Raw genomic sequence first — 57,671 nt, 5'->3', positions numbered from 1 at the left:
GGTACTGGCGGTACTGGCCGGTGTCGTCGGTGCCATCTCCTTCACCCACTCCGCGGGCTACTTCGTGGTGTTCATGACCGGCAACGCCCAGCGCGCCGCACTTGGGTATTTCACCGGCCAACCATGGCTGGCGGCGAGCGCCGGGCTGCTCATGGTGGCGTTCGTGGTCGGCGTGGTGGTCGCCTCGCTGTGCAGGCGACACTTCTGGGTCGACCATCCACACGGCCCGACCGTGCTGACCACACTCAGCCTGGCCGCGGCCACCCTGGTGGACGTCCTGGACAAAGGGTGGCAGCAGAACCTCATAGAGTTCGCGCCAACCATGTTGCTGGCCTTCGGTACCGGGACGCTCAACACGTCGTTCGTCAAGAACGGTGAGGTGTCGGTCCCGCTGAGCTATGTCACCGGCACCATGGTCAAAATGGGCCAGGGCATCGAACGACACCTCGCCGGCGGCGGCAGGGCGTCCGACTGGCTGGGTTACTTCATGCTGCTGGCCAGCTTCGTCGCGGGCGCCGCAGTCGGCGGCCTGATCAGCATCGTGGTGAATGGAACCTGGATGCTGGTGATGGCAACTGCCCTGTGCGCCTTGACAACCGCCTACACCTACTTTCACCAGGACCGCCGTGCACTGCTGAAAAGCAGGGCCGCAAAATAGGCATCGGCAGCAGCGCTGACCGGTGCGCTGCTGCCGATGCCGGGCGACGATCGCGTACACCGTGATGTAAGACGGCACCGGCCAATCACGTTGTGGTGCAATTTCGTCACCTGGCGGTGAATGTTGGCTGCGCTGAGCGGAGGTCGTCGTAATGCCAGCCCCTCGATCAGCGTCACCAGTTGATCGGGCAACGGGTGTCGGCCACGATCGGAGCGTGCCCGGGCGGGCCAGGCCGGCCAACCCCGACTCGCGGTAGCTCACCAGCCACCCCGGCCTGTCGGGCGGCGTCGGCCCACGCGGTTCCGTTCTCCAGATGTGGGCGCAGCACCGCGTAGCGGGCGATCGCCTGTTCTCGCTGCACCCTGGTTAACTCAATGGCCCCTTGGGCTCGCGCGCTGAGCAGCTCTTCGGCGTCGGTCACGATGCGGCCGAATTGGTGTTGAGGGTTTTCCCCAGGTGCCGGTGTCGGCTCCGGTCGAAAAGTGAGCAGGTAGTTCCGGTCGAAAAGTGAGCACCCTTCTGATTGGAGAGTGATCACTGTGGAGGATTGGGCGGAGATTCGCCGGCTGTATCGGTCGGAGAAGCTGTCGCAGGCTGCGATCGCGCGGCGGCTGGGTCTGTCGCGGAACACCGTGGCCAAGGCGCTGCGCTCGGAGGCGCCACCGCGCTATGAACGCAAGCCGGCGGTGATGTCGGGGTGGGCCCAGGTCGAGATGGCGGTGCGGGTGCTGTTGGGGCAGTTTCCGACGATGCCGACGACGGTGATCGCGCAGCGGGTGGGTTGGACTGGCGGGCACTCGTGGTTCGCCGAGAACGTTGCGCGGATCCGCCCGGAGTACACCCCGGTCGATCCGTGCGATCGGCTGGTGCATCTGCCCGGTGAGCAGGTGCAGTGCGATCTGTGGTTTCCTGGCCAGCTGGTTCCCGATCACGCTGGGGTATTGCGGTCGTTTCCGGTGCTGGTGATGGTCGCTGCGTACTCGCGGTTCATCGCCGCGATGATGATCCCGTCACGGGTGACCGGGGATCTGTTGGCCGGGATGTGGCAGTTGATCGCCGGGAACATCGGTGGTGTGCCACGGACTCTGTTGTGGGACAACGAGGCCGGTATCGGTCGGCGCGGCCGTTTGGCTGAGGGGGTGGCCGGGTTCTGTGGTGTGCTGGGCACCCGCTTGATTCAGGCCCGGCCCTATGATCCGGAGACCAAGGGTCTGGTCGAGCGGGTCAACGGTTACCTTGAGACGTCGTTTCTGCCGGGCAGGATGTTCACCTGCGCAGCCGATTTCAACGCCCAATTGTGGGACTGGTTGATCTCGATCGCCAACCGCCGCGTGCACGCCAGCACCCGGCTGGTCCCTGCCGAGGCCTTGGCGGCGGACCGGGCGGCGATGGCCATACTTCCGCCGGTGGCTCCGGCGGTCGGGACGACGATCACGACGCGGTTGGGTCGCGACTACTACGTCGGCGTCGGCGGCAACGCCTACTCGGTGAACCCGGAGGTGATCGGGCGGATGATCACGGTGGCCGCCGGCCTGGATCGGATCACCGTCCGCTGTGGTGACCGGCTGGTCGCTGATCATGAACGGCTCTGGGGCACAGCCGGATTGGTCACCGATCCGCAGCATCTGGCGGCTGCGGCGGTGCTGCGCGAGCAGTTCCGGACCCGGCCAGCCAAGGGAGCTCACCTGCAGGTAGATGTCGAGATCGCCGACCTGAGTGCTTATGACGCACACTTCGGGACCGGGGAGGTCGCCTGATGGCCACCACGAAACGCAGCCCCTCGGCGCCGGGTGAGGCCGACAAGCTGATCGCCCACCAAGCTCGTCTGCTCAAGGCGCCGCGGATCGCCGCGCACTACCACCGGCTAGCTGAACAAGGCCGTGAAGCGAACTGGTCGCTGGAGGACTACCTCGGCGCCGTCTTGGCAGTGGAGTCCAATGCCCGTGCTGAATCCGGTGCCCGTCAACGCATCCGGTATGCCGGATTCCCAGCGATCAAGACGATCACCGACTTCGACTTCACCGCCCAACCCGGCATCGACCGCGCCCAGATCGCCCGCCTGGAAGCCGGCGGCTGGCTGGCCGAAGCCCGCAACATCGTGCTGCTCGGCCCGCCGGGCACCGGTAAAACGCATCTGGCCACGGCCCTGGCAATCGCGGCCGCCCACACCGGGCACCGGGTTGCGTTCGCCCCGGCCACCGGCTGGATCACCCGCCTGGCCGAAGCGCACCGCACCAACCGCCTCGACGCCGAGTTGCGCAAAATCTCCCGCTACGGGCTCATCGTCATCGACGAGGTCGGCTACATCCCCTTCGACACCGAAGCGGCCAACCTGTTCTTCCAACTGGTCTCCACCCGATACGAGAAATCGTCGATCATCCTGACCTCCAACCTGCCGTTCTCCCGATGGGGACAGGTCTTCGGCGAAGCCACCATCGCCTCAGCCATGATCGATCGGATCGTGCACCACGCCGACGTCATCGCCCTCAAAGGCGCCAGCTACCGCATCAAACACACCGCGATCGAATCCCTACCCTCCGTGGAAGCCGATCGTCAGGCAGACTCAACCCCGTAAACCTGCTCACTTTTCAACCGGAGCAGGCTGCTCAGAATTCAACCGGAGCCGACAGCCGGTAGATATTGGGCCGGGAGACGCCGAACTCGGCCGTGAACTACCCCAAGTTTTGTTCCTAGTCGGTTGCGAGGGCCGGGGTTGGCTGGCTCGCGGGGTGTGAGGTGCCGGTCAGGGCGGCCTCGTACTCGGCTGGGGCCTGGTAGCCGAGGGCTTCGTGCAGGCGTTCCTGGTTGTACCAGGCCACCCATCCAGCGGTCGATAGTTCGACGTCGTCGACGCATCGCCAGGGTTTGCCGCGGTTGACCAACTCGGTCTTGTAGGCGGCGTTGACGGCCTCGGCAAGGGCGTTGTCATAACTGTCGCCACGCGAGCCGACCGAGGGCGCGATCCTGAGTTCGGCGAGGCGGTCGGTATAGGCCAGGGAGAGGCATTGCGATTAGCGGTCGGAATGATGGACCAACTCGGATAGGTCGGAATTCGAGTGCCACACTGCCTGATTGAACGCCTGCAAGGGGAGGTCCTGGGTGCGCATGGTGGCCGCCACGGTGTCAATGGCCAAATTGATGTATGACCTGTTCCCGGTTCCCCGGACGGTTGGTGTTGGGTGTTCACGCGGCCGTGTTCGTGGTCGTGTGGTGTCTTTCGTAGTCGATGGGGCTGCGGTAGTCCAGGGCACTGTGGCGGCGCACCGGGTTGTAGAAGGCTTCGATGTATTCAAAGATTGCTGTGGCGAGCTCGGCGCGGGTGTTCCAGGTGCGGCGGTCGAGGAGCTCGATCTGCATAGAGCCGAAGAACGATTCGATCATCGCGTTATCGAACGCAGAAGCGACTCGCCCCATGGAGCCCAGCAGGCCGGCCTCGCGTAGCCGGTGGCCGAAAAGCCACGAGGTGTATTGAGTCCCACGGTCCGAATGGACCACTGTGCCAACGGGTTTGCGGCGTAGGCGGGCCATGTCCAGGGCGTCGGCGACCAGTTCGGTGCGGAGGTGATCGGCGATCGACCAGCCCACTACCCGGCGGGAGTACACGTCGAGCACGACCGCGGCGTAGATTCAGCCTTCGCAGGTGCGGTGCTGAGTGTAGGGGTCGGACCGGGGCGCGGTGTCGGCATTTCTACCGATCCGTTTCCCCGGCCCGCCCTCCGAACCCGCCGAGCGAATTTCTCCGCAACGGGCTCTCCACGGATTCAGGCCACTGGTGCAGTGATGTCCGTCGGCCTCGCTGTCCAAGGGGTGATGATTTTCGTGCCCCGGTAGCGGTATCGGGTGACCTCTACCTTCTGCGGCCGAAACATCGCCGTCTTGCCTTCGCGGATTTGCCAATTGGGCAGGAACCGTCGATGGAAGACGCCCCACGCCAGCCCGTGGTGCCGTTTGCGCATCCAAGTCACCACCCGCCACCATGTGAAGTGGTCGAGGTAGTCGAAGGTGCGTTTGGACACCCCGTGCTGGAAGTAATTGCACCATCCCCGCAGGACGGGGTTGAGTTGGCGCAGCAGATCAGCGAGCGTTCGATGTTTGTGTCGCCGCGTCAGATTCCTGACTTTGTCGGTGATGGACATAAGTGCCTTCTTCGACGGCCAGGTGTAGACGTAGTGCTTGGTCGTGCCCCTTTTGATCTGCCGTTGGATGCGGAAGCCGAGGAACTCGAACCCCTCGTCGACGTGGCAGATCCTGCTCTTCTCGACCGACAGGCGCAGGCCCATCGGCGCGAGCACTGCTGCGATCTCGTCCCAAAGCGCTTCGGCATCAGCGCGAGTGCCGTGGACCATGACACAGAAATCGTCTGCGTAGCGGACGATTTTCATGGTCGGAACTCCGGCGCGTCGATGCTTGGCACGTGTCCATTCCGGGCCGAGCGCCTTCCACTTCGCGGCGAAGTGCTCGTCGAGAACGGACAGGGCGACATTGCTGAGCAGTGGTGAGAGGATTCCGCCTTGCGGAGTGCCGGTGATGGTGTCCCGGTAGCCGAGATCTTTCGAGAGAATCCCGGCTTTGAGGAACGACTTCACCAGGGCCAGAACGCGTTTGTCCCCGACACGTCGCCGCACCCGGCCCATAAGGGCCGAATGCGAGATTTCATCGAAGCACGCCGTGATGTCTCCCTCGAAAACCCAGTGATAGGCCCGTGAGCCGCTGGCGAGGTGATGGATCTCAGCGATGGCGTCCTGGGCTCGCCTGCCCGGCCGGAACCCATATGCGCACGGATGAAAGTCCGCCTCGAAAATGGGCTCCAGCACCAGCTTCAGCGAAGCTTGCACGACCCGGTCGGCGACGGTCGCGATACCCAGGCGGCGGAGCTTGCCGTTCGCCTTCGGGATCATCACCTCCCGCACCGGATCCGGCCGGAATATCCGCTCCTTGAGTTCCTCGCGGAGCCGCTGAAGCAGTCCGACCGCCTCTGCCGCACCGACAGACCGCGGTGCGGTCCCATCGGCACCGGCTGAGCGCGCACCCTTGTTCGTCCGCACCCGCTCCCACGCGAGGGTGAGGAATGCGGGGTCATAAACGAGGTTGTACAAATCATCGAAACAGCGGTCGCTTTCATCAACCGCCCAATGGTGCAGTTTGCGTTGCATCCTGCGTACCCGCAGCTCGGCCGTGTCCGGGTCGGGCCACAAAGCACTCGTATTCACAAGTGACCTCCACAGTCTGCGTACTCGCCGCGAACCCGCTGGAGCCCTTTGCCATGCGACCGGCTTTCCCGGCCTCGGACTACTACGGCTCCTCCGCCCCACCACACCGGCATCAGCCGACGACTGCCTACCCCTCCAGCCCGGCTGGCTGCCGGATCTGACCGGGGACCGGCGCGGTGGTTCCCGTGTTCACTGTCAACCGTTTGACGGGTGAGGTGTCCAGCTATGCCCCTGCGACCTCGTCACGGCTACGCCGCAGTCCTTCACCGTGACCTCCCGAACCGGCGACATCAACCGGCCCACGAGTTCCCCGCCCTCAGGGCGGGTGCGCGTCGCTGCCCAGCCCGCATCCGCCAGGTTGGAGCTGGTGGTCTTCTCTTAAGAGGCGTTCAGCCGCTGGTTCCTCGCGTACACCTTCCCGTCTCGCTAGCCGGACCCGACCCGTCTGGCAGTACCAGGCCGTCCCGGCGTTGTCGGGGCTGCTTCCCACCCTCACCAAAGTCTCTTTAGATCAGGCTGCCCCCAGCTTCTACCGGGCCACTGCGATGGCTCGGCGACGGTGGTCTCTCACCTCCGTTCGGTTGAACAGCGCCTCACGGCGCTCGATGTCGGTGACCCACAACCGGTCGGGACCTTCGGCGCGGAACTGCCGCTGAACCAGATCCGGCCACGATGCGGCCGCCGGCGGTTCCCGCCTCCAGCGGCGGCGATGAACGCCTTGCACGCTAACGAGTTTCATGCACCGCCACACCCGCTTATGGCCGACCTGGATCCCGTGGCCGTGACGCAGCTCAGCCTAGATACGGCGTACCCCGTAGGTGTGGCGCGACGCGGTGTGAATTGCGGTGATGGTGTTGGCCAGCTCGGCGTCGTGGCGGTCGCGATCGCAGGCCGCCCGGGTGCGCCATTCATGGAAGCCTGACGTCGACACCTGCAGGATCCGGCCGGTCAGCGCGACAGGGAAGCCCTGCGCAGCCAGCTCGTGGACCAGCCGGAACCCTATTTTGGGAGGATGTTCTCCCGGGCGAAGTAGGCGCTGGCCCGTTTGAGGATCTCGACTTCCATCTCCAGCACCCGCTTTTCTCGGCGCAGCCGGACCAGCTCAGCCCGCTCGTCGCGGGTCAGGCCCTCTTTGTGGCCCTCCTCAACGTCGGCCAGATCCATCCATCGACGCAAACAGGACTCGCTGATCGCCAGGTCCTTGGCGATCTTGGCGATCGGTTTCTCTCGCAGCCGGGCCAACTCCACCGCACGACGGCGAAACTCCTCCGGATGAGCAGCAGGCATCTTCTCTCGGACTCCTTCCCTTGAGACGATCATCGCCTCAACCTCGGTGTCCGGGAAATCGGGAACAGGTCATTGGCGCCTTTGCGGACTTTGGAGATCAGTTTCTGCTGTGGGTAGAAGTAGTTGGTCAGCCTGGAGTGCAACTGCCAGATCTCGTTGAGTAGCAACAGTTCTGCTGCGGTGTCGTAGCGGTGGTAGCCGACCACGGTGCGCACCACCGCCCAGTTCTTTTGCTCGACGTGACAGCCGTCGTTTTTGTTGCCCGGCCGCGCCCGGGTGAAGGTGATCTGGCGGCCTTGGCACCATCCCAGCAGGTGGTCGTTGATGAATTCTGATCCGTTGTCGGAGTCCACCCCCAGGATCGGGAACGGCATTTTGTGGGTGATGTCATTGAGCGCTGCCAGTACGCATTTGGCGGTCTTGTCGGGCACTGAGCGGTTCTCGGTCCAGCCTGTGGCGATGTCGGTGACGGTCAAGGTGAATGCATGGCCTCCGCCGCGGTTGCCGCCGTCGTGCCAGACCAGGTCGATTTCGACGAACCCGGGTCGAGCGTCGTCCCAGTCGGCCCAGGTGCGCACTGGGATCTGGCTTTTGAGCAGCGATCCCGGCTTGGTACCACAGCGTCCCCGCTGGTATTTGGCTCGCTGATCGGCCAGACGGCGATCGATGGTGGCCGCCGACATCGACACCAGCAGTTCGGCGGTGCCCTCGTCGAGGGTCAGCTCGCCGAAATGGCGCAGCACTGCCACCAGTTCACCGAGCATCGGCGCGAGCCGTTTGCCCGCCGGCATCCCCAGCACCCTCCAGCAGACCGTCAAAGCCGCGATGACCTCAGGCCCGTACTTCACCGGACGTGGACTGCGCGGGGCAACGATTTTGGGCCGCAGCGCGGCTTTAAGCGCCTTGCGCGCGTGGTTTCGGTGCCACCCCGTATTGGCCGTCAACTCGTCAAGAATCCGACTCTTAGCGCCCTTGCTCGCCAGCTGGTAGCGGGTCGCGGCCGCTTCGGTGATTGCTCTGCGCTGCGCCAACGTCAACCCCATCCACTGGGCCTACGCGCGCATTTTCCATGAGGCAACGAACCACCCATTCGCGCGCATTTCTGACGAGTCAACGCGCTGAGAACGACGAATCCAATCGAAAGCACGTTCGCCACAGTACGTTTGAGGACGAAGGTCACCAAAGGCCCCGGCTCACGAGCGGCCGGAATTGCTATGGCCTACAAGCTGATCGACGCCGCACAGGCGCGCTGGCGCGCCGTCAACGCACCCCACCTAGTCGCCCTCGTCCGGACCGGCGCCGTCTTCCACAAAGGCAAACTGCTTGAACGCCCCATCGACATCACACCCGCCGAGCCCGGGGAATCAACAGAACCGGAGGTCGCCTGAAACAACCTCATCCACAGGTCTTGAAAATATCTCCAGCCACATCGCGTACCCGCACAATCGTTATGACCGCCCGTTATGACCGCCGCTGCTTCCCCAAAGACCGACCCTCGTCATCAACGAAGTGTCTCACCGCGAGATCTGACGCCAATTAGCGCTGAAGCGCCGATTACCGCTGAAGATCACAGAATAGAGCGCGCAACCGCCTACCGCTATTTCGCGGCGTCACCAGCCAACTGGACTGAGCCCACGACAGCAGCAGTTGCACTGTTTTGCCAGGTTGCGGGAGGCGGCTACACAGCCGACCGCCGCTGGCCCGGTGACGTCAGCGGTCGGCGCGACACCGGCGCCAGAGCCGTAACACCGTGGGCGGGGCTGCCCGGTCATGCCGTTCTCGTGACCTCGTCGGCTTTCGGTCGTCGGACTGCGGCCAGTAGCGGTAAGACATCGCGCCGCTGCGCGATCAGATACACCACGGCGACCACAACGTACACGCCGGAGATGACGTAGCGGGCCGACTCGTCGGGCAGGGCGAACTGCGCGGCGAACAGCCCCAGCAGCAGCAGCGCCTTGGCGCCGGTGAGGCGCAGGTTCGCCAAAATGGCGACGCCGAGCACCGTCTGGGCGGTGGTCAGGACGAACTCCTCGGTTTGGCGCGAGTCCAGCGCCAACCCGGCCGCTTCACCACCGCCCAGGTAGAACGCGATGGGCAAGCACGCGATCAGCAGAGTCCACTGGTTGAGCTTGGCGGCTAGCAGGGCACCCATTCCGTCGTCGGCGCGTGCCCGCAACGCGAATGTGATAGCGACCAGGACCTCCGGGGACTCCGAGGCAATCGGGGCCAGCCACTGCACGAGCAGGAACCGGTCGATCCCCAGCTCACCGCCGGCATCGACCAGCGAGTCGCCGAACGGTTCGGCAGCCGAGAGGATGATCACCGCTGCAGCGGCGAACAGCGCCCCGACCAGAATCCGCCGACGCAAGCGCGGCTGGGCGGCCACGGTAGCCGCGACACCGGTCAATTCTTCCTCGGACTCCGCGCTGCCCCGGATCCGCCACAGGTAGGCGCCGAACAGAGCACCGAGAACCACCGAGTCGTACCACGCCAGCCGCCCGGTCAGCGGAATAAGCAACGCATAGATGGTGGCCGCAGCCAAAAACCACAACTCAATTCGGCGGTGGGCGGCCAGCACAACGCCGCCCCTCAGCCAGCCCGCCGGTTCCCCTGAATCGCCGCCGCGACCGCGCCGACGCAGCGCCCAGATCGCGACAAACACCAGCAGGGGCCACGCCACCCCGATCAGCAGCCGATTCGCGCCAGTCATGTTCGCGGTGGCATAGGCGGCGTACTCCGGTCGGCCGCCCGCGGAGTAGGCGAAGAAGATGTCAACCGCGTACTCGGGCAGGATCGCCACCAGTGACAACAGCGCCAAAGCGAGACTGCCCGAAATGTCGGCGCGGGCCGCCTCGGCCGCCCACATCAGCAGCGCTACCGACGCCAGCACCCCGACACCGAACACCAGCATGGCGACCGCCGGCGACAGGATGGTGCCGGTGACACGGAAACTCACCGCCGGTGCGGCCACCACAACCGCCGCCGCCACGCGTAAGGCGGCGGCACGCCCGGCGATCGGCGCGTCGGCCGTCGGTTCCGCTGCCTCGGTCATCACCGCTCCTCCCCATGGCGCCCTGTTCGGTGGGTCCGGTGAGCCGACCGCGCGCGATAGCCACGCCATTGGTGATCTCACATCTGACCCCTAGTTACCGTGCAGACGGTCTAAACGCACCCAAATATGCGCGAAGCCCGGGCGCCGCGGTCGTCCGGCCGGGTCTCGGGCTCACATTCTGCAGCTATTGCCGCAGACACCATGATAATAGCCCACACCGCCCTACCGGGCCAGCGTGTTGCATAATGGCGCCATACCACCCGTCCCTGCTAAGGACGGGTTTTTATTGCCACGATCTCGGCACGGGCGGTAATCCGTACCGGGGCCTCAGCTCGTCACCGCTGATCGTGTTTCCGGCCGCGTAGTCTGCATCGGCCGCGGCGAGGTCAGCCCGGAAGTCGTCCTCTCCATACGTGCGGCCTGCCGCAATCTCTTACTCAGCGCGTTGACTCGTCAGAAATGCGCGCGAATGGGTGGTTCGTTGCCTCATGGAAAATGCGCGCGTAGGCCCAGTGGATGGGGTTGACGTTGGCGCAGCGCAGAGCAATCACCGAAGCGGCCGCGACCCGCTACCAGCTGGCGAGCAAGGGCGCTAAGAGTCGGATTCTTGACGAGTTGACGGCCAATACGGGGTGGCACCGAAACCACGCGCGCAAGGCGCTTAAAGCCGCGCTGCGGCCCAAAATCGTTGCCCCGCGCAGTCCACGTCCGGTGAAGTACGGGCCTGAGGTCATCGCGGCTTTGACGGTCTGCTGGAGGGTGCTGGGGATGCCGGCGGGCAAACGGCTCGCGCCGATGCTCGGTGAACTGGTGGCAGTGCTGCGCCATTTCGGCGAGCTGACCCTCGACGAGGGCACCGCCGAACTGCTGGTGTCGATGTCGGCGGCCACCATCGATCGCCGTCTGGCCGATCAGCGAGCCAAATACCAGCGGGGACGCTGTGGTACCAAGCCGGGATCGCTGCTCAAAAGCCAGATCCCAGTGCGCACCTGGGCCGACTGGGACGACGCTCGACCCGGGTTCGTCGAAATCGACCTGGTCTGGCACGACGGCGGCAACCGCGGCGGAGGCCATGCATTCACCTTGACCGTCACCGACATCGCCACAGGCTGGACCGAGAACCGCTCAGTGCCCGACAAGACCGCCAAATGCGTACTGGCAGCGCTCAATGACATCACCCACAAAATGCCGTTCCCGATCCTGGGGGTGGACTCCGACAACGGATCAGAATTCATCAACGACCACCTGCTGGGATGGTGCCAAGGCCGCCAGATCACCTTCACCCGGGCGCGGCCGGGCAACAAAAACGACGGCTGTCACGTCGAGCAAAAGAACTGGGCGGTGGTGCGCACCGTGGTCGGCTACCACCGCTACGACACCGCAGCAGAACTGTTGCTACTCAACGAGATCTGGCAGTTGCACTCCAGGCTGACCAACTACTTCTACCCACAGCAGAAACTGATCTCCAAAGTCCGCAAAGGCGCCAAGGTATCCAAAAAACACGACAAAGCCACCACCCCTTTTCACCGAACAATCGATCACCTGACCTGTTCCCGGTTCCCCGGACGGTTGGTGTTGGGTGTTCACGCGGCCGTGTTCGTGGTCGTGTGGTGTCTTTCGTAGTCGATGGGGCTGCGGTAGTCCAGGGCACTGTGGCGGCGCACCGGGTTGTAGAAGGCTTCGATGTATTCAAAGATTGCTGTGGCGAGCTCGGCGCGGGTGTTCCAGGTGCGGCGGTCGAGGAGCTCGATCTGCATAGAGCCGAAGAACGATTCGATCATCGCGTTATCGAACGCAGAAGCGACTCGCCCCATGGAGCCCAGCAGGCCGGCCTCGCGTAGCCGGTGGCCGAAAAGCCACGAGGTGTATTGAGTCCCACGGTCCGAATGGACCACTGTGCCAACGGGTTTGCGGCGTAGGCGGGCCATGTCCAGGGCGTCGGCGACTAGTTCGGTGCGGAGGTGATCGGCGGAGATATTTTCAAGACCTGTGGATGAGGTTGTTTCAGGCGACCTCCGTTTCTGTTGATTCCCTGGGCTCGGCGGGTGTGATGTCGATGGGGCGTTCAAGCAGTTTGCCTTTGTGGAAGACGGCGCCGGTCCGGACGAGGGCGACTAGGTGGGATGCGTTGACGGCGCGCCAGCGCGCCTGTGCGGCGTCGATCAGCTTGTAGGCCATAGCAATTCCGGCCGCTCGTGAGCCGGGGCCTTTGGTGACCTTCGTCCTCAAACGTACTGTGGCGAACGTGCTTTCGATTGGATTCGTCGTTCTCAGATGCACCCAATGCTCGGCCGGATATTTGTAGAACTCCAGCAGCAGGTCGGCGTCGTCGGTGATCTTGGCGACCGCCTTGGGGTACTTGGCGCCGTAGTCGAGCTCGAACGCCTTGATCGCCAGCTGCGCCTTGTCGATGTCTTCGGCGTCGTAGATGTCACGCAGCGCACCCAGCGCACCGGGGTGCGCCGACTTGGGTAGCGCGGCAAGCACATTAGCCCGCCTGTGGAACCAGCAGCGCTGTTCACGGGCGCTCGGGAACACCTCGCGCAGCGCCTTCCAGAAACCCAGGGCGCCGTCGCCGACGGCCAGCACCGGCGCGGTCATCCCGCGGCGCCTGCAGCCCCGCAGCAGATCGGCCCACGACTCGGTCGACTCCCGATACCCATCGGTGAGAGCGACCAGCTCTTTGCGGCCATCCGCCCGGACCCCGATCATCACCAGCAAGCACAGCTTCTCCTGCTCGAGGCGGACCTTGAGGTGGATGCCGTCGACCCATAGGTACACGAAGTCGGTGCCGGAGAGATCTCGCGCCTGGAAGGTCTTGGCCTCGTCTTGCCACTGCGCCGTCAGCCGGGTGATCGAGGCCGCCGACAATCCCGCCCCCGACCCGAGGAACTGCTCTAACGCCGCACCGAAGTCGCCGGTCGAGAGCCCGTGCAGACACAGCAACGGCAGTACCTCGGTCATCTGCGGCGACTTGCGCGCCCACGCCGGCAGGATCGCCGAGGAGAATCGTTGCCGTTCACCGGTATCGGCGTCGAAACGCTTGTCGTTGACCCGCGGCGCCCGAACAGCGACCGCGCCGGCTGCGGTGAGCACATCGCGCTCGTCGTGGTAGCCGTTGCGCACCACCAGACGGTGACCCGCCTCGTCGACCTCACCGACGTGAGCGTCGATGTAGGCGGCCACCTCGGCGGCCAACGCGGCCGCGAGCATCTGCCGGGCACCGTCACGAACAATGTCATCGAGCAACGACCCACCAACACTGCCGCTGTTGTCGTTGGATGATTCCTCACCGTGAACTACCGTGAGCACGGGCGTACCTTCCCGAACCAGCGCGCCAACGCCGGCTCTTGATCAGACCTAATAGGACTTTCAGATCATTCCCGGGAAGGTGCGCCCGCTTACGTCACCTCGCCGAGGACCATCCACAGACCTCCGATCTTGTTAACAGTCAAGCGGCGGCTCGTGTGGGGTGCGTCGGGGGTGGTCGGTATGCCTTGATTGGGTCGTAGGTTTGGCTGGTTTGCAGGCAGTGGTAGAGCTGGCCGAGCATGCGGTTGTAGAGGTGGCGCAGGGCTGCGGGGTGGCGGTCGCCGTGGTCGCGGCGTGTCAGGTAGTGAGCGCGGGTGGGTCCTTCGCAGCCGGCCGCGATGAACGCCCAGACGAATCCGACGGCGGCAAGTCGGTTGTTCTTCACGTGCCGGTGAGTGATGCGGATGCTGCGCCCAGAGGCTTTGGTGACGGGCGCCGACCCGGCGAACGCCTTCAATGCTCGGGCGTCGGCGAATCGTGTTCGGTCGTCGCCGATTTCGGCGAGCAGGCGGGCACCGGTAAGGTCGCCGACCCCCACAAATGAGGTGATGATCCTGTGGTCGGCGTGCTGGGCAAAGGTGGCGGCGGTGGCCTCGCCCAGCCGGTCGACGTTGGCGCACTCAGCGTCGAGGGTGGCCAGCAATGCGACTGCTTGGATACCGAAGGCGTCTTCGACCGGGGCGGGGTGTCGCAGCTGCGGCAGCCGCAGCTGCTGGTGGATTGTCGCCGCGAGCGTGGTCAGGCCGCGTTGGCGTCCGGCGCGGCGCAGGGCGGCGGTGATCTGCGGCTTTGACAGCCGCGCCGCCTTGGCCGGGGTGGCAGCGATGGCGAGCACCGCACGAGCTTCGGGTGCGGTGATTCCGCCGGGACGGTCGGCGAAGGCGTGCAGGAAACCCGGGAAATATTCCCGCAGCAGCGACCGCAGTTCGTTGCCGGCCCGGTTACGCCGCCAGGTGGCGTCCTGGTGGGCACGGGCCAGCACGGTGATCGATTGCGCCAGTTCGGTGTCGGCGGGTAACCGACGATGCTGGTCGATGTCGGTACGCAGGATGTTGGCCAGCGTGACCGCATCGCCGTGGTCAGACTTCTTGCCCGACATCGACGTCCGTTCCCGATAGCGGGCCACCGACATCGGGTTGATCGGGTAGATCGGTCGACCGCTGGCCCGCAACACGGCGACCAGCAACCCGCGCGGGGTCTCGATCGCGACCGGGATCGGATCCTCAGGGTCGTCGTCGGCATCGGCCAGCATGGCGGTCAGTTCGGCGAATCCGGCGACCGACTCGGGGATGCGCCGTCTGGCGACCAGCCGACCGTCGGCATCCACCAGCGCGACGTCATGATGATCCTGGGCCCAGTCGATCCCACACGTGACCATGGACAAATTTACCTCCTTGGTTGTCGAAATGTGTTGGGTGCGTGACCCTTTGTGAGAACGCGCGGCGCCCTAATAGCAAGGCTCTGATGGCCTGACCTCCGATTGAGCCGTTCGCGACCCCAGCAACCCGCACGACCCCCAGTCTTTGTCAGAGCTCAACGGCTCCCCGTCGATGAGGTGTCGATCGTGCAGGCGGGCTCGAACCACGTTCCCCACCCCAACCCCTTCCGAGGAGCAGCCGGTCACGACACGCCGACCTCGCCGTTCTCCCGGCAGGTCTAGCCGACCCCGGTATCGGTCAGGCGTTCCGTCGACACTCGCTGGCCGACCGCTCACTCGGAAGGTCGCAGAGCAGCCGGCGTTCCCGCCTGTGGAAGGGGGTCTAGCCCCGAGTTCTGATCAGGAATCGTCCAGTGCCCTACAAAGCTATTAGGTTCTGATCATTGCTCCGGCTTCGGTCTTGTAGAGGCCTATGGTCGTCTCGGCCAGAGCGTTGTCGAAGGCATCCCCGACTGTGCCGATCGAGGCAATGAGCCCAGACAGGGCCAGCGTTTCCCCGAACCGCACGGAGGTGTATTGTGACCCGGCATCACTGTGGTGAATAGTGCCGCCCCACAACGGATTCCCTTCATAGAGACGGAGTTGCGCGGCATGACGGATCGCTTGTCGGACGAACCGGTCTTCCTTGCTGGTTGAGCAGGTCCAGCCCACGATCCGCCTGGCGTAGGCGTCAATAGCGAACGCGGTGTAAACGAACACCCCACTAGTCAGGCGGACTTAGGTGAAGTCGGCGACCAGCAGCGCGGTGGGGGCGGGCACCCGGAACTGGCGCTTGACCAGATCAGCTGCCCGCGCCGCAGCCGGATCAACCACGGTAGTGCGGACCTTCTTGCGGCGGGTGACACCCCGCCAACGCTGGGCCCGCATCAACCGCTCCACGGTGCAACGTGCCACGGCGATGCCCTGATGCTGCAGGTGAGCCCACATCTTTGTAGCGCCGTAGAGCGATTCGGGCTTGCGGCGTCCGTGCTCGTCGGGCTCGTAGTAGCCGGCCAGCACCTCGGTGATGACGGGGTCCCACAGGGCCGGCGCCGAACGGGGGGGGCGGGCCAGCCAGGCATAGAAGGTTCTCGGGGCGATCGTGACGCCGTGCTCAGACAGCACGCGGCAGATCGGAGCGACCCCGAACCGAGCCCGATGCTCGGCGACGAACGCACAGGTCAGTGGTGTCGCGGGTCGCTCTCCCGCACGAAGAGACTTGTTGCCGCCTTGAGGATATCGATGGTTTCCTCGAGCTCACGGTTCTTGCGCTTGAGTTCACGCAATTCACGTGCGGCATCGGAGGACAACCCGTCGCGCACTCCGGTGTCGACCTCGGCCTGGTTGAACCACCGGCGCAGCGACTCGTAGGACACCCCTAACCCCTTGGCCGCCGCGGTAATGCAGGCCGTACGGGTGTCGTACTCCTCGGCATGGTCGGTAACCAACCGCACCGCCCGGGCCTTGAACTCGTCGTCGTACTTCTTCGGCATGATGCGAACAACCTTCCCTCGAAACAAGGTGTGCATCAAACCCGGCGAGTAGGTAATGCGCCGGCGAGTTTGCAGGTTAGCTTGCGCTGAATGGGTGGTGAAGAGTTGAATAGCTACATCGTCTGCGCCTGAGAATTGTGCCTCATGGTGCTAGCGTCGGAGTGTCATGAAAAGTCCTGTCGTCGGCGAGAGTTCACAGGTTCGCTGCCTGGTAACCTTCCTGACTGCTGCGTGGATGGCGCTTGGGCTAGTTGTCATCGGCGCACACGACGGCATGCACAGTAATTTGCTTATTTCGGAACTGGGTGCTTCCAATTCACCGCACGCGCTGATGATTCCGCCGAGGGTTGAGTCTGTTCTCGACTTAGATCACCCGGATTTTGATGACGGGTCCTCAGCAGATCATCACGAGCCCATGATGGCCATAGTGTTGCCGCGGTCGACCGCGGTGCTGGTGGCTGGCGGTATGACAACGACTTTGGTTGCGCTGGCAGGTTCGTTGGCCAGTGGTGCGATGCTGGGAGGGCGGGGTCCTCACGGGTCGGCTGCTGTGTGTGCCGGTCAAGATGTTTTGATGCGGTTTTGCTTGTCGCGTCGCTGAGTGGTCAGCGTCAGGTTGTCGGGTGTTGTGCCGGCGGCCGGTGATCACCGACCAATCTTCTAATTGCCGCGGTTGCGGCGCTGCATTGAATCGCGGATCAATTGATCGCATTTTGTCTATTGGTCACCGACTCCCCATCTAACACACCGGCGACAAATCTGCGCTGGCGACAGGAAGCTTCACCGTCGGCGGCGGCCCATATTACTTTTAGAGAGGTTAATGATGCTTACCAGTAATAAACCCCCTGACTCGGGGGTCAATGTCACCGTTGTATCGACTGCAGCGGGCCGAATGCGTTTGCGCTTCGACGGTTGTCGATTCGACTCGGTATGGGCCCTCAGAATCGAGGATACGGTCGGCAAGTTGACCGGTGTGCGGGCCGTACAGGGCTATACGCGCACGGCATCAATCGTCATCTGGTATTCGCCGGCGCGCTGCAACGCCGCGGCTATCCTGTCATCAATCACTGACAGCGAGCAGATCGCTGCGTCGGTGACCGCGCGTGCCCTGGACTCGGGGGATACCAGCAAGCCGGGCGTAGCGCAGCACATCATCGACTGGGCAGCGCGAACGCTGTCGGGTTCCCGCGATGATGCGCAGCGGGCTCTTCCGGTGTCGGGCAGCGACGTCAGTTACTACGACGACGACGACGAGCAGGAGCGTGAGCCGGAGGGTTTTTGGCAGGTCGCAAAAGTGCGACGCGCCACATGGTCTGGGTCGCTGCTGACCGCTTCGGTGGTTGCCGCGTGGATCCCTCCGTTGAGGCCAGTCGCACTGGCAATGAAGGTTCTTGCGCTGGCGGTGGGAGCTTCGACGTTCGTGCCCTCCTCAGTCAAGCGAATGAGCCAGGGTCGAATGGGCGTCGGCGATCTGATGACCACCGCCGCACTCGGCGCCGTCGGACTCGGTCAGATCGGCGATGCCGCGAAAATGGCATTTTTGTTCTCGATGACCGAGGGCTTGGGAGAATACTCCGCTACGCGCACCCACCGCAGTCTGCGCGCACTGCTCTCGTTGGCGCCCCGTCACGCCACAATATTGCGGGAGGGCATCGAGACCGTAGTCGCCGCGACCGACCTGCGCGTCGGTGATCAGATGATCGTCAAAGCCGGGCAACGCCTAGCCACCGATGGCATCATTCGGGCTGGGCGCACCGTCCTAGATCGTTCAGCAATCACTGGCGAATCAGCGCCGGTAGTAGCCGGACCCGGGGACCAAGTGTTTGCGGGTTCGACCAACGGCCACGGAGTGCTGCAGGTAGAGGTCACCGCGACGGCAGCGAACAACTCGCTGGCGCGCATTGCGCACATCATGGAAGCCCAACAGACGCTCGAAGATGCCAACCAAGAGCTCGCCGACCGCACCGCGCGACCGCTGGTGCCGGGCCTTTTGATCGCTGCGGTACTGGTCGCCGTCACCGGCGGCCTCTTCGGTTCCCCGGCGGTCTGGATCCAACGCGCACTAATCGTGTTGGCCACAGGCTCGCCGTACGCGCTAGAAGTCATAGGCATCATTAACGGGTTCGCTTCGGACAACATCAAAACGTTGGCGGCGCACCGGCCCATGGTCGTCGACGCCGCCAGCACCAACGGCGCCAGGCGTGAGGAGGTACCGGTGGCGCTGGGCGCGCCGGGTAGTAACAGCGAACACGCCCTGCCCGTGGCCGTCGCGTAACCCCATGCATCGGCGGTCACGGCCAGGAGAAAGCCGTCTCGGGAGCGATCTGAGCGCTCACCTCGACGGAATTGCCGTCCCGACAGAAGCGATATGCACGCGGTCTGCATGAGTTGTGAAGACGCGTACGGCGATGGCTGTAGCCGCCCGTTGATCTAATGCTGCGGTTGGTTGCGATCCTGCGCCCAGTCGACGGGTTGTGGCGACGTTTTGGCACAGCCATGGCGGATGGCGTCGACCGGTTCAAGACCACAACACCAGTTGACCCGGATTCTTAACTGGGTCGACTGAGACTCCACTGCACGTACGTTCTACCCGGCTGACAGTCAGGAATAATGGTTATAACGCGGCGTGCGTGCATATTGGTGTTGCGGAATTGGATGATGTCGCTGATGGTCCGAGTGATTAAGGCTGCGTCGTTGCGCTGGGAGGGGAAGCATGGCGGGGGAGCACTGTCGGTGAGTTCTGCTAAGGGCCTTTGTGTAGGCGTTTCACCGGGGTAATACGTTGCCGCATAAGGACGCCATTGGTCGTTGGGCAGAAGAAAGTGGAGGTTGCTTTGTAGTGCACTCGTATCTGCGTTGATATCAGTAGCTGATTCGGGAATCTTGATTTTCAAATCGCTCACCAAGGCCGAGTTCTGATCGGTCCCGCCCGGTCCGCATGCGGCGCTGCTTAAGGCGGACAGCACGGTCGCAGCAGTGATCAGCGCGAGGGGCCGCTGGTCGTTGGTCATGACCAGCTGCTTGTGGAGATGCTGAACGTGCACTGTCGAAGACGCATTGTTTAACTGATCTGATTCGATGTCAACATTGAAAGTACCCGGCACCAATCATGCAAAGGTCGCGGGCGGGGTCCGACCGCCTGAGCAGATCAAACCTTCCCTCAGCCCTGCCGATGGACAAGCCATACAAGCTACCCGCTAGGAAGCGCCGATTCAAAAAAGGGAATCGCACCGTACATCGCCGAACGGTGCGGCACCGCCACGGGTGCTCATCAGCTTTCGAGAAGGTGCTTCTTGTGCTCGTTGTACTCCGCCTCGGTGAGCAATCCTTCCGCGCGTTGCCGAGCGATCTCACGGATCGCGGCCGCGACGCCGGTCATGACCGTTCGGGGCGCGGGCGACGCTTCAACGCAGTCGTTGGTCGGTGCGCCTTCCATGTGTCCGGATAGGCGTGCGTGGTTCAGGGGTATGGCGCTCTCACGGGCGCCAGGGGATGGCAGTCCGGACATTGCCTGCCCGACCATGGCCGCCTCCAACTCCAACGGCGCCGCCGCCTCAGTGGGAGCGGCGGCAAGCGGCGTGGTAAACGAGACCCCACGCATCTCGGGTGCGGCGACGGTCCAGCTCCACGGCACCGACAATCTACCCACAGTGTTTGCCTCACCCAAGACCGCTGTCATCGTCGGCGTAGGAGACGCGCCGACGGGGATGTGTGGAAGCGTCGCCCGAAACGGCTCTACAGCTGCTGGTCCGGTACCTGGCCAGGCTTCTTCACCATCGAGGCCGCTTATGGTGTCATCGTCGACGACACCCGAAAGAGTGTTGAAAAGTGAGGGTGGAAACTCTGCAAATCCCGACAGCGCATCTGCCGGTGTGAGAACGAGCAAAGTAGCTAGGTCGGCTGGCGCATTGATAAGAACCGCGATCAAGCTGGCCAGCGGGCTGAGTTGTTCGCCTTGGGTCGGTGCCGCCAGCGCAGACAGTGCCTGCGGCACAACCGATATGGAACTCTGCACATTGCCGGGGACGCCGCTGGCGATCCGGCTGATTGCGGCAGCTTGGCTGGCCGTCCCGCGCGGGTCGGTGTTTGGCTGCGGGAAGCTAAACGGCGTCAGCACGACCGCGGCTGCCGACGAACCAGCGTAGTTGTACATCGCTAGAGCGTCTTGCTCCCACATCTCGGCGTAGAGTGCCTCGGTGGCTGCGATCGCCGGTGTGTTTTGACCCAGAAAGTTAGTTGCCACGAGCACCGCGAGTAGGGTGCGGTTGGCGGCGACCTCTGGCGGGGGCACCGTCGATGCGAATGCCACCTCGTAAGCGGCGGCGGCCGTACGGGCTTGAGCGGCGGTTTGCTCGGCTTGTGCGGCGGTGGTGCTCAGCCATCGGACATAGCGGTCGGCGGCGGCACTCATGGCGGCGGATGACTGACCTGTCCAAGCCGCTTCGGCAAGTTCGGACACCACCGACTGATATCCGCTGACCGCCGTATACAGCACGTCGGCCAAAGTGTCCCAGGCCTGCGCAGCGGCCAGCATCGACCCCGGTCCTGGACCGGTATACATGCGAACGGAGTTGATTTCCGGCGGATATATACCGAAATCTGTGGCCATGCTTACCTTTTCCAGATGACCCGACGGGTGCGTTAGACGGCGGTGAGCGTTTCAGCGGCCAAGCAGACGGTTCTTCTGCTCGGTGTATTCGGCGTCAGTCAACAGCCCTTCGTCGCGGAGCTTGGCGAACTCGCGGAGCTCAGCCGCCACGCCGGTTACCACCGCGCGGGGTATTTCTTGTGGCTTTATGTCGCTTCCACCGGTGGTCGGCTCAGCAACCTTGCCCGCGCTCGTTCCGGCGCGCGCCGCCCCACGTGCGCCTTGCACCGCTCTTCTCGCGCCGGTGCCCACGGTATCGGCCATGACCCGCCCGGCCGCCCCTGCCAGTGCCATCTCACTGAGCGTGCTGCTGGAGTCGGTTGCTGCCGGGACGACGGCAGCGGCACCGACAGCGGTTCCCGGCAGCGTGTAGGCAATGGGGCGCACCGCCGGGGTGGCAACGGCCCAGGTAGGCGGCACGGACAAAGCGCCCACGACGCCGGCCTCACCCACACTGGCCTCGACGGTCCGCGGCGGTACCGTGCCCGCCGGCAAGTTAAGCAGCGGCGCCGGGAACGGCTTCACCGGCGCCGGCTCATTGCTCGGAAACGGCTCCTCGCCGTTCCAGCCGCTAATGATTTCGTCGGTATGGATGCCAGTCCCGGTGCCAATGATGGTCACCGGGAATCCAACCACCCCGAGCACATTGGCAGGTACGGCGATGAGAAGGGAATAGACCGCTGGCACAGCTAAGAATATGGTGAGCAGATCGGCCAGTGTGCTGAGCGAATCCACGTCGGCGGCAGCCGCGCTTTGCAGCCCCGTGGGTACCGCGGAGAACGCTTGTTGAACCATGCTGTCCGCGAAGCCGGTGGCCCCGCCGGCCGCGTCGTAGCCGACCGGGCCGCCCGGTTTAGTGGTTTGCGGGGGGGCGCTGAAAGGTGTCAGCACCGTCGATGAAGCTGACGAGGCTGCGTAGTCATACATTGCCGCGAGGTCCTGAACCCACATCTCCCCGTACTGTGCTTCAGTCGCTGCGATCGCTTGGGCATTTATTCCGAGCACATTGGTCGCGACCAATGACGCCAGCTGACTGCGATTAGCGGCCACCACCGACGGCGGAACCGTCTCCGAAAACGCGGTCTGGTATGCAGCGGCCGCGGACTTCGCCTGAGCGCAAGTTTCTTCTGCCTGAGTGGCGGTGGCTCGCAACCACGCCGCAAACGACGCAGCGGAAGCACTCATCGACGCGGACGCCAGCCCCAACCAGGGACCCGAAGTCAATTCCAACACCACTGCTTGATACGAATTGGCTGCTAAGTGCAGTTCGTTGGCAAGCGCGTCCCACGCTTCGGCCGCGGCCAACAATGGTACTGACCCGGCGCCGGTATACATACGAGTGGAGTTGACCTCCGGCGGATAGCTCACGAAATCCATGTCCGGCTACTCCTTCTCATCCACGCGGCTGTGGGCCCGCTGACGCTCAAACCGATGCACCCGCCGATAATGGCGCCGGACACGGGCTCAAGCCACAGCATGCAAACAGGATCCAGATTTAGGGCTGTCCGCCGCTGATGGGCGTTCGACGCCGTGGGCGCGCGTCACCAAGAGTCTGATCACGCAGCTCAACTGAATGCACTGCGCACGGTCTTTCACAAGAGAAGTGTTGAGCACGCTAGCAACCAGGGCGACGCACACGACTGGGATGAACGGCACTGGGGGATATTCACAAACAACCGGTAAAGCCGGCACGACGAGAGACACCAGCAGCAGTCCAGCAATCACCGACAGCAACGTTTCGCCTTCACAAACTCCATAGCATGGCGTCTCGCTGTTGCCGGTCATACATGTCACGAAACCTCGCTCTGTTCCTGATCGCGCCGCTCCGATCAGCCCCGCCACTGCCGTAAAGATCTACGATGAACGCCCTTTGCGACGTGACCCCACCACCACTTTCGCCGCACCGATGAGCAATGCTTCAGCTAACCCCCGGCGCTCAGCGTCAGGCAAGCCCGCGTTATGTGCATCGCTATGACCGCCGCTCACCAAGCCCATTCTGGGCAGACTAAGCTGGACGCCCATGTCGCTAAGATATGCGCTTATTGCTATGGATGCAAGTGCGAGGCACCGACCTCAAGGGCGAAGTGTATTGGAAGGCATCAAGCTAACCGTTGCCGCGACAACACGCTGGGTCTGCTGCACTCGAGGAACTTCTTAGTCGACTTATCGGAATGGTGGTCTGGACGGATGTGGGTGTCCCTAGGCCCTATCCCCTTGAGTTCCGCGACGACGTCGCCCGTGTTGTCGGAACCGCGGTGGCGATATGACAATTTAGTCGATCGCGGTCATGTCGGTGTTCACGGTCCAAGGCGTTCACCGCCGCCGCTGGCGCCCGGCCCGACCCGCTGCGGCGACGTGGCCCGACCTGGTCAACCGCGGATCCCGGGCCGATCGCCTAGACCAGTTGTGGTTAAAGACATCAACGAGCGCCGCACCGACGAGGCTGGGTCTACGCCGCCGTCGTCCTAGATGTTTACTCCCGCCAGGTGGTGGGCTGGTTGATCGCCGATCACCTGCGCACCGAACTGGTCGCCGACACCCTGGATATGGCTAGGATGCGGCGTAAACCGTTGGCAAGTGGTTCATTCCGACCGTGTAACTCGATATGCCTCTTGGCTTTCGGTCACCGGCTACGCGAGGCCGGGCTGCTGGGCTCAGTGGCCTCGGCGTTCGACAACGCGATGATCAAATCGTTCTCCGACTCCATGCAGATTGAGCTCCTCGACCGCACGCCGTACCGGGAACACCCGCGCCGAGCTCGCGACAGCGATCTTCGAATGCATCGAAGCCTTCTACAACCCCGTTACGCCGGCACAACGCCCTGACTCCGCCCGCGCCAACCGCTTTGCTCATAAAAAGGTTCTGGCTCTCCTTCGCCGTTGCGCACTGAACAGGATGACCGCTTCGCGCATCTGCTTTCTCAGCAACGCTGCACGCGCCTTCTGCACAGCCGCCGCGACCGACGCTGTAGCCGCCGATGGCTCTGAAATCGATGCCTTCGCGCATTGCGGCCGAGACAACACGTGGCGATTCGGCAACAGATGACTAATCACTCACTGGTTGTAGAGACACCGAGTCCTCACTGCGATCCGCGTCTGCAAGCTCAATCGGCGCTTGCCCATTAACGGTCGCCCCCTGCCCATTAGCGAGGCGGTATCGAATCAGACGGGAGCTGTTGGTGACCACGGCCACGGATGACGCGTTGTGCAGTATCGCCGCAAGCACTGGCGAAAGGGCGCCCCCGGCACCCATGAGCAGGCCAGCGGAATTCACGGCTATGGACATGCCGTAGTTCTGTCGGATCACCTTGACAGCGCGGGCACCTAAATCGGGTACGTCGAGCAGGCGCTGCAAGTTGTCGTTGGCCAGGGCGATGTCGGCGGTCTCGACTGCGACGTCGGTGCCTGCTAGACCCATGGCTATTCCGATGTCCGCAGTTGCCAGCGCCGGGGCATCATTGACTCCATCGCCGACCATTCCCACCACGTGACCCTCGTCCTGAAGTTGGCGCACCACTTGAAGTTTGTCTTCGGGCAACACCTCGGCGCGCCACTCGTCGATACCCACCTCGCGAGCGACGACCTCAGCGGTCTCCGGATGATCGCCGGTGAGCATAACGATGCGGCGGATCCCTTTGTCTCGCAACCTATTCAGGACTTCGGGTGCTTCGGGCCGAACCTCGTCGCGCAGGCTGATCAAGCCTACTAGCGTGCCATCCACGGCCAGCAGAAGTGGTGTCTCGGCTTGGCTCCGCAGTTTGGTCACCCACTCTGACGCCTTCTTCGAGACCCGTACTTTCTCAGCACGTAGCAGCGACGGGCTGCCCAGCAGGAGAACACGGCCATCGGCCCAGGTTCGCATGCCCAAACCCACCAGAACCTCACACTGCTCATGGGGTGGAATGCTGATGTGGCGTTCGGTGGTCGAGCGGATCACGGCTTCTGCCAGCGGATGACGAGAGTGGATTTCTGAACTCGCCGCGTAAGCGAGAACCTCTTCGGGTTGCCAGTCCTTATGCAGTGCAACGACATTCGTGACGACGGGCCGCCCCACGGTAAGTGTGCCGGTTTTGTCGAACACGATGGCGCTAATTCGGCCGGCTTGTTCGAGGTGGGATCCGCCTTTGATCAGGATGCCGCGGCGCGCCCCATTTCCGATTGCGGCACTGATCGCGGTGGGCGTGGACAATCCCACCGCACACGGGCACGCAATCAACAGCATGGTCATCGCGCGCCGAACGTCACCGGTGAGCACCAACGTGGCTGCGGACACGATGAACGAGAGGGGCACAAACCGGCGCGAGAAGTTCTCACCGACCGTTTGAATTGGCGCACGATCGTGCTGGGCCTCTTCAACGCGAGTGATAATGCGTCCGATAGTGGTGTCGTTGCCCACAGCGCTGGCGCGGACTACCAACCGACCGCGCACCACCACCGAGCCAGCGTGCACGCCGGAACCGACGACTATGCTGACCGGCAGAGTTTCACCTGTGATCGCGGACTGATCGACCACGGCGTCCCCGTCGACCACCTCACCGTCGACAGGTATCGCGACCTGATCGTGAACCACAACCTCGTCGCCGATCCGCAGGGTATCCATCGGCACCTGTACTTCGCTGCCGTCGGCAAGCCGAATCCACGCCGTGTCGGCGGTCCCGCGAAGCAGGTCGGTGATGGCGCGCCGGGTGCGCCGCAGCGTCAGGTCTTGGAGGTACTCACCGATGTTGAGCAACCACAAGACGGTGAGCGCCACCACGTTCTCCCGCAACACCATGCTCGCGACCGTGGCGACCGTCACCAACGTGTCGGTGCCGGCGCGCCCGGAACGAAGCGAACGTAGGGCGCCACGGAAGAAGGGATAACCCATGAAGACAGTCGCGCCGGTGGCAATTAGCTGACCGTTGGGACCGAGTAATGGCGGACGCCGGAAACCGTAGCGGCGCACACCAAGTAGGACGAGCGCGGCCCCGCCAATCACTAGGCGCAACACCTCGGCGTTACGAATGTCAGCCGAGCGGGGTGTGCGAGTGGGAATGAGCTCAGCCGCCACCTCTCGGGCTGCCGAAATGGCCGCGAGGATTGCAGCGCGATCGCAGCGTTTCGGCGAATACCACACGACTACCGACCCGGTGTGCGGGTAGGCGTGCACCGCCCGAATCCCGGTCTGCTTGTCCACGGCGTCTTCGACCGCCACCGCGCGGCGTGAATCCGAACGGACCCACGGCACGTGCACCCGCATGCGTCCCGCCGCGTCGGAAATGACCTCCACGGCGGGCTCCATGGCAACACTCATGTCGGCTATCAGTGGTCGTGGTCGTGGATCTCGGTAACGGCCGCCGGTGGTGGTACCTCTTCTCCGATGCGTTCACGGGCCTCGGCGACCACATCGGCGATCTTCAGCCGAGCCGACTCCGCTGCCACCTCGGCGCGACGGGTTCCCCTTAGCCCCAGCTCGGCCGCCGCGACGGTGGCCCGATGCACCGGGGCCTTGCCTACGGCCTTGCGCACCACCTCATAGGCGCTCACGCCTACCAGCCCGGTGAACACCGTCGATGCCGCTTTACCCAATAGTGCCTGCGGGAGCATCAAAATCCTCCTGTTTGTTCCGTCTGAATCAACACAATTTCACCGTACCGACTTTCCACATTAACATATAGATATTGCGATACAGCCATGGATGACTGGCTGCCTCTGACGCCAAGCTCGCGTTGCGAGTCCCCCCCGGGGGGTTCCCGGCCGCGTCGTGTTATGGACGACACCGGTCACGCCGTGTGTTTCAGCATGCGCAACCCTGGCCGCGCCAGGATCGGACGCCCTGCCATACCCCGAGTCCGGAAATGCCGAGACCAATCGCCGGGTCCAACCACCACCCGCCAGACCAGTGGGCGGTGACTGCCAGGCCCAGCAGAACGGCGGCGGCCTGCGCGGCGCACAAGTAATTCTGGATGCCTTTGCCAACAGTCGCCGCCGAACCCAGTCGCGCGCCGAGTTTGCGTTGACCCCACCCAAGGATAGGCATCTGCAGCAGCGCGGCAGCGGTGACCACGATGCCGATCAATGCGGTGTCGGGCGCGTGGTCGCTGAGCAAGTGATGGATGGATTCGGCGGCGATGTATGGGGCGCTGAGCCAAAATGACACCGCCACACCGCGTTGTGCTCGTAGATCGGCGGTGTCCGACAGCGTGCGCGAGCCGCTGAACCGCCATATCAGGATCAGGCTCGAGAAGGCCTCGGGCGCGCTTCCCAGCGCCCAGGCGGTCAGTGCGATGGAACCAGCGGTGACGCCTTGCCAGAAACCGACCGCGCCCTCGGCGAGCACACAGGCCAGGCTGATCCATGCCAGCCGCCGTGCCCAACGCGCCGCTCGCCGCCACTCAGCGCCTTTCGCCGGCCTGAGTTCGGTGTCATCGCAGCAGGTGTCGTCCACGGCCGCACTCCGATCGCTGGCGGTCACAAGGCACCCTCCGTACCGACGACGGCCACATCACACGCCAGGCAGCGCACAGCGGCGTACATCATCAGCGCCGTACTGCGTTGTGGACGATGGATCCTCGAACAAAGAGCGCTCACTTGTGGGGGCCCGATCACCGGGTGGCGTGCTCGTTGAACCGTCGGCGTTGGTTGTCCACTGCTCATTGTCATCTCTAGCGGCGGTTGACGACTGCTGCGTGAACCAACGTCGTGACCAAAGCCGGGACAAAACCCGTTGAGACAGCTGTGTTTTGCTCTCTTATGGCGGCGATAGCTGGGCCTCGCGGCGCACGGCGCGGATCCTCGGTCGTTATTCATGTTCATGCCTTCTTCCCGATTGGTGTCGCAGATTGGGTGGCGGTTGTATAGGTGGGCGTCGATGGCGCCGATTGAGTGGGTCCCTTATGGGCCTTCGCCAGCCAGGCTTGCGGCACCGACACGTTCGCAACCGTGGCCGCTGGGCCGAGCCCGGGGTCTAACGCCGCTTGGACGCGCCAGTCGGCAGGTCCGCCGAAGCGCCTGGTCCGGGCGGTACGGCTGCCTGTGAACCACGCCCGCACTGATACTGGCCGTCCCGCTGCCAGACCATTTTCGCTACCGGCATCCAGACCGTTTCGGCCTGTCGCGGTTATTCGCGGTAGCAGCGCCGATACTGACGACATGGACGGATCGGATCCGAATTGATCCCAAGAATTTTGAGATACAAAGGAACCCAATGCCCAATCGGGTGACGATGCTGTGGGCGATGCGAGCCGCTGCAAGGTGGTCGGCACCGCAGGCAAACACTTGAGAGTTGACGCACTCAGCTTCGTCATGGTGGTGGGCGTGGATGCGTTGGCGAGTTCGACCGGGGGCATAGTGAAAGGTTCCAACCGAGTCGCGGTCGCTGAGCTGCTCGCATAGCGATACATGGCGGCGGCGTTCTGTGCCCACATTTCGCCGTAGTTCGCCTCGATCGCGGCTATTGCCGGCGTGTATTGGGCGAGGTGGTTGCCGCCAACCAGCAACTCAAAGACGTTGCGATTGGCCGTTATTACCGGGGGCGGCAGCGTCATCGCGATGGCCGCCTCGTAGGCGGCTGCGGCCGACCTAGCCTGGGCAGCCGCGCGCTGGGCGAGCGCAGCAGTCATCGTTAACCACTCCGTGTAGGGCTTGGCCGCGTCGAGCATCGTCGTCGCCGCGGTTCCCTGCCATGGATCGCCAGTCACATCTGCGATCACTGACCTGAATGAGGCCGCCACGGAAAAGAGGCCATCGACAAGTCCATCCCAGGCGGTGGCCGCGGCTAACATCGGCGCTGAGCCGGGGCCTGAATGTATCCTCGCGGAGTTGATCTCCGGCGGTAGCGCCCCAAAGTCGATCACTTTTTCCCCGATCGTTGTCGTGGGTGGGGCACGCGTGGGCAGCCCGATCTCGGACACCCGGTGGCTGCATGACCGATTAACTGTGTAAGCCGAGCGCTCAAGGTGTGCGCGATGTGCCTACCGAACTGCACCGCAGTCATCACCGATGTCGCTTCATGAGCGACGGAACCACCCCGACGGTCGCCGGGGCAATCTCAGTCCTAGCTGAACTCACGGGCATGCCAATATGACATCCCGGCAAATGCAGCAGGCAACAGCCTGCGGCGCGCTGATGTATAGAGACATGAATCCTCCAAGCAGCTGGGGATTGTGTGGCAGAAGCGGACCCACCGCCTCTGATCCGGCGGTCCGTCGGCGCGTCGAAAGAGTTGATCTCGTACAGGATTGGTGAGCGTCAGGTATTCGATGGCAATGCGCTATCGGTCGAAGCGTGCTTTTGCTCAATAGCGAGCCGCCCCTAAGACGCGCGGCCGCCCCCAACTTCACCGATCACCGGGTATTGCAGCGCCAAATCATCTAACGCTGATCGATCAGCGACGCGCGATACACATACGGGTTAAAAGATCTTGACCCGCGATGACACAGGCCAGCGCACGCGGCGGGCCCCGCACGTACCACTGCCTTCGCTCAGCAAGGAACCCAGCAAGCCCAGCGAGTGCACCCAGCAGCCCACACGAAAACAGAACTGGCACCAACCGAGGCAGAACCGCTGTCGCGAGGACTTTCGAGCACGCCGATAGTGAGCCTCCACCTACGTGCGCGCAATCACCGTTAACAGCGAACTCACCACTCGACGACGTGAGAACGGTGTGGGCGGCTTCAGGCGCAGGAAGCGCGAGCCGCTCTAACTCGCCAACCCCACCAACGAGCAGCCAGAACACCGCTGCGATGGCGATCGTTGACCGCAGCCGTGACTGTCTACTTACATGGCAGAGCACAATATTTCAAACTTAGCATCCCGACGCGCACAAACATCACTACAACATCAGATGTTGTAGTCCCTGGTTTCAGGCCCGCATTAACATCCAAGTCGCGGGTCAGGAACCCGGATATTCCGGTATCCAACGCACATTAGTAATGCGTTGCGCCAGTTCCTCGCTGCTGCGGTTGGGTGCGACGCCGTCGGCGACGGCTTGAACCGCGATCGCGTGGGCGATCCGCACGGCGATGTCCGGAACCTCAGACCACCCCGGTAACAGCGACTGATCGGGGTCCTGCAGCGCCGGCGACGCGTCACCCAGGGTGGCTGCGGCAACCCGCATCATCTCGTCGGTGACTCGCGATGCCTGAGCGGCGGTCACGGCAAGCCCCATCGCGGGGAAGATGTAGACGTTATTGCATTGCGCGACGGGACGTTCCACGCCGTTGCGCCGCACCGGGGCAAACGGTGAACCGGTGGCGACCAACGCCCGCCCGTCAGTCCAAGCGTCCAACTCGGCCGGGTGCGCCTCGGCGCGACTGGTCGGATTGGACAGCGGAAAGATGATCGGCCGCTCGACCTTGCCGGCCATCTCCCGCACGATGTCCTCGGTGAACGCCCCCGACGCGGTGGACAGGCCGAGCAGCACGCCCACGTCGAGGTGGTGCACGACATCGGCCAACTGGGCCGGCGCCGACAGCCCCCAGTTCGCCACCCGGGCGGCGGGTTGGGCGAACTCGCGTTGCGCTTCGGACAGGTCGGTGCGGTCGTCGGTCAGCAGGCCCACCACGTCGACCACCCAAATGCGTTCGCGCGCAGCATCATCAGACAAGCCCTCATTGATCATCTCGCGGCGGATCATGTCCAGCACGCCGATGCCGGCCGAGCCGGCGCCCAGCATCACCACTTGCTGCTGCGACAACGGGCGGCCGGCCACCTTGGCGGCCCCATGTAGCGCACCGACGGTGACCGCCGCGGTGCCCTGAATGTCGTCGTTGAAGGTCAGCAGCTTGTCGCGGTAGCGCGCGAGGATGGGCAGCGCATGCGCGGTGGCGAAGTCCTCCCACTGCAGCAGGACGTCGGGTTGTTGCTCGTGCACAGCGGTGACGAACTCGTCGATGAAGGCGTGATAGTCGTCGTCATCGATCCGTCGGTGGCGCCACCCGAGGTACAGCGGGTCGTCGAGTAGTTCGACGTTGTCGGTGCCCACGTCGAGAATAATCGGCAGGGTGCGGGCCGGATCGATGCCGCCGATGAGGGTGTACAGCGAAAGCTTGCCGATCGGGATGCCCATGCCGCCGATGCCTTGGTCACCCAGGCCGAGGATGCGTTGGCCGTCGGTAACCACGATCACGTCGACCTCCCGCTGGGGGCGGTTGGACAGAACCTCGCTGAGGCGGTCGCGGTCCGGATAAGACACGAACAACCCCCGTGGCCGCCGATAGATCTCGCTGAACCGCTGGCATGCCTCGCCAACCGTGGGGGTGTAGACGATCGGCAGCGTCTCGGTGATGTGCTCGCGCAGCACCCGGTAGAACAACGTCTCGTTGCGATCCTGCAGCGCGCGCAGGTAAATGTGCCGGTCCAGGTCGTCGCGGCGGGTGGAGAATTCGTGCCAACAGTGGTCGACCTGTTCGGCGAGCGTTTTCACCCGGGTGGGCAGCAAGCCGAGCAGGCCGAACTCGCGGCGCTCGGCCTCGGTGAAGGCGGTGCCTTTGGTCGTCAAAGCGTTGTAGAGCTTGGCCGTTCCGCGTTCTTCGACCGACATTGTCGACATCCCCTTCGTTGGCTGACGCCTTGACCTTTCGACCGTCACCGGCGGCGACGAGCTTAGCCGCCGGCCACCGTCAGCGCTGGGGGAGCGGCCGCCGCCGCACCAAGGTCGGCCACCAGAACCAAGGCCCCATGATGCTGAGTATCGAGGGCACCACGAACGAGCGCACGATCAGCGTATCCAGCAGCAAGCCGATACACACCGTGGAACCGACCTGGCCGATGGTGCGCAGATCGCTGGTCAGCATCGCGAGCATGGTGAAGGCAAACACCAAACCGGCGGACGTCACTACGCCACCCGTGCTGCCCAGCGCGCGGATCAGACCGGTGTGCAGCCCGGCGTGGATCTCGTCCTTCACTCTGGCGATCAGCAGCAGGTTGTAGTCCGAGCCCACCGCCACCAGGATGATGAAGGTCAGTGGCAGAACCAGCCAGTGCAAGTGCAGGCCCAATAAGTGCTGCCAGATCAGTACGGACAGCCCGAATGCCCCGGCGTAGGAGAAGGCCACCGTGCCGGGAATGACCAAGGCGGCGACCAGACTCCGCGTAATGAACATCATGATGAGGAAGATCAGCACGAAGGCGGCGATTGCGGCGATGAGCAGATCCGACGCGGCGTACTGCTTGATGTCCTTGTTATTCGAGCCGGAGCCGCCGATATAGACGCGCGCGCCGGCCAATGACGTCTCTTTCAGAGCGGTGGTGATTGCCGCGGGGAACCTTTCGACATGTTGCACCCCTTCGGGACCCATGGCATCACCTTCGTGCGTGACGATGAACCGGGCGGCTTTGCCGTCGGGCGACATCATCAGTTGCAGACCGGTTTTCACATCGTCGTTGTCGAAACCCTCTCTGGGGATGTAAAAGAAGTCATCGCTGCGGGATCGGTCGAAGTCGAGCCCGACATTGATCTGGTCGTCGAAGGTCTGTTGGGTTTGGGTCGATTGCAGATCTGCCGAACCATACGTATTGATCAGCATCGCCCGCAGGGCTTCGGTGTCGTCGGCCGTGGCTTTCAGTTGCGTGATGATCTGCGGCACAATCCTGTCCATGGCCTCGAGCGACGCTTTGGCGTCGTTGATATCCTCGGCCAACTTGTCGACGTTGTCGAGTGCGTCGAACAATGATCTGAACGTCCAGCAGATGGGGATGTCGAAACAGTGCTTCTCCCAGTAGAAGTAGCTCTTGATCGGCCGGAAGAAGTCATCCACGTTGGAGATCTCGGAGTTCATCTCATCGGTGACCCGTTGCAGATCCTCAACAGTGAGGACAGTCTTGTGCAACTCGTCCGACAAGTTCTGGAAGAAGCCGATCTCCTTACGCAGCACCGAGACGGAGTGCGCTTGGATTTCTGCCTGCTGATCGGTGTTGAAGTTCTGCTCGCGGTTGAAGGGAAGCTGTTGTCCACTTCCACTGCCCTGGGTGGTGAACAGATAGGGCAGGGTGGCGTGTTCTAGCGGCCGGCCCAGGGGTCTGGTCATGTTCTGTACCATCGCCACGCCTTGAAGGCGTATGAGCGCCTTGGCCACTCGATCCAGCGAGATGAAATCCGCGGAGTTCCGCATGTCGTGATCGGTTTCGACCATCAGCATCTCGGAGAACAATTTGCTTTTCGGGAAGTGTCGGTCTGCGGCGGCAAAGCCCTGATTGGCGGGGGCATCAGCCGGCTGGTACTGACGATCGTCGTAGTTCTGCTGATAGGTCGGAACGAATATCGCCCCGATCATGACCACCGCCGCACTGGCCGCCAGGATCGGTACCGGCCAGCGGGCGACGCTTGCTCCGATCCGCCGATACAGATGTGCCTTTACCTTCTGCCTGGGGTCGAACATCCCGAAGAGGCTGCCCACCGTGAGAAGGGCGGGTCCTAGAGTCATCGCTGCCGCAATGGTGAACAGCATGGTGATGGCGACGGCCGGCCCCATGGTGTGGAAGTAGTTGAGGCGGGCGAATGTCAAGCAGTAACACGCGCCTGCGATCGTCAGCCCCGAGCCGATGATGACTGGCGAGACGCTTCGGTATGCGATGTAGAACGAATCTTCCCGTGTTTCGCCGGCCAGCCGTGCCTCGTGATAGCGGCCCATCAAGAAAATGCCGTAATCCGTCCCGGCTCCGAGGGTCAGGGCGATGACGATGTTCACCGCGAACGACGACAGTTCGATGTATCCGAGATGCCCGAGGGTGGACACCACTCCCTTGGCGACCAGCATCTCGATGAGCACGCCGGCCAACGGGACTAGCAAGGTGCTGATCGAGCGATATACCAACAGCAGCATCGCGATGATCAAGAAAATCGTCACGATGGTGACGTTGTTCAAACTCGCATTGGCGATGCTCAGTGTGTCCGACGCGAGCGGAGCGGCACCGCTGACGTAGACCTTCAGGCCGGGGGGCGGCGTGTCCTTCGCGACGATTTCCCGGACGGCGTCAACGGACTGGTTGGCTTGGATTTGACCGATATCGCCGGCGAGACGCAACAGCACATACGTCGCCTTCCCGTCGACGCTCTGCGCCCCCGCCGCGGTGAACGGCTTTCCCCACAGGTCCATGACGTACTGCACGTGCTTGGTGTCGCGCTTCAAGCGGCGCATCAAGTCGTCGTAATACCGGTGGTCCGCCTCGCCCAACGGTCGGTTGGCTTCGAACACCACCATGGTCAAGCTGGTCGAGGTCGACTCGTGGAACTTCTCGCCGATAGCCAGCATCGAGCGCTGGGAGGGGGCGTAGTGCGGGACCATCGGGCCGGCGAGTTCTTCTGCGACGTCCTCTACCTTGGGCTCGAAGGTGTTCGTGGTAACGGCGAGCAGGGCCCAGAAGATGATGATCGGTATCGCCAGGACGCGCACCGCGTGGGCGAGGAAGGGCCGACCGGCCCGGTGCGCGCTCATGCGGATTTCACTCTGCAGGTGACGTCCGCGTCCTGGTGGCTCGCGGACTGTTCATCACGGACTATGCCGTTCACCAGCATTCGGCACCCGATCTGGCTGCCGCGCACATGTACCGAGATACTGCCCGAAACCACAGTGAGCGTAGTGGTTTCGGTGTGGGACCAAGGTAGGGCGGGATATCCACCCGGTGGGGGTGCCCGTCGATGTCGACATAATCGAGCATCCCGCCTGCACCGGCGTTGCCGAACACCTCGTACGTCATTTGCTTGGGATTGAACTGCTCAGGTGCCTGCGGGCCGTTGACGGCGATGACCGGCTCCGGTTCGGATAGCTGGTGCACCTTCCACATGCACACCAGACCCGCGCCTACTGCGACGATAGCTACCAGTGGCATCCAGGCTCGCTCCAAGACCGTCCTCGCGGCTAGACGAGGGCTCACACTGTCACCTCTGCTTTACGCAACGTCTGCAGACGCCTCTTCAACTTCGCGCTGCTGAGCAGGCGAAGGGCGAGATTGGTGGAGGTGAACATGGGGATCACGCCGAGGAATGTCCGCTCCGACGGCGTCGCCCCGTGTAAGTGTTCAAGGCTGCCGAATACGAAAAAGCACCCCAGCATGAACAGCGCACCGGGGATGCAGTAGGCCAGCACGGAGCTACGGTCATCGATGATCTGCTTGGCAAGCAGATACTCATCTTCTGACAAAGGTTGGCGCTTACGGACTTTGGCGATGACAGTTTTTGCGCTGCCTATTTCCTCACTCAGCGGAGCCGGTGCTCGTTGGCGCATCCGATTGACCAAAACGGACGCGCATGCGGCAAACACCAAGGCCAGCACGAGGGAGGCGACTGTCAGGCAACCATACAGGCCCAACTCCATCTATCGACTCCTTCCGCTGCCTGTTCGAACTTAGGGAACACTACCGTCTGCTATTTGTTCCACTAGAAGCTACAGCAATCGGCCGGTTCTCACCATCTGGGAGGGGTGATTGCGTTGCTGGCTAGCCGGCAGGGCCCCGTTCGGACTGCCCTTCGATCGCGCGGGTTCGTCGCGCCGTTGTTACGCCAGCGGACCGGTCGAGGCCGCCCCGACCTGCCGCGCGATCGCCTTCTTGTCGATCTTGCCCACCGGGGTAGTGGGTAGCGACGGCATGGCGACCAAGACATCCAGGCGCGCGTGGGTCGCTACCCCGCGCTCGTCGAGGTAGCGGTTCAGATCCGCAAGAGTCAGTTGAGCGCCACCGAATACGACAGCGGCGCAGACCTTTTCACCCAAATCTGGATCCGGCACCGGCACCGCCGCGGCCGCAAAGACCGCCGGGTGGCTCACGAGGTGTTCTTCGAGGTCTTGCGCAGAGATCGTTTCGCCGCACCGACTGATCACGTCTTTGACCCGGCCCGTCACCACCAGGTAGCCGTCCTCCCGGCGGCGTACCAAATCGCCACTGCGGTAGAAGCCGTCGGGAGTAAAGCAGCGTACGTTGTCCCGCTCGGCGCGGAAGTAGCCGTTGAACGTGTTCGGTCCGCGCACCAGCAATTCACCTTCTTCCCCCGGCGCCACCGGCGCACCGGCACCGTCGACGATCCGCAGTTCATCGGCGTCGGCTAGGGGGCGTCCCTGGGTGTTCTCGATGACCTCAGCTGGGTCGTCGAGGCGGGTGAAGTTGAGCAAGCCCTCGGCCATCCCGAAAACCTGCTGCAGGCCGGGGGTCAGCGCCGAGCGGACCAGGCGAGCGTCCTGAGGTTCCAGCTTGGAGCCGCCAACTTGCAGGAGCCGCAACGTTGTTGGCGTCACCGGTTCCCAATCGCAGGCTTGCGCCCAGAGTTTGGCCAGTGCCGGCACCAACGCGGTGACGGTGACGCCGTGCCGCGCGATGGTGGCAAACGCGGCCTCGGGGCTGGGGTCGGTGCCGAAGACCGTTGTTGCGCCGACGGTCATGGCGCCCAGAATGCCGGGGCAGGCCAGCGGGAAGTTGTGCGCCGCGGGAAGCACCACCAGATAAACGTCGTCGTTGGACATGCCGCACAGCCGGGCACTGGCCGCGGCGTTGTAGACGTAGTCGTCGTGGGTGCGCGGGATGAGCTTGGGTGTCCCGGTGGTGCCGCCGGAGACCAACAACAGCGCCGGCGAGGCGGTGTCGGTGACCAGCCGGGGCGCGTCACCGACGGGCAGCGCTGACCAGGATAGGAACCGGCCCGGCTCGCCGTCGACGATGACGCGTTGCAGCTGCGGGTGTGCTGCGGTCAGTTGCTCGGCCATCGGGCGGTAGTCGAATCCGCCTGCCGTGGCGGCCACCACCATCGCCACTGCGTCGCTGACCTGCGCGAAGTGACTGAGTTCGGCGAACCGGTGTCCGGGCAGGCACATCACCGGTATGGCGCCGGCACGCAGCAGCCCGAACAATGCGACGGCGAATCGGCAGGAGTTCGGTAGCTGCAACAGCACCCTGTCGCCCGCGGTGATCCCAAGCAGGGCGAAACCCCCGGCGGCTCGATCGGCAAGCTCGTCCAGTTCGGCGTAGGTATGGCTGCCCTGCCCGTCGACGACGGCGACACGGTGTGGCCAGCTGACCGCGGCCTGGCGTAGCACCGAATCGACCGTCCGGCCGGTCCAGTACCCGGCCGCGACATAGGCAGCGGCCCGGTCCGGCGGAAACGGAACGAACCCGGACAACGATGACGGCTGCGGTTGCTGAGGAGAAGTCACAGGCACTTGGTAGCTCCCTGGGGGCGAGCGTGTCCTGCCCCGCGGACATAGGGTAGCGTACACGAAAGTTAGGGCAGCCTGAGCTAAGACGGAGGTGGGGTTGTGGGTGGCGCATCATTCGCCGGAACGCCGGCGAACGGGAAATGCGAGCCCGCTTACCCCACGCGTCTCCACCCGTCCTTGTCGTCGGCGGGCGCTTGATGAGCGGCACCGTAGCGATCATCGGCGCCGGCGCGAAAGCGGTGGCCGTAGCCGCCAAGGCCGCGGTGTTGCGGGAGATGGGCGTGGCAGTGCCCGATGTGGTCGCGCTCGAGTGCTCCGGTGTGGCCGCGAACTGGCGGGCCGGCGGCGGCTGGACCGATGGTCGGCAGCGGTTGGGGACCAGCCCCGAAAAAGACATCGGTTTCCCCTATCGTTCAGCGTTGCTGCCGGGTCGCAACAGCGAGATCGACGAGCGGATGATGCGGTTCAGCTGGCAGTCATATCTGGTGGCGACCGACCAATTCGTCGGCTGGGTCGACCGCGGCAGGCCCGCGCCTACGCACGACACGTGGGCTCGCTATCTGCGCTGGGTCGCGGACGTGGTGGAGCTCAATGTCGTTCGCGGTCAGGTAGTTCAGATATCGGTCGATGAGTCGCAGTGGGTGTTGCGCACCCCGGAGTCGAGCCTGCCGGCCGAAACGGTGATGCTCACCGGGCCCGGCCAACCGGAACGGTCGATGCTCTCCGGTGATCCTCGAGTGTTGTCCATCGCTCAGTTCTGGCAGCGCGCTGGGCGCCACGACCGCATCGTCGCCGACAACGTCGCCGTGATCGGTGGCGGAGAGACGTCCGCCTCGATGCTCAATGAACTGTTCCATCACCGGGTTTCGGCGATCACGGCGATCTCGCCGCAAGCGACACTGTTCACCCGCGGTGAGGGTTTCTTCGAGAATTCGCTGTTCTCCGATCCCGCTGGATGGCGCAGCCTCACCCTCGCCGAGCGGCGCAACTGCATCGCTCGAACCGACCGCGGGGTCTTCTCGGCGCGCGTTCAGGAGTCGTTGCTGGCCGACGAGCGAATCAGACACCTGCGCGGCCGGGTGGCTCGCGCGGTGGCCCGTGACGACCGCATCTGGATCACGGTGTCCACCGATCGCTTCGGTGAACCCGTCGAGACGCTGCACGCCTTCGACCTTGTCATCGACGGATCCGGTGCTGACCCGCTGTGGTTCTTGCCGCTGTTGTCGCCTGAAGCGCTGGATAAGTTGGAGCTGGGTCTGGGCGGCCCGCTGACCGGAGAGCGACTGGAGGAGTCCATTGGTCCTGGTCTGGCGGTGCGCGGTGTCGACCCGAAGTTGGTCCTGCCGAATCTATCCGGCCTCAACGAAGGCCCGGGATTTCCGAATCTGAGCTGCCTGGGGCTGCTGTCCGATCGCATCCTTGGCGCCGAATTGGGCGTCACGGCAGCCGAAGTCAACCCGCCGACAGGGAGAAGCGGTGAGTACCAATCCGTTTGACGACGATGCGGGTAGTTTCTACGTCTTGATCAACGACGAGGAACAGCACAGCCTGTGGCCGGCCTTCGCCGAGGTGCCGGCCGGTTGGCGGGTGGTGACCGGTCCCGGCACCCGCGCCGATTGTCTTGCCTACGTGGAACACAACTGGGCGGACATGCGTCCCAAGAGCCTGCGTGAGGCGATGGCAGGGGACTGACCGGCCCCAAGCTGACGCTATGCGCCCAGCTTCGCCAGCACATCGGCGATCGACGCCCCGCCGAGCAGGTCTGCAACCTCGAGATCGTGGTCGAATTCCAGCTTGACCCGACGGCGCAACTCCAACGCCTGCAAGGAATCCAGTCCGATGGCGACCATGGGGATCGTCGGGTCCAGCTTGTCGACGCTGTCGATCCCGATGGCCCCGGCCAGCAGCCCCAACAACCGCTTTGATACCTGGGTGTCGGCCACCGGTGCCGGCGCTCGGCCAGCATCCTCGGTTGGGACGGCCGGCTCGACGGCAGGCGCGTTGAGCTGGGACAGAAGCGTTGCGCGGCCACAGGTCTCGAGCACCGACCGGGCGCGTTCCAAGTCGAACGACGCGACAATGGCATTGCTGCGAAACGGTGTTGTCAACCCGGCGGCGATCGCGTCGGCGGGGCGCATGGCGATGACACCGGTACCGGCCAGCGCTGCCAGCGCAGAGCCGTCGGCGTCCTCATGGACGTTCCAGTGCCCCCACTGCACCGAAGTGCAGTCCAGCCCTTCGGCCCGCAGCCGGTGCGCCATGGCGTCGAGCATTCGGTTGGCTGCGGCGTAGACAATGACGCCACGACCGCCGACCGTCGCCGAGATGGAGGAACACAGGACCACCCGGCAGTCGTCGGTGCGCGGGAAAGCGTTGAGCACCCGGGAGATTCCCACCACCTTGGGCGCCAAAGCCTGATCGACGAGCTCGCGGGTGATGTCTTCGAGCTCGATGCCCGAATACTGCACCGCGGCATGGATGATCAAATCTGCGGGCGCGTCCTGGCTATCTTGGGCCAATTGGCGGACCGCCGCTTGATCGGCTACGTCGCAGCTGGCCACGTTGATCTGCGTGGCCGCGGCGGAGCGGATGGGCCTTAGCCGCTCGGTGACCGCGGCCGTCTCGCCCGACCGGGACACCAGCGTGATGCGCTGAGACCCGCGTTGCGCGAAGTGGGCGCAGAATTGCATCCCGAGGTTCCCGGTACCTCCGACGATGAGCACGTGGGCAGGCGGTGTCGCGGCGCGCAGCTCGGCTCCCGACTCCGCCAGGGCACTATCTCCCTCGACGATGCGCTTGACGTGGATGGCGCCCTTGCGCAGCGCGAGTTCGGATTCGGCCGCGGTGTGTACGGCCGCCAGTATCCCGGCCGCAGCGTCGTGTGACGTCGAACCGGCGGGCAGGTCGAGGTGACGGAACCGCACACCCAGATACTTGGCGCCGACGCTGCGAAAGCCCGCCGCTGCCGCCGCATGCACGAGATCTGGCGACGCGTCGTCGGGCCCGGCCGCTTCTCCGCCCACCGTGACGAGCCAGCAGTCGGTCACGGCGGCGGTCAGGCCAAGCCACCAGGTGTGGTCACCGAAGAACGCCGCTACCTCGGCTGCGGCGGCGGATTCATTAAGCTGCTCTGAGGGCGGCAGCAGGATGACATACGTGTCGAGATGAGTTGTGGCGTCGCGTGTTCGGCTGTCGATGACGGTCGCGGTCGCGCCGACGTCACCGGCCGCGGCCGATAGCGCCTCGGCCAGTTGTGCGCAGGCCCCGGTGTGGTCGATGATGCCGATCGCGCGCGGCGGCACCAGCGAACGACGCGACAGACGGACCCACCGCTCGGCAAGAAGTCGCACCGGTGCCGCAACTGGCGCCACGGCCGGGACAGCGGCTGCGGGTGGGGCTTTCGCGGTCTCGGCGGCCCGCTCGGGCGAGGCTGGGCCATAGGGCATCCATAGCCGCGTCTCGTTCAACCGGGTGTTCGGGAAGTCGAGCAACGGCAACGGCAGGTGCCCCTCGATTCCGGTCCCTAACGCGGACCAGGGGTACTCCAGGTCCTGCACGGCCAGCGTCGCGAGGTTGCGGGTGAGCTCATCGAGATTGGTGGCCGTCCGCAACGACGTGCCGACCACGACCTTCGCGGCATCGCTGTCGGTTTCGGTTGTCGCACCGACGTTTTCCTGGATCGCCAACTGCAGCGTCGGATGCTCTGCCAGTTCGACGAACGTGTCGATACCCAGCGCCAGAGCCCCCGCGATCGCCTTGTCGAAGCGAACGGTGTTGCGCAGGTTCCAGAACCAATACTGGTCGACCGCCAGGTCTTGAGTGATGGGGCTGCCGAGAGTGGCTCCCACACAACTGACCTCGCTGTCGAAGAACTTCGGGTTCTGCATCTCGCGCTGCGTGGTTGCCCGCACGCGCTCGGCGAGCTGGTTGATCAAGCTGGTGTGGGCGGGATATTGCACACCGATGACTCGGGCGAAGGTTCCGCGCTCAGTGAGCGTATCGACGATGCCTTGCACGGCTGCCCGATCGCCTGAGATTCCGGTCATGGTCGGCGAGTTGACGACCGACAGTTCCGCCCAGCCCGTGCAGCGCGCGAGCAGGTCTTCGCAGGTGTCGCGATCGGCGGCGACCACTGCCATCGCGTAGTCACCAGTGCCCAATTCGTCGGCCGCACGTGCTCGGATGCCCACGACGCGCACCGCATCCTCGAGTGTGATGGTCCCGGACACGTAGGCCGCTGCGATCTCTCCTTGGCTGTGCCCGACGGTGACGGTCGGTGTGATGCCAAAAGAACGCCACAGCGCGGCCAGCCCGGCCATCTGGGTGAATAGGGCAGGCTGCACGGTGCGAGCACTGTCTTGTGCCGAAAGCTGGTCGTTCAGAAGGTAATCGAGCGGCGACTCGCCCAGTTGCCCGCGGAATGCCTCGGCGCAGCGGTCCACCTCCGCCCGGAACGTGGGAACCGATTCGTAGAAGAGGCGCCCCATGCCGGGTCGTTGGCTGCCCTGTCCCGGGAACACGTAAGCGAGCCGGCGGGCCGAGGCGGGTTGCGTAGGTCGGATGACCAGAGGGTGCTCGCGGTTGTCGACGATCGCTTGCAGGGCGCCGAAAAGTTCGTTGCGGTCGGTCACCATGGCCAGCGCTCGATACCGGCGGGCCATGCGGGTGCGAAACAGCATGTCGCCGATCGCCTGGGGCGTGACGTCCGGGTGACCGGTGGCGTATGACAGCACGGCGGCGGCCTCGGCCGGCACCAATTCAGCGGTATCGGACGAGAGCAGAACGGGGGTGGCGCCATTGGGGAGCCGGTAGGTCAGCGGTGTCACGTGCTTACTCCCCGGTGCTCGCGGGCATGGCGATAATGGCGTGCGCATTCGCGCCTCCGGCCCCGAAGGACGACGCCGCCCCGTAGCGGACGCCGTCTTTCGGTTCCCACGGGTGCAACTTGGTAGCCAGGCGCAGGCCGGTCAGGTCCCAATCCAACTTCTTGGTCGGGTTGTCGGAGAACAGCGTTGGCGGAATGTGGCCGTGCTGTCCGGACAGCAGCAACTTGATCAATCCCAGCATTCCTGACGCCGCTTGAGCATGACCGGCGTTGGACTTGATCGAGCCCAGCAGCGCCTCGGAACCGCCGGCGCCGTAGGTCTTGAACAAGGCGATCAATTCCATTGGGTCACCGGCAAGGGTCGCGGTGCCGTGCCCTTCGATCATGCCGATATCTGCCGGATCGATTTGTGCGGCATCGATTGTCTTGCGGACCAGCTCCTCTTGTGCACGGATGCGCGGTACCAGGATCGGCTTGCCTTTGCCGTTGTGGTTGGTGCGGATCGCCAGAATGCGCCCGTAGATGCGGTGGCCCAATTGCTTTGCCCGCGATTCGTGTTCGACGAGCACCATTCCCGCGCCTTCCCCCCACAGGGTGCCGCTGGCGTCATCGGCGTAGGCGCGACAATGCCCGTCGTTGGACAGGGCGTTGAGCCTGGCGAATTCGAAGAACGCTGTCGGTGCGCCCAACACACACACCGCTCCGGCCAGCGCCCAGTCACATTCACCCATCTGGACCGCCGTTGCGGCTAGGTGCAGTGCGGACAACGACGAGGCGCACGCCGAATCGACGGCCATGGATGGGCCCGTCAGGCCCAGGCAGTGCGAGATGCGGCCCGCGCCGCCGAGTTGTCCCATGCCGACGGTTCGGTGTCCGGTGTAGGAGTCGGCTACCGCGGTGCGCGAGCCGTACTCGGTCATCGACATTCCGACGAAGCAGCCGCCGTCGGTGCCCGCTACCGCGCCGGGATTGATGCCTGCGTTTTCCAACGTTTTCCAGGCGATTCGCATCGCGACTCGTTGCTGGGGATGCATGACGACGGCCTCACGATGAGTGATGCCGAAAAACAATGGATCGAATTCCATTGCGCTGTCCATGAATCCGCCGGCGTCACACACCCGGCCCCAGCCGTCTTGCTCCGACCTGGACAACAGGTCGTCGACCGGCCAACCGCGGTCGCGCGGGAAGGGCGAGACCAGCTCTCTGGATTCAGAGAGCGCCGACCATAGCGCCGCCGGAGTGTCGATGCCACCGGGGGCTTCGACGGCCATCCCGGATATGACGATCGGATCGATGGAGGTGGGTACAGCGGTCCCGTAGGTGCTCACGCTGACTGCTCACATTGCGCGCCCGAGGCGATCAACTCCGCGACCGCGTCGAGGTGTTCGTTGAGGTAGAAATGCCCGCCGTCGAACATGGTGACCTCGACTTCGCCGGTGTGCTTGCCCCAGCCGTAGAGGTCGCCGAGGGTGACGATGGGATCTTGGTCGCCACCGATTGCCAGAATCGAGGTGGTGACCTTGACGTCCTCGTCTCGGAAATACACGTCCGAAGCGTGGTAGTCGGCCTTGATGACCGGGAGAGCCAGTCTCATGAGTTCCCGGTTGGCGAACACATCGGAGTCGGTGCCTTCCAGCGCCGCGAGGTAATTAAGGATGTCGTCGTCGGTTTTCGGGTGCGGTGGTTTGGCCGTTGCATTGCTGGGTGCGACGGACGCCGAGACGTTGAGGCGCCGCACCGCCACGCCGTTGCTCTCGGCGAGACGAACGAACTCGAAGGCTACCCAGCCGCCCATGCTGTGTCCGAAGGTGACGATGGGGACCCCGCGGTTGTGTTCCGAGTGCACGAACTCGCTGAATGCCCCTTCAGCAATCTCGGGGAGGGTCGCCAATGGTGCCTCCGCGGCCCGGTCTTGGCGACCGGGGTACTGGAAGACGATGACGTTGAAGTTCTTGCTCAGCGCCTTGGAGAAGTGGCGGTAGGCAGATGCGCCGGCGCCGGCATGGGGAAAGACCAGCAGTGGAGGGTTGTCGGGCGAGTCCGGTTTGTGGAATTGCCTGATCCACCCCAGTGTGCGTGGCATGCACTCCTACCTTTCCGGCCAAGAACTTAGCGTAGGCTAACATAATCGACATTGCCCGGGATCAGTGCGATGGCCGCTCCCGCACCATCAGCGCGGCCAGCTTGTCCGGTAGTACGAGGTCTCGAATGCGCCGAAACCCGGCTTGCTGGAAGGCCCTGATCGACCGCTCGTTGCTCAAATCCGGTTCGGCGACCACCCGACTGGCGCGCGGATCAGCGTCGAGCTGCCAGGAGGAGACGACCCGCAACAGCGCGGTGCCCAGTCCTCGCCCGCGGCTCACCGTGGGGCCCAGCAAAAGATGAACGCCGGCGTCGTGCCGGCGCGCATCATAGTACTGGGCGAGCGGGTCAAGGTCGGCGCGATAGAGCTCCCAGTAGCTCATCGCGACACCGTCCACTTCACCCAAATACGGCTGAACGTGCGTGCTGCACTCTTGTTCGCGCAGGTACGTCGCTAGTCGATCTAGTGGCCACGCCTTGCGCCAGAACCGCGCCACCTCGGGGTCATTCATCCAACGATGCACGAGGTCCAAGTCGTGACTTGTGTCCAGCGGTCGCAGCGCGAACTCGCCGGCGAATGGTTGTCCGCGCAGTATGGCGCGGCGGTCGAACAGGTCCAGGGTTTCTACCTCGGCTCTCGGGCATAGGGCCAGGGGTTGCACGGTTCATCTTCGCAAGGGTCCAGCATGGTGACCGCAGCATCGGCTGCCGAAGTTGTTCTGCCGACCCCGAGTAGGCCGCGCCGGATTCCGAGTAGCCGCCGGAGCCAAGCAACTTAGCGAAGGCTAACATAATCCGCTGAACTCGCTTTCGGCATCGGCGAGTGGCCGGTGGCGGTGCCTGAGAGGGGAAATCTGCGATGCGCGTCGTGACGTTCGGCTTCCAGACCTGGGGGTGCAAAACCCCCCAGTCGGTGCTCGACCTGGATCACGATGTCGTGCTGGCCGTGACTCATCCGGCCGGCGAGCAGTCTTACAAGGCGATCTGGTCGGATTCGGTCGAGGAACTGGCACGTAGCCAGGGCATCCCGCTGCACATCACCGAGCGGGTCGACGCGGAGACCATTGACGTGGTGAAGCGGGCCGAGCCGGACGTCATCGTCGTCAACAGCTGGTACAGCTGGATGCCGCCAGAGCTCTACAGTCTGCCGCCGCACGGAACGCTCAATCTGCACGACTCGCTGTTGCCCAAGTTCACCGGGTTCTCCCCGGTGTTGTGGGCGTTGATCAGTGGCGAGTCCGAATTCGGGCTGACCGTGCACCGGATGGACGACGGGTTGGACACCGGCGACATCCTGATCCAACGGTCTCTACCGATCGGCCCCACTGACACGGGTACCGAATTGGTGCTGCGCGGCATGGACCTGATTCCAGGGGCGGTGCGGGATGCGTTGAGCGCGTTGGAATCCGGCACCGCGATCTGGCGGCCACAGGATAAGTCGGAACGAACCTACTTCCACAAGCGATCGGAGCGGGACAGTCTGATCGACTGGAGCTGGCCGGCCGAAGACCTCGAGCGGTTCGTGCGGGCCCTGTCCGATCCCTATCCGCGCCCGTTCACCTTCTACCGGGGGGAACGGATTGAGGTGCTTGCCGCGCGGGTGTCCGAGGCTCGTTACGGCGGCACGCCCGGGCGAGTGATCGTGCAAGAGGGCGGTGGGGCAGTGGTGTGCGGTCCCAATGCGTATCGAGGCGTCAACCGTGGGCTGGTGATCACCCGGGTGCGCACCGCGCAGGGTGACCAGTGTGGTGGAGACGAGTTCTTTGTCCGCGGCGGCTACCTGACCAGCCAGATCTGATCCCGACGATCTTCTTATGCCAGGAGTGGAGTGAGTGATGGCAGACGATGCCAAGGCGTTGCAGGAACGTCGTCGGGAACTGTTGCGTCGCCGGATCGCCGAGAGCGGTTTGGCGTCAACGAAATCCGCAAAGACGGCGACGGTGCGCGCCGGCGAGCGCTACCCGCTGTCGACCGGCCAACGCCGGATGTGGTTCCTGCAGACGATGGATCCGACGGATTCGACGCTCAACATCTGCGTCGCCTACCGGCTGACCGGCAATTTGGACGAGGCGCGCCTGCGGGCAGCGGTGAACCATGTGGTCGGGCGGCACGCCATTCTGCGCACCACTTATGGTGTGGACAGTGAGGGTGAGCCGTATCAGGTTTTCGCCGACGACGTCGAAGCCACGTGGCAGCTTCAGGATCTGACAGCGGCGCCCGCCGACGAGCAAGACAGTCGGATCGAGGCCTTGGCCCGCGCCGAATTCGACCGCCCGTTCAACCTGGTCAACGACCTGCCGCTGCGGATCACCCTGATCCGTTGTGCGCCTGACGATTTCGTGTTATTGCTTGTCGCACACCATATCTGCTGGGACGACGACTCCTGGGCTGTCTTCTTCAACGAGGTGAGCGCGGCATACAACGGTCGGCAGCTCAACGCCGACGTCGCGCAGTTTGTGGCGGTCGAAGTGCTCGAGACAGCAGCCGAACCCACCATCGGTGACGTCGGTTATTGGGCCGACACGTTGCGGCCGTCACCGGAACCGCTGCAGCTGCCCGGTGTGGCCGCCGCGCACCCCTCCCGGCGGGCCGAACGCCGGACACGGGTGCTGCCTGCCGAACTGTACCGCCGCGTCGAAGAGTTCGCCCGAGAGCGCTCTGCCACACCCTTCATGGTGTTCTTGGCAGCCTATGGTGTGCTCGTGCGCCGTTACACCGGCGCATCAGATTTTCTGGTGTCCGTGCCCGTCACCGACCGTCGCGCGGCGGCCGACGGTGCCATCGGCTATTTCGGCAACACCCTGCTGCTGCGGATCATCGCGCGGTCCCACGACACGTTCGCCTCGTTCGTCGGCGCGGTTCGCGATACCTGCCTCGAGGGCTTCGCTCACCAGTCCGTCGGCATCGATCGGGTGGTGCGCGAAGTCAATCCCGAACGCATGGGGCACGACGGGATGGACCAGCTGGTCCGGCTCGGGTTCAGCATGCGCAAGAGCGCACTGGGACTGACGCTCGACGGCATCGGCGTGCGGCAACTCGAGTTGGGCGCGGTCACCGCTCATCTGCCGCTCGCGCTCGCGGCGGTTCTCGAATCCGAGGGAATAACAGCGGAGTTCGAGTATCAGATCGATGTTCTGGACACCGCACTCGTCGAGCAGATGCTGACCCACTACGTGCAGTTGCTGGACACTGCGCTGGACGTGCCCGAACATCGCCTTGCCAGCCTGGACATGCTGGGGGCCGGGGAACGCGAGCAGGTGCTGGCGCGCTCACATGGCGACCTCGTGGCCGCACCCCCTACCACCATGGTGGCGGTGCTGGAAGCGGCCGCAGCCGCCACACCCGATGCGGTCGCGCTGGTATCCGACGATGCCGAGTTGAGCTACGAGGTACTGCATCGTCGGGCGAACCGCCTGGCGCGCTGGCTCATTGAACAGGGCTTCGGCCCCGAGGACATCATCGGGCTGCAGATGACCACATCGATCGAGTTCCTCGTCGCGATGCTCGCCGTACTCAAAGCCGGGGCGGCCTATCTACCTATCGACCCCGCCTATCCGGACGAGCGGATCGAATATCTCGTCGGCGACGCCCGCCCCCGCGCAGTCCTGCGTCGGTCCGAACTCGACACCGCCGAACAAGAAGCCGCACAGTTGTCCGATGCGTGGTTGACCGACGCCGAACGGCTGCGTCCGTTGCGCACCGAGAATCTCGCCTACGTGATCTACACCTCGGGCTCCACTGGTCAACCGAAGGGCGTGGCGGTATCGCACCGGGCCATCGCCGATCATGTGGACAGCTTCATCGCCGAATGGAGCATGACCGCCGAGGACCGATTGCTGCAGTCGTCGTCGGTGAGCTTCGACGCGTCACTGCTGGACATCTTTGTCACCTTGGCACTCGGTGCTCGCCTGGTCGTCCCCAAACCCGACGCGTTCAGCGACATCCCGTACGTTGCAGACCTGATCAGCCGGCACGGCGTCACTGTGTTGCACATGGTGCCCTCCATGCTGAGCACCCTGCTGCTGCTGCCTCAGGTCAAACAGTGGCGGCAACTGCGCCACGTGCCGGTGGGCGGCGAAGCGCTGCGTGGGGAAGTGGCCGATCAGTTCGCCACTTACTTCGACGCGAATCTCCGCAATCACTATGGCCCGACCGAGGCAGTCGTCTGCTCGACGCACATGACGGTCGAAGGAACCTACGGCGCGCGCGTGATGCCCATCGGGCTACCCAACCGCAATGTGTACGCCTATGTCTTGGACGAAGAATTGCAGCCGGTGCCCGCGGAGGTGATCGGTGAGTTGTACCTCGGTGGGGTTCAGCTGGCGCGTGGCTACCTCGGACGTCCGGGGCTGACCGCGGAGCGATTCGTGGCCGACCCCTTCACTCCCGGGATGCGGCTGTACCGTACCGGAGACCTGGTGCGCCGCAACATTTCCGGGGAGCTGGAATTCGTAGGCCGGGCCGACGAACAGGTGAAGGTGCGCGGATTCCGCATCGAACTCGGTGAGGTGGAGGCCGTCATCGCCACACATCCGGCGGTGCGGCATTGCCTGGTGGTCACCGAAGACACCGAGGCGGGACCGATGCTGGCCGCATATCTGGTGCCGGTGACCGGTGAGGAGAACCTGACTGCCGTCGCACCGATAGACCTCGCGGCAATCCGCGCCCATACCGCGTCGTTGCTGCCGGAATACATGGTGCCCAGCGCCTTTGCCGTCATCCCGGACATTCCGCTGACGGTGAGCGGCAAACTCGACAAGCGCGCACTGCCCGAGCCGACACCGATCGGGGCTCGCAGCTACCGCGATCCGGCAACGGCGACCGAGCGCCGGATGTGTGCCATCTTCGCCCGACTGTTCGGCTGGGAGCGGGTGGGCGCCGAGGATTCCTTCTTCGGGCTCGGCGGCCATTCATTGCTGGCGGCCCGTTTGATTGCCCAGATTCGTGCGGAATTCGGTGTGGAGTTGACCGTGCGCGCGGTGTTCGACACCCCCACCCCGGCCGGACTGGCGGCACGAGTGGTGGAGCAACTGCCCGCCGGCCCGCAAGGAACGCCCGAAGACTCGGGTCGCCCGGCGCTGCTCGGTGTGGTTCGTCCCGAACGGCCCCCGTTGTCCTACTCGCAGTTCGCCATGTGGTTCCAGTACCGGATGCGGGGCGCCAACGACGTCTTCAACATGGCGCTTGGGCTGCGGTTCAACGGCCCGCTAGACATCAATGCGTTGACCCAGGCGCTCAACGACATAGTCGCGCGACACGAAGCGCTGCGCACCAACATCGCCGAACACGAACATGTGCCATACCAATTCGTGCATCCGGCCCGAGAGGTCGAGCTCGCCGTCGTAGAAGTTCCCGCCGAGCGCCTCGACGAGACAGTGGCCGAGCTGCGTCGGTATGTGTTCACGTTGGAATCCGATTCGCTGATCCGGCCCACCCTGTTGGTGCTCGGCCCGGACTCACACGTGTTGTTGCTGCTGGTGCATCACATCGTGACTGATCATGCCTCGCTGGGCGTACTGTTCGACGACCTCCTCGTCGCCTACGGGGCACGGTTGACCGGTAGGGCGCCGCACTGGCCCGTGTTGCCCGTGCAGTTCGCCGACTTCGCGGCGTGGCAGCAGGCCGCGTTCGACGCGGGCAGCCAGTGGGGAGAGGCCGAACTGGCGCATTGGCGAGACACCCTGTCGGGCATGCCGTATCAAATCCCGATCGTTGCCGACCACACCCGCCCCCCGGTCCTCGGCCGCCGCGGCGAGGTGGTCAGTTTCACGGTCTCGGCGGATCGGCGCGCAGCCCTTACCCAGCTCGCCGAACGAAGCGGCGCGACGGAGTTCATGGTGTATCAATCCGCGCTAGCCGTGCTGCTGCACAAGCTCGGCGGCGGCACCGACATCCCCATCGGCAGCCCGGTCGCAGCGCGGGTCGACTCACCCACCACCAACATGACCGGCCCCTGCGCGAATGTGGTCGTGCTGCGCAACAACCTCTCCGGTGATCCCAGCCTGCGCGACGCGGTGACCATCAGCCGCGACGCGGTCCTGGACGCGCTGGCGCACCAAGAGTTGCCCATCGAACGCGTCGTGGAGGCGCTCAACCCGCCGCGGTCCCCGTCGCGAAACCACCCGCTGTTCCAGACCTCGATCCACTTCCGCGGCGAGGACTGGGCCCTGATGCCGCGCGACGTCACCGGCAACGGTGCGACGACAGTTGTTCCGCTGCCGATGGACTTTGAGATCTCACTGCTTGACCTCAACGTCGAGCTGAACGTCACTCCGGACGCGGAAGTGGACGTGCGGATCGTGGCCAACGCCGATCTGTACGAACCGCAGACGGTCGAGCTCATCGCACAGGCGCTCAACGCCGCCCTTGACGCATTCGCGACCACACCCGAAAGTTTGCTCTCCGCAGTGCAACTGCTGCCGGTCGAGGTCATGGAGACACTGCGCACCCCCGCCACTCCTGCCCGTGCAGTAACATCGGAACCGGTCGTCGGGGGTTCGGAGGAAACCGAGCGGGCGCTCATCGCATTGCTGGAGGAGCTGCTCGACATCACCGAGGTGCACCGGGAGGACAATTTCTTCGCTCTCGGCGGCGACAGCATCATCTCGGTGCAATGGTCGGCGCGGGCGGCCGCCCAGGGGTTGGCGCTGACCCCCGCCATGGTGTTCGAGCACATGACGATCGCCGAGTTGGCGGCGGCGGTCGACGCGGCCGGAGACTCCGCTGCAGCGGAGGCTGATTCGACGCCCACACCACAAGCCGAGCCGATGAGTGCATCGGGCCTGGACGCCGATGCACTGGCCGCGCTGACCGCATCCTGGGAGAAGCACTCGTGAGGCACGCGTGACCACGGCCGCACCGAAAATCGAAGACGTTCTCGCGCTGAGCCCGTTGCAGCAGGGGCTGTTTGCCCTGTACCGGCTGGCCGAGGACAGCATCGACCTGTACACCATGCAGTTGAGGGTCGACATAGACGGGCCAGTCGATCTCGAACTGCTCCGCCGCAGCGCCGCTGCGATGCTGGACCGGCACCCGAATCTCCGAGCCGCCTTCTGGGATCGCGACGTCCCTAAACCGGTCCAGATCGTGCCCGACCGCGTGGAACTGCCATGGACCGAACGCACCGCCACACCAAGCGAATTCGATGCCATCGCGCGATCGGAGCGGCGGCGCCCTTTCGACCTGAGCCGCGGTCCCGCACTGCGGATGGTATTGCTCAACGTGCCCGGCGAGACTCGGCGGCGGCTGATCTTCACCGCGCACCACATCTTGATGGACGGCTGGGCGCTCGCCATCTTCTTCACCGAAATGCTGGCGGTGTACCAGGCCGGCGGATCGATCGACGGCCTGCCGACGCCGCGGCCGTACCGCGACTACATCGCGTGGCTGGCTCAGCAAGACACCGCGGCGGCGCTCGACGCCTGGACCGCGTATTTGAGCAATGTGTCCGGACCCCTCATGGTGGCCGACGGCACCGCACCAAACGCCGTTCCCGAGAACGCCAATCTCTTACTGCCGGCGCCCGACACGACGCGGCTGCGCAACTGGGCCGCCCGCAATGGGCTGACGCTCAACACCGCGGTGTTGTTCGCCTGGGCCGTAGTGCTCAGCAGACTGACCGACCGTCGTGACGTCGTCTTCGGCACCGTCGTCTCGGGGCGTCCCGAGCACCTTCCCGGGGTCGAGAGCATGGTGGGGTTGTTCATCAACAGCGTGCCGGTCGTGCACCACGTCAGCGGCACCGCCTCGGTGGTCGACCAATGCGTGCGACTGCAAAAAGAGTCATCGGCGATGCGGGACATCGGTTACCTCAGCCTCTCGGAATTGCAGCGCGCGCATGGCCGTGGCGCCATGTTCGACACCCTGTTCGTCTTCGAGAACGCCCCCATCGAGGACGCTATCCGCACCGTCACCACCGCCGATGGCGCTCGATTCTGTCCGGTCGAGATGGAAAGCCTGACGCATTACCCGTTGACGGTGGTCTCGCACATGAGCGGTGACGCTCTGGTGGTCGTGGTCGAGGCGATACAGGAGATGCTTCAGCACCTTCCCGCGGCACAGATCTGCGAGCGGCTGCTGAGCGTGCTGCGGCAACTTCCAGACATCGGCGACGCGACTCCCGACGCTCTGGACGTCCTCACCGCGACGGAGCGCGCCGAGTTGGCCGAGCTTGCCACCGTCAGCGAGGCGACCCCGCAGGACACTATCTGGCAGCTCTTCGAACAGCAGGTGAATGCCACACCGGACGCCGATGCGCTCACCGCCAGCGCCGGCGAGCGATACACCTACGCCGAATTGCACGCGGCCGCAGCCCGGTTGGCGGCAGAGCTCAGCGCCCAAGGAGTGGGCCCGGAGACAGTCGTTGCCCTGGTGCTGCCGCGCTCGACGCAATCGGTCGTCGCCATTCTCGCTGTGCTGGCCGCGGGCGGCGCCTATCTACCCGTGGACATCACGCTGCCCGAGGCGCGCATCGAATCCATTCTGCGGCAAGCCAATCCCGGCCTCGCCATTACCGAAGCGGCATGCACGCACTTGGTCGGCTCGGATCGTCTCGCCCTGGTCCTCGACGACAGTGCAGTCGCCGAACGCATCGCGCGACGGTCCGGGGTGGCGCCGGCCGTGCACCGCCATCCCGACCAGGCCGCATATGTCATCTTCACCTCCGGGTCCACCGGGGAGCCCAAGGGCGTCATCGATTCCAACGCCGCGGTGCTGAGTTATTTCGCCGATCACCGCAACCGCGTCTACGGGCCGGCCGTGTCACAACTGGGCCGCCCCTTGCGGATAGCGCACGCGTGGTCGTTCAGCTTCGACGCATCCTGGCAGCCCATGGTCGGCCTGCTGGACGGTCACGCCATCCACCTGTTCGACGCTGAGGAGATGCGCGACGCCGACCGACTGGTCAAGGGGATGACCGCCTTCGGGATCGACATGATCGACACCACCCCGTCAATGCTCGTACAGCTCAAGGCCGCCGGCCTACTCGACCATGATCTCGCGGTGCTTGCCCTCGGCGGCGAAGCCATCAACAGCGTGCTGTGGCAACAGTTGCGGGCGCTGCCGTCGACCGCGGTCTACAACTGCTACGGGCCCACCGAGATGACGGTTGAGGCGTTGGTGGCCGCGGTCAAAGGCTACCCGGCGCCGACGATCGGCACGGTCAACACGGGAACCATTGGCTACGTTCTCGATTCGGCGCTACGGATGGTGCCCAACGGCGTGGTCGGTGAGCTCTATCTGTCCGGCGGGCAGCAGGCCCGCGGGTACATCGGTCAGCCGGGGATGACGTCAGCCCGATTCGTGGCCGATCCGTTTCGCCCCGGCCGGCGCATGTACCGCACCGGTGACCTGGTGCGCAGGCTCACGCACGGCGGTTACGCGTATCTGGGGCGCGGCGATACCCAGGTCAAGATTCGTGGCTATCGGGTCGAGATCGGGGAGATCGAAGCCGCGCTGCGCAGCCGACCTGAAGTACACGACGCGGCCGTTGCCGTGTTGCGACGCGACGGTGCTACCACTTTGGTGGGATTCGTTGTCTGGCAGGCCGGCACCGACGCTGACCCGGCGACACTGCGGAGCGCGCTCGGCGAACGGCTCCCCTCCTACATGATTCCCGCGCGGATCGTGGCCCTGCCCGCGCTGCCGATCAACGCCAACGGCAAGCTCGATGGCCACGCCCTGGAGCGCTTGGGCGAAGAAGCGCTGTTCACGGTCACCGCCGCTCAACCCGCGTCGGCGTCGACCGACACCGAACGCGCGCTGTGTGAACTCTTCGCCGAACAGTTCAACGGAGTGGTGCCGCACCTCGACGACGACTTCTTCGCCTTCGGGCTGGACAGCATTGTCGCGATCTCCCTGGTCCACAAAGCTCGCCGGCGCGGGCTCACGGTCAGCCCACGAATGGTGTTCGCCGCCCCCACAATTCGTGCGCTGGCTACGCTGATCGACTCCGCCGTCGACTCGGACACGGCTATTGAGAGCGCCGAATACGGTGAGGTGTTGCCGCTGCCCATGGTGTCCTGGCTCTACGAGCACGGCAACTTCCGGCGGTTCACCCACACGGTGCTGCTTCGGCTGCCGTCGGGAATCGACCGCTCGTCCATCGAGTCGATGATTCAAATGCTCCTGGACGGCCACGACACCTTGCGATCGATCTTGGTCGATACCAGTGCGGGTCCCCGTCTGGTCACCCGCGAGCCCGGCGTCGTCAATGCTGCCGACCTGCTGAGCCGGGTCGAACTGAGCACACCGGACAACGACGAATTGATCGCTGCCATCGGGCATGCCGCGCCAGCGGTGATGGACGAGATGGATCCGTACGCGGGCGCGATGATGCGGGCGGTCTGGTTCACCGGTACCGAACAAGGTCCCGAACCTGGCGATGTGCTGCTGCTCACCACCCACCACCTGACCGTGGACGTGGTGTCATGGCACATCATGCTCGGAGACATCGCCGAAGCGTGGCGCTGCCTGCAGGCCGGCGTCGCACCGAAGATGTTGCCCGAGTTCACCTCCTACCGACGCTGGTGCGAGCTGATGTGGCAACGGGCGGCCACGCCGGACGTTCAGTCGCAACGCGAGTACTGGATGACACAGGTCTGTCCGCCCGATTCCGCGCTGGGCAGCCGCCACCCGGACCCGACCCGGGACACCTGGTCCACGCTGCAAGTCACTCAGCTGATCTCACCGGTAGAGGTAACGACCTCTGTGCTGGCCAGCTTGACCAAAGATGAGGGCGTTCGCGAATCCCTTTTGGCTGCAACCACTATCGCCATGGCGAGCTGGCGTCGTCTTCGGGGCGAGGACCCAGCCGCCGGCACCCTGGTGGCGCTGGAAGGCCATGGGCGCGCCGATGCCGTCCTGAACACCGACACCACCAACACGGTGGGATGGTTCACCAGCGCATTTCCCGCGCGGTTCGGGGTGGGCTCGGCGGCGGTCGACGTGGAGCACGCCGAAAACACGCTCGGCGCCGCCCATGCGCTGGTCGACTCCGTGGTGACCCAGCTACGCGAGGTGCCCAACGACGGCTTGGATTATGGCCTGCTGCATTATGTCGAGCGCCTCCCGGAACTGCAGGACGCCGCCGAACCGCAGATCCAGTTCAGCTACCTGGGCCGACTTGACCTCGGCGCGGCCACCGACCAAGCGTGGTCACTGCTCGGCGGCCCGTACCTCGAGGCACTGCCGAATGCCCCCGAACCCGACCTCCCGCTGCGGTTCGCCCTGAACATCAGCGCGTTCGTGGCGAACACACCGCAGGGCACCCAGTTGATCAGCAATTGGCGCTGGAGTGAAGCCCTGTTCACACCGTCCGACATCGACCGTCTGACGCAGCTGTGGCAGCGCGCCATCGCCGCCGTCGCCGCCGACCTCGATCGACACCTGGCCTAGAAAGGACCGCAATGGAGCCGCTCGGCGAGGAGTGGATAAGCAGAGACCAGATCCGGGCCACAATCGCGGCCCAACTCGGCTGCCCCGCCGACGACGTCGCCGACCACGACGACCTCATCCAGTTGGGCCTCAACTCTATTCGCATCATGGCGCTTGCCGGGGGATGGCGTAAACGCGGCGCCGACATCACCTTCGCCCAACTCGCGGCCGCTCCGACGGTCGAGTCGTGGTACGAGATGCTCGGTGCCGGGCAGCACGCATCCGCGCCCGCGCAAGCAGCCGCCGCTCAACCGGAAGAGCCGGTCGAGCCGGTCCCCGAGAACGACCCCTTCCCGCTGGCCACGATGCAACACGCGTACTGGATTGGGCGTTCCGACGAACAAGAGCTCGGGGGCGTCGCCGCTCACCTCTACGTGGAGTTCGACTGCGGCCCAATAGATCCGGCTCGGCTGGAACGGGCGGCGGCCGATCTGGTGGCGGTGCACCCGATGCTACGAACCCGGTTTCTGCCCGACGGAACACAGCAGACGATGCCCAGGCCGGGTAGGCCGGTGTTCTCCGTGTTGGATCTGCGTGGTGAACCCGCGGACCGCATCGAGTCCGCGCTAAGCGAGTTGCGGGACCGCAAGACCCACCAGCGCTTGGCGATCGAGGACGGACAGGTCATCGACATCGCCTTGACGCTCCGCGATGACAATCGCAGCCGGTTGCACCTGGACATCGACATGCTGGCCGGTGATGCCATGAGCTACCGCGTGCTGGTCTCAGAATTGGCCGACTTGTACCAAGGTGCCCGGGTAGCGCCGCCCGGCTACAGCTACCGGCGCTACCGCACCGAACGGCAACAAGACAGCGTGGCGCGGGAGCGAGACCGACAGTGGTGGCGCGAGCGGCTACCTCACCTGCCCGGCGCGCCCGAACTGCCCACCGTTGCGGTGGGGGAACGGCAGGCCCCACACCGAACCGTCCGTTACGACCACTGGCTGCCCCCGGAAGCCAAGCAGAACCTGGTCGCCGGGGCGCACGCCCGCGGGGTGACACCGGCAATGGCGTTGGCGGCCGTGTTCGCCGACACCATCGGCGGTTGGTCGGCCGACAGCAGATTCCTGTTGAACGTGCCGTTGTTTCATCGGGAATCCGTGCATCCAGACATCGACCGGGTGGTCGGCGACTTCACGTCCTCGATCATGCTCGAGGTCGACGTGACCGAGAGCATGTCGGTCGCCGACCGGGCCCGCGCCGTCCAGCGCAGCATGTACGAAAGTGGCTCGCGCTCAGCCTATTCGGGCCTGGAGGTGTTGCGTGATCTCGGCAGGCATCGAGGGGAGCCGGTGTTGGCGCCGGTCGTCTTCACCAGCGCGCTAGACCTGGGTGAACTGTTCGCCGACACGGTGATGCAGACCTTCGGGGAACCGGTGTGGATCATCTCGCAGGGACCGCAGGTGCTGCTCGACGCCCAAGTGACCGAGCTGCGCGGTGGGCTCCTGCTCAACTGGGATGTGCGTGAATCGGCGTTCCCGCACGGTTTGATCGATGCGATGTTCGCTCGGTTCACCGACGCGGTAACACGGCTCGCCGAAGGTGACGCGGGCTGGGATGCCGAGGCGACGGTGTGCTTGCCCAGCGCCCAGGCGACGGTACGCGCCGCGGTCAACGCCACCGATGGTCCGGTCAGCGGACGCTGCCTGCACCAAGGCTTCTTCGACCACGCCGCGGCTACCCCGGAGGCGCCGGCAGTGGTGTGGGGTGTGGGCGACGAGGCGGGCGTCTGGACCTACCGGGAAATCGCGAACTGCGCGTTGGCGGTCGCCGGAGCGCTGCGGGCCCAGGGCGTCGGTGACGGTGACTCGGTCGCCGTCCAGCTTCCCAAAGGGCGCTTGCAGATTCTGGCGGTGCTCGGAGTGCTTGCCGCCGGCGCAACTTACGTGCCGATCGGCTACGACCAGCCAGCTGCCCGGCGCGCCAAGATACTTCAGACCGCCGATGTTGTCGCCGCACTCACCGTCGCGGGTGCGGACATGGGTGCGTCGATACCGTGTGTATCCATTGCGGCGGCTGCTAATTATCCAACACCGTTGCAGCAAGCCATCTTTCCCATGACGAGTGAATCCGCATATACGATGTTCACGTCGGGTTCTACGGGTGCGCCGAAAGGCGTCGATGTTACACA

42 protein-coding genes and 4 pseudogenes (2 of these 46 cut by a window edge) are annotated in these 57,671 nt (G+C 64.4%); 15 read left to right on the top strand and 31 right to left on the bottom strand.

Annotated features, from left to right (window positions below; translation table 11 throughout):
• On the top strand, positions 1 to 658 hold the 3' portion of the coding sequence (locus tag I2456_RS17490; RefSeq protein WP_085075656.1) for a YoaK family protein. Its footprint begins 41 nt before the window's first position; the window shows 658 of its 699 coding nt (coding positions 42–699); its start codon lies off the left edge, out of view; the stop codon is at positions 656 to 658.
• Between the two features lie 172 nt (positions 659 to 830).
• Here the strand turns inward: I2456_RS17490 and I2456_RS17485 are convergent, their stop codons facing one another.
• Positions 831 to 1,079, bottom strand: a complete 249-nt coding sequence (locus I2456_RS17485; protein WP_139823335.1) for a hypothetical protein — start codon at positions 1,077 to 1,079, stop codon at positions 831 to 833.
• A gap of 118 nt (positions 1,080 to 1,197) precedes the next feature.
• On the opposite strand from I2456_RS17485, the gene istA reads away from it, so the two are divergent.
• Together istA and istB are read left to right on the top strand one after the other, a co-directional pair.
• Positions 1,198 to 2,415 carry an IS21 family transposase gene (istA, locus tag I2456_RS17480; protein WP_085073774.1) on the top strand — a complete coding sequence of 406 codons (1,218 nt, stop codon included), beginning with the start codon at positions 1,198 to 1,200 and terminating at the stop codon, positions 2,413 to 2,415.
• Positions 2,415 to 3,233: an IS21-like element ISMyma9 family helper ATPase IstB gene (istB, locus tag I2456_RS17475; RefSeq protein WP_085073773.1), complete on the top strand. Its 819-nt coding sequence runs from the start codon at positions 2,415 to 2,417 to the stop codon at positions 3,231 to 3,233. Before istA ends, istB begins: the two co-directional genes overlap by 1 nt.
• 115 nt (positions 3,234 to 3,348) lie before the next feature.
• Here the strand turns inward: istB and I2456_RS17470 are convergent, their stop codons facing one another.
• The 7 genes and pseudogenes from I2456_RS17470 to I2456_RS17445 all read right to left on the bottom strand — a co-directional run.
• On the bottom strand, positions 3,349 to 3,621 hold the full coding sequence (locus I2456_RS17470; RefSeq protein WP_372516561.1) for an integrase core domain-containing protein: 273 nt from the start codon (positions 3,619 to 3,621) through the stop codon (positions 3,349 to 3,351).
• Positions 3,622 to 3,841: 220 nt separating this feature from the next.
• On the bottom strand, positions 3,842 to 4,270 hold the full coding sequence (locus I2456_RS17465) for an IS3 family transposase (protein WP_163703926.1): 429 nt from the start codon (positions 4,268 to 4,270) through the stop codon (positions 3,842 to 3,844).
• A gap of 149 nt (positions 4,271 to 4,419) precedes the next feature.
• A complete protein-coding gene (gene ltrA, locus I2456_RS17460) occupies positions 4,420 to 5,868 on the bottom strand; it encodes a group II intron reverse transcriptase/maturase (RefSeq protein ID WP_007168383.1) in 1,449 nt (482 codons plus the stop codon).
• A gap of 529 nt (positions 5,869 to 6,397) precedes the next feature.
• The gene (locus I2456_RS17455) at positions 6,398 to 6,607 is read right to left on the bottom strand and encodes a hypothetical protein (RefSeq protein ID WP_163703941.1); all 210 of its coding nucleotides are present in this window, start codon (positions 6,605 to 6,607) and stop codon (positions 6,398 to 6,400) included.
• Positions 6,608 to 6,664: 57 nt separating this feature from the next.
• Positions 6,665 to 6,799 (bottom strand): transposase, encoded by a 135-nt coding sequence (locus tag I2456_RS28925; protein WP_163703928.1) that lies wholly within the window; start codon positions 6,797 to 6,799, stop codon positions 6,665 to 6,667.
• Between the two features lie 68 nt (positions 6,800 to 6,867).
• Complete coding sequence (locus tag I2456_RS17450; protein ID WP_163703929.1) at positions 6,868 to 7,155, bottom strand: transposase; 288 nt, start codon at positions 7,153 to 7,155, stop codon at positions 6,868 to 6,870.
• Positions 7,156 to 7,229: 74 nt separating this feature from the next.
• Positions 7,230 to 8,198: pseudogene (locus I2456_RS17445) on the bottom strand (integrase catalytic domain-containing protein); the annotation flags it as partial.
• A 75-nt stretch (positions 8,199 to 8,273) separates the two neighbouring features.
• On the opposite strand from I2456_RS17445, the pseudogene I2456_RS17440 reads away from it, so the two are divergent.
• Positions 8,274 to 8,543, top strand: a pseudogene (locus I2456_RS17440) (IS256 family transposase); the annotation flags it as partial.
• Between the two features lie 380 nt (positions 8,544 to 8,923).
• On the opposite strand, the gene I2456_RS17435 reads toward I2456_RS17440, so the two are convergent.
• Complete coding sequence (locus I2456_RS17435) at positions 8,924 to 10,207, bottom strand: sodium:proton exchanger (protein WP_085073949.1); 1,284 nt, start codon at positions 10,205 to 10,207, stop codon at positions 8,924 to 8,926.
• 516 nt (positions 10,208 to 10,723) lie between these two features.
• On the opposite strand from I2456_RS17435, the gene I2456_RS17430 reads away from it, so the two are divergent.
• On the top strand, positions 10,724 to 11,830 hold the full coding sequence (locus I2456_RS17430; protein WP_241007747.1) for an integrase catalytic domain-containing protein: 1,107 nt from the start codon (positions 10,724 to 10,726) through the stop codon (positions 11,828 to 11,830).
• Here the strand turns inward: I2456_RS17430 and I2456_RS17425 are convergent.
• The 4 genes and pseudogenes from I2456_RS17425 to I2456_RS28600 all read right to left on the bottom strand — a co-directional run.
• Positions 11,791 to 12,135, bottom strand: a complete 345-nt coding sequence (locus I2456_RS17425) for an IS3 family transposase (RefSeq protein WP_085073776.1) — start codon at positions 12,133 to 12,135, stop codon at positions 11,791 to 11,793. The two genes, I2456_RS17430 and I2456_RS17425, sit on opposite strands and share 40 nt — an antisense overlap.
• Positions 12,136 to 12,211: 76 nt before the next feature.
• The gene (locus I2456_RS17420) at positions 12,212 to 13,519 is read right to left on the bottom strand and encodes an IS256 family transposase (RefSeq protein WP_085073775.1); all 1,308 of its coding nucleotides are present in this window, start codon (positions 13,517 to 13,519) and stop codon (positions 12,212 to 12,214) included.
• Between the two features lie 139 nt (positions 13,520 to 13,658).
• On the bottom strand, positions 13,659 to 14,897 hold the full coding sequence (locus tag I2456_RS17415) for an IS110 family RNA-guided transposase (protein WP_007172236.1): 1,239 nt from the start codon (positions 14,895 to 14,897) through the stop codon (positions 13,659 to 13,661).
• Between the two features lie 453 nt (positions 14,898 to 15,350).
• Positions 15,351 to 16,429, bottom strand: a pseudogene (locus I2456_RS28600) (IS3 family transposase); the annotation flags it as partial.
• A 166-nt stretch (positions 16,430 to 16,595) separates the two neighbouring features.
• Between I2456_RS28600 and lpqS (I2456_RS17395) the strand changes: the two are divergent.
• Both lpqS (I2456_RS17395) and I2456_RS17390 read left to right on the top strand, forming a co-directional pair.
• The gene (lpqS, locus tag I2456_RS17395) at positions 16,596 to 17,030 is read left to right on the top strand and encodes a putative copper homeostasis (lipo)protein LpqS (RefSeq protein WP_139822974.1); all 435 of its coding nucleotides are present in this window, start codon (positions 16,596 to 16,598) and stop codon (positions 17,028 to 17,030) included.
• A gap of 372 nt (positions 17,031 to 17,402) precedes the next feature.
• Positions 17,403 to 18,704 carry a P-type ATPase actuator domain-containing protein gene (locus I2456_RS17390; RefSeq protein ID WP_308203649.1) on the top strand — a complete coding sequence of 434 codons (1,302 nt, stop codon included), beginning with the start codon at positions 17,403 to 17,405 and terminating at the stop codon, positions 18,702 to 18,704.
• Positions 18,705 to 18,978: 274 nt separating this feature from the next.
• On the opposite strand, the gene I2456_RS17385 is transcribed toward I2456_RS17390, so the two are convergent.
• The 4 genes from I2456_RS17385 to I2456_RS17370 form a co-directional block, all read right to left on the bottom strand.
• Complete coding sequence (locus I2456_RS17385; protein WP_139822975.1) at positions 18,979 to 19,440, bottom strand: hypothetical protein; 462 nt, start codon at positions 19,438 to 19,440, stop codon at positions 18,979 to 18,981.
• Positions 19,441 to 19,700: 260 nt separating this feature from the next.
• The gene (locus I2456_RS17380) at positions 19,701 to 21,038 is read right to left on the bottom strand and encodes a PPE family protein, SVP subgroup (RefSeq protein ID WP_085072634.1); all 1,338 of its coding nucleotides are present in this window, start codon (positions 21,036 to 21,038) and stop codon (positions 19,701 to 19,703) included.
• Positions 21,039 to 21,089: 51 nt separating this feature from the next.
• Positions 21,090 to 22,454, bottom strand: a complete 1,365-nt coding sequence (locus I2456_RS17375) for a PPE family protein, SVP subgroup (protein ID WP_085072635.1) — start codon at positions 22,452 to 22,454, stop codon at positions 21,090 to 21,092.
• An 87-nt stretch (positions 22,455 to 22,541) separates the two neighbouring features.
• Positions 22,542 to 22,862: a hypothetical protein gene (locus I2456_RS17370; protein ID WP_131811294.1), complete on the bottom strand. Its 321-nt coding sequence runs from the start codon at positions 22,860 to 22,862 to the stop codon at positions 22,542 to 22,544.
• 701 nt (positions 22,863 to 23,563) lie between these two features.
• Here I2456_RS17370 and I2456_RS29295 point away from each other — a divergent pair.
• Both I2456_RS29295 and I2456_RS17365 read left to right on the top strand, forming a co-directional pair.
• Complete coding sequence (locus tag I2456_RS29295; protein ID WP_082952180.1) at positions 23,564 to 23,902, top strand: hypothetical protein; 339 nt, start codon at positions 23,564 to 23,566, stop codon at positions 23,900 to 23,902.
• Complete coding sequence (locus I2456_RS17365) at positions 23,790 to 24,122, top strand: hypothetical protein (RefSeq protein WP_139822976.1); 333 nt, start codon at positions 23,790 to 23,792, stop codon at positions 24,120 to 24,122. The genes I2456_RS29295 and I2456_RS17365 overlap by 113 nt, the downstream gene beginning before the upstream one ends.
• Here I2456_RS17365 and ctpC read toward each other — a convergent pair whose 3' ends face one another.
• From ctpC to I2456_RS17320, 10 genes and pseudogenes are all read right to left on the bottom strand, one after another.
• Complete coding sequence (ctpC, locus tag I2456_RS17360; protein WP_241008006.1) at positions 24,123 to 26,357, bottom strand: manganese-exporting P-type ATPase CtpC; 2,235 nt, start codon at positions 26,355 to 26,357, stop codon at positions 24,123 to 24,125.
• Between the two features lie 20 nt (positions 26,358 to 26,377).
• On the bottom strand, positions 26,378 to 26,662 hold the full coding sequence (locus I2456_RS17355) for a DUF1490 family protein (protein ID WP_068029531.1): 285 nt from the start codon (positions 26,660 to 26,662) through the stop codon (positions 26,378 to 26,380).
• A gap of 190 nt (positions 26,663 to 26,852) precedes the next feature.
• Entirely contained in the window at positions 26,853 to 27,503 is a 651-nt protein-coding gene (locus I2456_RS17350; protein ID WP_085072656.1) for a cation efflux transmembrane domain-containing protein, read from the bottom strand.
• A gap of 364 nt (positions 27,504 to 27,867) precedes the next feature.
• Positions 27,868 to 28,968, bottom strand: coding sequence for a PPE family protein (locus I2456_RS17345; protein ID WP_085072637.1), 1,101 nt, complete (start codon positions 28,966 to 28,968; stop codon positions 27,868 to 27,870).
• Between the two features lie 473 nt (positions 28,969 to 29,441).
• Complete coding sequence (gene lpqS / locus I2456_RS29290) at positions 29,442 to 29,792, bottom strand: putative copper homeostasis (lipo)protein LpqS (protein WP_455637421.1); 351 nt, start codon at positions 29,790 to 29,792, stop codon at positions 29,442 to 29,444.
• 156 nt (positions 29,793 to 29,948) lie between these two features.
• On the bottom strand, positions 29,949 to 31,598 hold the full coding sequence (locus I2456_RS17340; protein ID WP_241007746.1) for an NAD-dependent malic enzyme: 1,650 nt from the start codon (positions 31,596 to 31,598) through the stop codon (positions 29,949 to 29,951).
• 79 nt (positions 31,599 to 31,677) lie between these two features.
• Positions 31,678 to 34,491: an MMPL/RND family transporter gene (locus tag I2456_RS17335; RefSeq protein WP_085072639.1), complete on the bottom strand. Its 2,814-nt coding sequence runs from the start codon at positions 34,489 to 34,491 to the stop codon at positions 31,678 to 31,680.
• Positions 34,488 to 34,885 (bottom strand): annotated as a pseudogene (locus tag I2456_RS17330) (MmpS family transport accessory protein). The gene I2456_RS17335 and the pseudogene I2456_RS17330 overlap by 4 nt, the downstream one beginning before the upstream one ends.
• A 41-nt stretch (positions 34,886 to 34,926) precedes the next feature.
• On the bottom strand, positions 34,927 to 35,370 hold the full coding sequence (locus I2456_RS17325; RefSeq protein ID WP_068160923.1) for a hypothetical protein: 444 nt from the start codon (positions 35,368 to 35,370) through the stop codon (positions 34,927 to 34,929).
• A gap of 180 nt (positions 35,371 to 35,550) precedes the next feature.
• Positions 35,551 to 37,203, bottom strand: coding sequence for a (2,3-dihydroxybenzoyl)adenylate synthase (locus I2456_RS17320; protein WP_241007745.1), 1,653 nt, complete (start codon positions 37,201 to 37,203; stop codon positions 35,551 to 35,553).
• Positions 37,204 to 37,397: 194 nt separating this feature from the next.
• On the opposite strand from I2456_RS17320, the gene mbtG reads away from it, so the two are divergent.
• Both mbtG and I2456_RS17310 read left to right on the top strand, forming a co-directional pair.
• Positions 37,398 to 38,696, top strand: a complete 1,299-nt coding sequence (mbtG, locus tag I2456_RS17315; RefSeq protein ID WP_085072641.1) for an NADPH-dependent L-lysine N(6)-monooxygenase MbtG — start codon at positions 37,398 to 37,400, stop codon at positions 38,694 to 38,696.
• Positions 38,677 to 38,892 carry an MbtH family protein gene (locus I2456_RS17310; RefSeq protein ID WP_068029554.1) on the top strand — a complete coding sequence of 72 codons (216 nt, stop codon included), beginning with the start codon at positions 38,677 to 38,679 and terminating at the stop codon, positions 38,890 to 38,892. The genes mbtG and I2456_RS17310 overlap by 20 nt, the downstream gene beginning before the upstream one ends.
• A 17-nt stretch (positions 38,893 to 38,909) precedes the next feature.
• Here I2456_RS17310 and nbtC read toward each other — a convergent pair whose 3' ends face one another.
• The 4 genes from nbtC to I2456_RS17290 form a co-directional block, all read right to left on the bottom strand.
• Positions 38,910 to 41,957, bottom strand: coding sequence for a nocobactin polyketide synthase NbtC (gene nbtC / locus I2456_RS17305; protein WP_241008005.1), 3,048 nt, complete (start codon positions 41,955 to 41,957; stop codon positions 38,910 to 38,912).
• Between the two features lie 73 nt (positions 41,958 to 42,030).
• A complete protein-coding gene (locus I2456_RS17300; protein WP_241008004.1) occupies positions 42,031 to 43,296 on the bottom strand; it encodes a beta-ketoacyl [acyl carrier protein] synthase domain-containing protein in 1,266 nt (421 codons plus the stop codon).
• Positions 43,297 to 43,349: 53 nt separating this feature from the next.
• Positions 43,350 to 44,108, bottom strand: coding sequence for a thioesterase II family protein (locus tag I2456_RS17295; RefSeq protein ID WP_085072644.1), 759 nt, complete (start codon positions 44,106 to 44,108; stop codon positions 43,350 to 43,352).
• A 61-nt stretch (positions 44,109 to 44,169) separates the two neighbouring features.
• Positions 44,170 to 44,769, bottom strand: coding sequence for a GNAT family N-acetyltransferase (locus tag I2456_RS17290; protein ID WP_241007744.1), 600 nt, complete (start codon positions 44,767 to 44,769; stop codon positions 44,170 to 44,172).
• A 197-nt stretch (positions 44,770 to 44,966) separates the two neighbouring features.
• Between I2456_RS17290 and I2456_RS17285 the strand changes: the two genes are divergently transcribed.
• The 4 genes in view from I2456_RS17285 to I2456_RS17270 are tightly spaced (at most 37 nt apart) and all read left to right on the top strand, a layout consistent with a single transcriptional unit that may run on beyond the window.
• Positions 44,967 to 45,905 carry a methionyl-tRNA formyltransferase gene (locus I2456_RS17285; RefSeq protein WP_085072645.1) on the top strand — a complete coding sequence of 313 codons (939 nt, stop codon included), beginning with the start codon at positions 44,967 to 44,969 and terminating at the stop codon, positions 45,903 to 45,905.
• 37 nt (positions 45,906 to 45,942) lie between these two features.
• Entirely contained in the window at positions 45,943 to 50,943 is a 5,001-nt protein-coding gene (locus I2456_RS17280; protein WP_085072658.1) for a non-ribosomal peptide synthetase, read from the top strand.
• 7 nt (positions 50,944 to 50,950) lie between these two features.
• Entirely contained in the window at positions 50,951 to 55,501 is a 4,551-nt protein-coding gene (locus I2456_RS17275; protein ID WP_085072646.1) for a non-ribosomal peptide synthetase, read from the top strand.
• Positions 55,502 to 55,512: 11 nt separating this feature from the next.
• Positions 55,513 to 57,671, top strand: partial view of a non-ribosomal peptide synthetase gene (locus I2456_RS17270; RefSeq protein ID WP_085072647.1) — the 5' portion only. The gene runs 1,336 nt beyond the window's last position; only the first 2,159 of its 3,495 coding nucleotides appear in the window; its start codon is at positions 55,513 to 55,515; the stop codon falls past the right edge of the window.

It is taken from the genome of Mycobacterium kubicae, assembly GCF_015689175.1.
GTDB lineage: Bacteria > Actinomycetota > Actinomycetes > Mycobacteriales > Mycobacteriaceae > Mycobacterium > Mycobacterium kubicae.
This window is presented reverse-complemented; position numbering and strand designations above follow the sequence as displayed.

Excerpts from the sequence above, each read along its gene's own strand:
- istB (WP_085073773.1), top strand. The coding sequence starts at position 2,415 with ATGGCCACCACGAAACGCAGCCCCTCGGCGCCGGGTGAGGCCGACAAG.
- I2456_RS17455 (WP_163703941.1), bottom strand. The coding sequence starts at position 6,607 with ATGAAACTCGTTAGCGTGCAAGGCGTTCATCGCCGCCGCTGGAGGCGG.
- I2456_RS17450 (WP_163703929.1), bottom strand. The coding sequence starts at position 7,155 with ATGCCTGCTGCTCATCCGGAGGAGTTTCGCCGTCGTGCGGTGGAGTTG.
- I2456_RS17435 (WP_085073949.1), bottom strand. The coding sequence starts at position 10,207 with ATGACCGAGGCAGCGGAACCGACGGCCGACGCGCCGATCGCCGGGCGT.
- I2456_RS17430 (WP_241007747.1), top strand. The coding sequence starts at position 10,724 with ATGGGGTTGACGTTGGCGCAGCGCAGAGCAATCACCGAAGCGGCCGCG.
- I2456_RS17425 (WP_085073776.1), bottom strand. The coding sequence starts at position 12,135 with ATGGCCCGCCTACGCCGCAAACCCGTTGGCACAGTGGTCCATTCGGAC.
- I2456_RS17415 (WP_007172236.1), bottom strand. The coding sequence starts at position 14,897 with ATGGTCACGTGTGGGATCGACTGGGCCCAGGATCATCATGACGTCGCG.
- lpqS (WP_139822974.1), top strand. The coding sequence starts at position 16,596 with ATGAAAAGTCCTGTCGTCGGCGAGAGTTCACAGGTTCGCTGCCTGGTA.
- I2456_RS17385 (WP_139822975.1), bottom strand. The coding sequence starts at position 19,440 with ATGACCAACGACCAGCGGCCCCTCGCGCTGATCACTGCTGCGACCGTG.
- I2456_RS17380 (WP_085072634.1), bottom strand. The coding sequence starts at position 21,038 with ATGGCCACAGATTTCGGTATATATCCGCCGGAAATCAACTCCGTTCGC.
- I2456_RS17375 (WP_085072635.1), bottom strand. The coding sequence starts at position 22,454 with ATGGATTTCGTGAGCTATCCGCCGGAGGTCAACTCCACTCGTATGTAT.
- I2456_RS17370 (WP_131811294.1), bottom strand. The coding sequence starts at position 22,862 with ATGACCGGCAACAGCGAGACGCCATGCTATGGAGTTTGTGAAGGCGAA.
- ctpC (WP_241008006.1), bottom strand. The coding sequence starts at position 26,357 with ATGGAGCCCGCCGTGGAGGTCATTTCCGACGCGGCGGGACGCATGCGG.
- I2456_RS17355 (WP_068029531.1), bottom strand. The coding sequence starts at position 26,662 with ATGCTCCCGCAGGCACTATTGGGTAAAGCGGCATCGACGGTGTTCACC.
- I2456_RS17340 (WP_241007746.1), bottom strand. The coding sequence starts at position 31,598 with ATGTCGGTCGAAGAACGCGGAACGGCCAAGCTCTACAACGCTTTGACG.
- I2456_RS17335 (WP_085072639.1), bottom strand. The coding sequence starts at position 34,491 with ATGAGCGCGCACCGGGCCGGTCGGCCCTTCCTCGCCCACGCGGTGCGC.
- I2456_RS17325 (WP_068160923.1), bottom strand. The coding sequence starts at position 35,370 with ATGGAGTTGGGCCTGTATGGTTGCCTGACAGTCGCCTCCCTCGTGCTG.
- mbtG (WP_085072641.1), top strand. The coding sequence starts at position 37,398 with ATGAGCGGCACCGTAGCGATCATCGGCGCCGGCGCGAAAGCGGTGGCC.
- I2456_RS17300 (WP_241008004.1), bottom strand. The coding sequence starts at position 43,296 with ATGGCCGTCGAAGCCCCCGGTGGCATCGACACTCCGGCGGCGCTATGG.
- I2456_RS17295 (WP_085072644.1), bottom strand. The coding sequence starts at position 44,108 with ATGCCACGCACACTGGGGTGGATCAGGCAATTCCACAAACCGGACTCG.
- I2456_RS17285 (WP_085072645.1), top strand. The coding sequence starts at position 44,967 with ATGCGCGTCGTGACGTTCGGCTTCCAGACCTGGGGGTGCAAAACCCCC.
- I2456_RS17280 (WP_085072658.1), top strand. The coding sequence starts at position 45,943 with ATGGCAGACGATGCCAAGGCGTTGCAGGAACGTCGTCGGGAACTGTTG.